47 protein-coding genes, 1 tRNA gene and 3 pseudogenes (1 of these 51 running past the window's edge) are annotated in these 57,671 nt (G+C 44.3%); 38 read left to right on the top strand and 13 right to left on the bottom strand.

Features of this window, described 5'->3' with window-relative positions:
* Positions 1 to 94: 94 nt before the first annotated feature.
* A complete protein-coding gene (gene pgm, locus KHN78_RS03255) occupies positions 95 to 1,741 on the top strand; it encodes a phosphoglucomutase (alpha-D-glucose-1,6-bisphosphate-dependent) (protein WP_211919796.1) in 1,647 nt (548 codons plus the stop codon).
* A 72-nt stretch (positions 1,742 to 1,813) separates the two neighbouring features.
* Here the strand turns inward: pgm and KHN78_RS03250 are convergent, their stop codons facing one another.
* Entirely contained in the window at positions 1,814 to 2,593 is a 780-nt protein-coding gene (locus tag KHN78_RS03250) for a DUF1853 family protein (RefSeq protein WP_211919795.1), read from the bottom strand.
* A 221-nt stretch (positions 2,594 to 2,814) separates the two neighbouring features.
* Here KHN78_RS03250 and KHN78_RS03245 point away from each other — a divergent pair, with 221 nt between their 5' ends.
* Positions 2,815 to 3,573 carry a Nif3-like dinuclear metal center hexameric protein gene (locus KHN78_RS03245; RefSeq protein WP_211919794.1) on the top strand — a complete coding sequence of 253 codons (759 nt, stop codon included), beginning with the start codon at positions 2,815 to 2,817 and terminating at the stop codon, positions 3,571 to 3,573.
* 127 nt (positions 3,574 to 3,700) lie between these two features.
* Here the strand turns inward: KHN78_RS03245 and KHN78_RS03240 are convergent, their stop codons facing one another.
* A complete protein-coding gene (locus KHN78_RS03240) occupies positions 3,701 to 4,990 on the bottom strand; it encodes a citrate synthase (protein WP_211919793.1) in 1,290 nt (429 codons plus the stop codon).
* A 395-nt stretch (positions 4,991 to 5,385) separates the two neighbouring features.
* On the opposite strand from KHN78_RS03240, the gene sdhC reads away from it, so the two are divergent.
* The 8 genes from sdhC to sucD all read left to right on the top strand — a co-directional run bounded on the left by sdhC (position 5,386) and on the right by sucD (position 15,005).
* Entirely contained in the window at positions 5,386 to 5,778 is a 393-nt protein-coding gene (sdhC, locus tag KHN78_RS03235; protein WP_128811356.1) for a succinate dehydrogenase cytochrome b556 subunit, read from the top strand.
* On the top strand, positions 5,772 to 6,116 hold the full coding sequence (gene sdhD, locus KHN78_RS03230) for a succinate dehydrogenase, hydrophobic membrane anchor protein (RefSeq protein WP_128811355.1): 345 nt from the start codon (positions 5,772 to 5,774) through the stop codon (positions 6,114 to 6,116). Before sdhC ends, sdhD begins: the two co-directional genes overlap by 7 nt.
* Positions 6,117 to 7,883, top strand: a complete 1,767-nt coding sequence (sdhA, locus tag KHN78_RS03225) for a succinate dehydrogenase flavoprotein subunit (RefSeq protein ID WP_211919792.1) — start codon at positions 6,117 to 6,119, stop codon at positions 7,881 to 7,883.
* A gap of 15 nt (positions 7,884 to 7,898) precedes the next feature.
* Positions 7,899 to 8,609 (top strand): succinate dehydrogenase iron-sulfur subunit, encoded by a 711-nt coding sequence (locus KHN78_RS03220; protein WP_128812326.1) that lies wholly within the window; start codon positions 7,899 to 7,901, stop codon positions 8,607 to 8,609.
* A 92-nt stretch (positions 8,610 to 8,701) separates the two neighbouring features.
* Entirely contained in the window at positions 8,702 to 11,527 is a 2,826-nt protein-coding gene (sucA, locus tag KHN78_RS03215; RefSeq protein WP_211919791.1) for a 2-oxoglutarate dehydrogenase E1 component, read from the top strand.
* 28 nt (positions 11,528 to 11,555) lie between these two features.
* Positions 11,556 to 12,764 (top strand): 2-oxoglutarate dehydrogenase complex dihydrolipoyllysine-residue succinyltransferase, encoded by a 1,209-nt coding sequence (gene odhB / locus KHN78_RS03210; protein WP_128811352.1) that lies wholly within the window; start codon positions 11,556 to 11,558, stop codon positions 12,762 to 12,764.
* Positions 12,765 to 12,966: 202 nt separating this feature from the next.
* Positions 12,967 to 14,133: an ADP-forming succinate--CoA ligase subunit beta gene (sucC, locus tag KHN78_RS03205; protein WP_128811351.1), complete on the top strand. Its 1,167-nt coding sequence runs from the start codon at positions 12,967 to 12,969 to the stop codon at positions 14,131 to 14,133.
* Entirely contained in the window at positions 14,133 to 15,005 is an 873-nt protein-coding gene (gene sucD, locus KHN78_RS03200; RefSeq protein ID WP_099079337.1) for a succinate--CoA ligase subunit alpha, read from the top strand. The genes sucC and sucD overlap by 1 nt, the downstream gene beginning before the upstream one ends.
* A gap of 88 nt (positions 15,006 to 15,093) precedes the next feature.
* Here sucD and znuB read toward each other — a convergent pair whose 3' ends face one another.
* Together znuB and znuC are read right to left on the bottom strand one after the other, a co-directional pair.
* Positions 15,094 to 15,879 carry a zinc ABC transporter permease subunit ZnuB gene (gene znuB, locus KHN78_RS03195; protein ID WP_128812325.1) on the bottom strand — a complete coding sequence of 262 codons (786 nt, stop codon included), beginning with the start codon at positions 15,877 to 15,879 and terminating at the stop codon, positions 15,094 to 15,096.
* On the bottom strand, positions 15,872 to 16,660 hold the full coding sequence (znuC, locus tag KHN78_RS03190) for a zinc ABC transporter ATP-binding protein ZnuC (RefSeq protein ID WP_211919790.1): 789 nt from the start codon (positions 16,658 to 16,660) through the stop codon (positions 15,872 to 15,874). The genes znuB and znuC overlap by 8 nt, the downstream gene beginning before the upstream one ends.
* 78 nt (positions 16,661 to 16,738) lie before the next feature.
* Here znuC and KHN78_RS03185 point away from each other — a divergent pair, with 78 nt between their 5' ends.
* The 5 genes and pseudogenes from KHN78_RS03185 (at position 16,739) to KHN78_RS03165 (ending at position 24,705) form a co-directional block, all read left to right on the top strand.
* Positions 16,739 to 17,617, top strand: coding sequence for a zinc ABC transporter substrate-binding protein (locus tag KHN78_RS03185; protein WP_211919789.1), 879 nt, complete (start codon positions 16,739 to 16,741; stop codon positions 17,615 to 17,617).
* A 204-nt stretch (positions 17,618 to 17,821) separates the two neighbouring features.
* Positions 17,822 to 21,189, top strand: a pseudogene (locus KHN78_RS03180) (AraC family transcriptional regulator).
* A gap of 786 nt (positions 21,190 to 21,975) precedes the next feature.
* Positions 21,976 to 22,203: a ferrous iron transport protein A gene (locus tag KHN78_RS03175; protein WP_128811348.1), complete on the top strand. Its 228-nt coding sequence runs from the start codon at positions 21,976 to 21,978 to the stop codon at positions 22,201 to 22,203.
* A pseudogene (gene feoB, locus KHN78_RS03170) lies at positions 22,203 to 24,478 on the top strand (Fe(2+) transporter permease subunit FeoB). The gene KHN78_RS03175 and the pseudogene feoB overlap by 1 nt, the downstream one beginning before the upstream one ends.
* Entirely contained in the window at positions 24,475 to 24,705 is a 231-nt protein-coding gene (locus KHN78_RS03165) for a FeoC-like transcriptional regulator (protein WP_211919788.1), read from the top strand. Before feoB ends, KHN78_RS03165 begins: the two are co-directional and overlap by 4 nt.
* A gap of 162 nt (positions 24,706 to 24,867) precedes the next feature.
* Here KHN78_RS03165 and KHN78_RS03160 read toward each other — a convergent pair whose 3' ends face one another.
* Both KHN78_RS03160 and argS read right to left on the bottom strand, forming a co-directional pair.
* Positions 24,868 to 25,296 (bottom strand): HIT family protein, encoded by a 429-nt coding sequence (locus KHN78_RS03160; protein ID WP_211919787.1) that lies wholly within the window; start codon positions 25,294 to 25,296, stop codon positions 24,868 to 24,870.
* A gap of 107 nt (positions 25,297 to 25,403) precedes the next feature.
* Entirely contained in the window at positions 25,404 to 27,137 is a 1,734-nt protein-coding gene (argS, locus tag KHN78_RS03155; RefSeq protein ID WP_211919786.1) for an arginine--tRNA ligase, read from the bottom strand.
* Positions 27,138 to 27,413: 276 nt separating this feature from the next.
* Here argS and KHN78_RS03150 point away from each other — a divergent pair, with 276 nt between their 5' ends.
* Positions 27,414 to 28,010, top strand: coding sequence for a VOC family protein (locus tag KHN78_RS03150; protein ID WP_211919974.1), 597 nt, complete (start codon positions 27,414 to 27,416; stop codon positions 28,008 to 28,010).
* Positions 28,011 to 28,107: 97 nt separating this feature from the next.
* On the opposite strand, the gene purU is transcribed toward KHN78_RS03150, so the two are convergent.
* Complete coding sequence (gene purU / locus KHN78_RS03145) at positions 28,108 to 28,941, bottom strand: formyltetrahydrofolate deformylase (RefSeq protein ID WP_211919785.1); 834 nt, start codon at positions 28,939 to 28,941, stop codon at positions 28,108 to 28,110.
* Positions 28,942 to 29,157: 216 nt separating this feature from the next.
* Here purU and KHN78_RS03140 point away from each other — a divergent pair, with 216 nt between their 5' ends.
* The 7 genes from KHN78_RS03140 to rnd all read left to right on the top strand — a co-directional run bounded on the left by KHN78_RS03140 (position 29,158) and on the right by rnd (position 36,697).
* Positions 29,158 to 31,083 (top strand): ATP-dependent DNA helicase, encoded by a 1,926-nt coding sequence (locus KHN78_RS03140; RefSeq protein WP_211919784.1) that lies wholly within the window; start codon positions 29,158 to 29,160, stop codon positions 31,081 to 31,083.
* A 46-nt stretch (positions 31,084 to 31,129) separates the two neighbouring features.
* Complete coding sequence (tsaB, locus tag KHN78_RS03135) at positions 31,130 to 31,831, top strand: tRNA (adenosine(37)-N6)-threonylcarbamoyltransferase complex dimerization subunit type 1 TsaB (RefSeq protein WP_211919783.1); 702 nt, start codon at positions 31,130 to 31,132, stop codon at positions 31,829 to 31,831.
* A gap of 91 nt (positions 31,832 to 31,922) precedes the next feature.
* Entirely contained in the window at positions 31,923 to 32,228 is a 306-nt protein-coding gene (locus tag KHN78_RS03130; RefSeq protein ID WP_128811341.1) for a chromosome partitioning protein ParA, read from the top strand.
* A 46-nt stretch (positions 32,229 to 32,274) separates the two neighbouring features.
* A complete protein-coding gene (locus KHN78_RS03125) occupies positions 32,275 to 32,832 on the top strand; it encodes a Slp family lipoprotein (RefSeq protein WP_211919782.1) in 558 nt (185 codons plus the stop codon).
* A gap of 6 nt (positions 32,833 to 32,838) precedes the next feature.
* Positions 32,839 to 33,693 (top strand): alpha/beta fold hydrolase, encoded by an 855-nt coding sequence (locus KHN78_RS03120; RefSeq protein ID WP_211919781.1) that lies wholly within the window; start codon positions 32,839 to 32,841, stop codon positions 33,691 to 33,693.
* A 106-nt stretch (positions 33,694 to 33,799) separates the two neighbouring features.
* Positions 33,800 to 35,491, top strand: coding sequence for a long-chain-fatty-acid--CoA ligase FadD (gene fadD / locus KHN78_RS03115; protein WP_211919780.1), 1,692 nt, complete (start codon positions 33,800 to 33,802; stop codon positions 35,489 to 35,491).
* A gap of 87 nt (positions 35,492 to 35,578) precedes the next feature.
* The gene (gene rnd, locus KHN78_RS03110) at positions 35,579 to 36,697 is read left to right on the top strand and encodes a ribonuclease D (protein WP_211919779.1); all 1,119 of its coding nucleotides are present in this window, start codon (positions 35,579 to 35,581) and stop codon (positions 36,695 to 36,697) included.
* A 106-nt stretch (positions 36,698 to 36,803) separates the two neighbouring features.
* Here rnd and minE read toward each other — a convergent pair whose 3' ends face one another.
* From minE to minC, 3 genes are read right to left on the bottom strand one after another with little or no spacing between them, the layout of a single operon-like run.
* A complete protein-coding gene (gene minE, locus KHN78_RS03105; protein WP_128811337.1) occupies positions 36,804 to 37,067 on the bottom strand; it encodes a cell division topological specificity factor MinE in 264 nt (87 codons plus the stop codon).
* Positions 37,068 to 37,069: 2 nt separating this feature from the next.
* On the bottom strand, positions 37,070 to 37,882 hold the full coding sequence (minD, locus tag KHN78_RS03100; protein WP_128811336.1) for a septum site-determining protein MinD: 813 nt from the start codon (positions 37,880 to 37,882) through the stop codon (positions 37,070 to 37,072).
* A 17-nt stretch (positions 37,883 to 37,899) separates the two neighbouring features.
* Positions 37,900 to 38,562, bottom strand: coding sequence for a septum site-determining protein MinC (gene minC / locus KHN78_RS03095; RefSeq protein ID WP_211919778.1), 663 nt, complete (start codon positions 38,560 to 38,562; stop codon positions 37,900 to 37,902).
* Positions 38,563 to 38,759: 197 nt separating this feature from the next.
* On the opposite strand from minC, the gene KHN78_RS03090 reads away from it, so the two are divergent.
* From KHN78_RS03090 to KHN78_RS03075, 4 genes are all read left to right on the top strand, one after another.
* Positions 38,760 to 39,041 (top strand): YcgL domain-containing protein, encoded by a 282-nt coding sequence (locus KHN78_RS03090; protein WP_211919777.1) that lies wholly within the window; start codon positions 38,760 to 38,762, stop codon positions 39,039 to 39,041.
* 49 nt (positions 39,042 to 39,090) lie between these two features.
* On the top strand, positions 39,091 to 40,062 hold the full coding sequence (locus KHN78_RS03085; RefSeq protein WP_211919776.1) for a lytic transglycosylase domain-containing protein: 972 nt from the start codon (positions 39,091 to 39,093) through the stop codon (positions 40,060 to 40,062).
* Between the two features lie 70 nt (positions 40,063 to 40,132).
* The gene (locus KHN78_RS03080) at positions 40,133 to 41,077 is read left to right on the top strand and encodes a LysR family transcriptional regulator (protein WP_211919775.1); all 945 of its coding nucleotides are present in this window, start codon (positions 40,133 to 40,135) and stop codon (positions 41,075 to 41,077) included.
* A gap of 237 nt (positions 41,078 to 41,314) precedes the next feature.
* Positions 41,315 to 42,514, top strand: a complete 1,200-nt coding sequence (locus KHN78_RS03075; protein ID WP_211919774.1) for a NupC/NupG family nucleoside CNT transporter — start codon at positions 41,315 to 41,317, stop codon at positions 42,512 to 42,514.
* Positions 42,515 to 42,585: 71 nt separating this feature from the next.
* Here KHN78_RS03075 and folD read toward each other — a convergent pair whose 3' ends face one another.
* The gene (folD, locus tag KHN78_RS03070) at positions 42,586 to 43,446 is read right to left on the bottom strand and encodes a bifunctional methylenetetrahydrofolate dehydrogenase/methenyltetrahydrofolate cyclohydrolase FolD (protein WP_128811332.1); all 861 of its coding nucleotides are present in this window, start codon (positions 43,444 to 43,446) and stop codon (positions 42,586 to 42,588) included.
* A gap of 204 nt (positions 43,447 to 43,650) precedes the next feature.
* On the opposite strand from folD, the gene KHN78_RS03065 reads away from it, so the two are divergent.
* From KHN78_RS03065 to KHN78_RS03055, 3 genes are all read left to right on the top strand, one after another.
* A tRNA-Arg gene (locus KHN78_RS03065) sits at positions 43,651 to 43,727 on the top strand.
* A gap of 217 nt (positions 43,728 to 43,944) precedes the next feature.
* On the top strand, positions 43,945 to 44,814 hold the full coding sequence (locus tag KHN78_RS03060; protein WP_211919773.1) for a helix-turn-helix domain-containing protein: 870 nt from the start codon (positions 43,945 to 43,947) through the stop codon (positions 44,812 to 44,814).
* Positions 44,815 to 44,971: 157 nt separating this feature from the next.
* A complete protein-coding gene (locus KHN78_RS03055; protein WP_211919772.1) occupies positions 44,972 to 46,957 on the top strand; it encodes a methyl-accepting chemotaxis protein in 1,986 nt (661 codons plus the stop codon).
* Between the two features lie 158 nt (positions 46,958 to 47,115).
* On the opposite strand, the gene KHN78_RS03050 is transcribed toward KHN78_RS03055, so the two are convergent.
* A complete protein-coding gene (locus KHN78_RS03050; protein WP_211919771.1) occupies positions 47,116 to 48,414 on the bottom strand; it encodes a hemolysin family protein in 1,299 nt (432 codons plus the stop codon).
* 217 nt (positions 48,415 to 48,631) lie between these two features.
* On the opposite strand from KHN78_RS03050, the gene KHN78_RS03045 reads away from it, so the two are divergent.
* From KHN78_RS03045 to KHN78_RS03025, 5 genes and pseudogenes are all read left to right on the top strand, one after another.
* Positions 48,632 to 49,828, top strand: a complete 1,197-nt coding sequence (locus KHN78_RS03045) for a DEAD/DEAH box helicase (protein ID WP_211919770.1) — start codon at positions 48,632 to 48,634, stop codon at positions 49,826 to 49,828.
* Positions 49,829 to 50,134: 306 nt separating this feature from the next.
* A complete protein-coding gene (locus tag KHN78_RS03040; RefSeq protein WP_211919769.1) occupies positions 50,135 to 50,797 on the top strand; it encodes a potassium channel family protein in 663 nt (220 codons plus the stop codon).
* Positions 50,794 to 52,161 (top strand): TrkH family potassium uptake protein, encoded by a 1,368-nt coding sequence (locus tag KHN78_RS03035; RefSeq protein ID WP_211919768.1) that lies wholly within the window; start codon positions 50,794 to 50,796, stop codon positions 52,159 to 52,161. The genes KHN78_RS03040 and KHN78_RS03035 overlap by 4 nt, the downstream gene beginning before the upstream one ends.
* A gap of 195 nt (positions 52,162 to 52,356) precedes the next feature.
* Positions 52,357 to 53,163, top strand: coding sequence for a sugar transporter (locus KHN78_RS03030; RefSeq protein WP_211919767.1), 807 nt, complete (start codon positions 52,357 to 52,359; stop codon positions 53,161 to 53,163).
* A 235-nt stretch (positions 53,164 to 53,398) separates the two neighbouring features.
* Positions 53,399 to 54,869 (top strand): annotated as a pseudogene (locus KHN78_RS03025) (protein adenylyltransferase SelO).
* Between the two features lie 182 nt (positions 54,870 to 55,051).
* On the opposite strand, the gene KHN78_RS03020 reads toward KHN78_RS03025, so the two are convergent.
* Positions 55,052 to 55,234 carry a hypothetical protein gene (locus KHN78_RS03020; protein ID WP_211919973.1) on the bottom strand — a complete coding sequence of 61 codons (183 nt, stop codon included), beginning with the start codon at positions 55,232 to 55,234 and terminating at the stop codon, positions 55,052 to 55,054.
* A 282-nt stretch (positions 55,235 to 55,516) separates the two neighbouring features.
* Between KHN78_RS03020 and KHN78_RS03015 the strand changes: the two genes are divergently transcribed.
* The 3 genes from KHN78_RS03015 to clpP all read left to right on the top strand — a co-directional run.
* Entirely contained in the window at positions 55,517 to 55,729 is a 213-nt protein-coding gene (locus KHN78_RS03015) for a hypothetical protein (RefSeq protein ID WP_223917758.1), read from the top strand.
* A 272-nt stretch (positions 55,730 to 56,001) separates the two neighbouring features.
* Positions 56,002 to 57,306 carry a trigger factor gene (gene tig, locus KHN78_RS03010; RefSeq protein WP_128811313.1) on the top strand — a complete coding sequence of 435 codons (1,305 nt, stop codon included), beginning with the start codon at positions 56,002 to 56,004 and terminating at the stop codon, positions 57,304 to 57,306.
* A 105-nt stretch (positions 57,307 to 57,411) separates the two neighbouring features.
* Positions 57,412 to 57,671, top strand: the 5' end (the start) of a protein-coding gene (gene clpP / locus KHN78_RS03005) for an ATP-dependent Clp endopeptidase proteolytic subunit ClpP (protein ID WP_211919766.1). Its footprint extends 367 nt past the window's final position; 260 of the gene's 627 nt are visible here — the first part of the coding sequence; it begins with the start codon at positions 57,412 to 57,414; the stop codon falls past the right edge of the window.

The raw sequence follows: 57,671 nt of genomic DNA, 5'->3' as shown, positions 1-57,671 counted from the left end.
GAAACCTGATAGAAGCCTCATAATGTGTAGCGTTTAGCGGATATTATGAGGCTTTTTTGATTTTGTAAGTATATTTTTAGAAAGGATGTCAAACATGGCTATGCACCCTCGTGCTGGGCAAAAAGCGCAGCAGGAAGATCTTCACAATATCCCAGCACTCGTTGCTAACTACTTCTTACTTCAACCAGATGCGGCGAATGCAGAACACAAAGTTCAATTTGGCACTTCTGGCCACCGCGGCACCGCAGATAAGCACACCTTTAACGAAAACCACATTTTAGCGATTGCTCAAGCGGTAGCAGAAGTTCGTGCTGAGCAAGGTACAACGGGTCCACTGTTTGTGGGTAAAGACACGCATGCGTTGTCGGAGCCTGCGTTTTCTAGTGTGATTGAAGTGCTGATTGCAAATGGCGTGAAAGTGATTGTGCAGGAAGACAATGGCTACACACCAACGCCGGGTATTTCCCATGCGATATTAACTTACAACATCTCGCACGATGACAAAGCAGATGGTATCGTAATTACACCATCTCACAACCCACCACAAGATGGCGGTATCAAATACAACCCGACGCATGGTGGCCCAGCAGAGGCTGAACTAACTCAAGCGATCGAAGATCGTGCGAACGCCCTGATTGCTGAAGATTTGCAAGGTGTTAAACGTCTACCACTAGCAGAAGCGAAAGCATCGGATCTGTTTGTAGAGATGGACTTGGTGAAACCATACATCGATGATCTAGTGAACGTTATCGATATGGAAGCCATTCAGAAAGCAAATATTAAGATTGGTGTTGATCCACTAGGTGGCAGCGGCATCGATTACTGGCGTCAAATTGGCAAGGCATACAACCTAGACCTCACACTAGTGAGTGAAGCGATTGATCCATCTTTCCAATTCATGTCTCTAGACAAAGATGGCGTAGTGCGTATGGACTGTTCTTCGCCTTACGCAATGGCAGGTTTATTGGCGCTTAAAGACGAATACGACTTGGCATTTGGTAACGACCCTGACTATGACCGTCACGGTATCGTAACGCCAAAAGGTTTGATGAACCCGAACCATTTTCTAGCAGTGTGTATCGATTACCTATACCGTCATCGTGATGCGTGGGGTAAAGACGTTGCTGTTGGTAAAACGCTAGTATCAAGTGCACTGATTGACCGTGTTGTGGCTGATCTAGGTCGCGAGCTTTGCGAAGTACCTGTTGGTTTTAAATGGTTTGTTGATGGCTTATACACTGGTAAGTTTGGCTTTGGCGGTGAGGAAAGTGCGGGTGCGTCTTTCCTTCGTAAAGATGGCACGCCTTGGTCAACAGACAAAGATGGTATCTTGCTATGTCTTCTAGCAGCAGAGATCACTGCAGTAACAGGTAAGAACCCACAAGACTACTATGAAGAGTTGGCTGCTAAGCATGGCGAGTCTAAGTACAACCGTATTCAAGCTGTAGCGAATGGCCCACAAAAAGACGTCTTGAAGAAGTTGTCACCAGAAATGGTTGCAGCGGAAACACTAGCGGGTGATGCAATCACTGCACGTCTAACGCACGCTCCAGGTAATGGTGCTGCAATTGGTGGTCTTAAAGTAACGACAGCTAATGGTTGGTTCGCTGCTCGCCCATCAGGCACAGAAGACATTTATAAAATTTACTGCGAAAGCTTTAAAGGTGAAGAGCACCTAAAACAAATCGAAGCAGAAGCTCAAGAAATTGTTAATCAAGTATTTGCAGCCGCAGGCCTGTAATCGAGACAGTATTTTCTTTAAGGGCTGACCATGTGTCAGCCCTTTTTTTTTTCGGCTCTAAGTACTAAACATTTATTTTTTTGTGTTCTCTGTATTGGCATGATTAGGCCAAGAATCTTCAACGATGAACCAAAATTGACCGTTTTGCGTTTGAGCGTGAACAAATCGATTTGATGGTTTGTCGATTGGCGTTAAGTACTCATTGGTACCAATTGCCCATTGTGGCTTGGAAAGGGCGTAGAGTGGTTCGCCGATTTGCTCCCATTGGCTTTGATAGCACCAATAGCCAATGACCTGATTAGGATCTAAGTCGTAGCCTAAGCATGCTTTAGGAACGTTTTCTCGACTAAAAGGATTGATGTAAAGCCGTCCTTGGATCAGTAAGCGTTCAACAGGGTTTTTATCCAATAACAATTGTTGATGAAATTCTTCCCTTTGGCTCATTTTGAGCTGATGAGTCAACATGCGATCTAACTTTTTGTGCAATTGATCGTGAGCGTTCGGCCCATACCAAATCCCCTGATGCAACAAATAGAATTTAATCGCAACTTCCCAGTGTTCGTATTCTTCGTCTTCAAGATTTTTAAGTATCAAATCAACCGCCCCAATCGTTCGACCCTTTGAGTCATTCAGTTGAATTTCATCGGCAATGAACTCATACCGTGATGAATCAGTCAGGAGTTTGGTGCAAAGGTGTTGGTATAAAAAACCGAGCCGAGGGTTGCCATGATAGTTTTCATCTCCTGATAGGGGGGAGGTAGGGATATTATCAACGGTAATAAAAGGGGGAGTGATTTTGAAGAGTGGAGGCGTGTTAGCAATCCATTGATAAAAGCGTTGTAGTGAGTTCATCCATTGTCCTTGTAATTACGAGGAAAGCACTTATTTACCAGAGCACTTATTTACCTATGCGACGTTAAGAGGCTTGGCTAAGTGACGAGCGCTGAATCTTGTCTCTTTGAGTTACTTGAATGTATTGTATCGAAATTTTTTCAGGTTGGGGATGCCACAACTAGCATCCTGATTGTGGTTCGATATACACTTCCATTAAGCTAAAAATATTGGAAGTCACAATGAATAATTTACAGCTAGAAAAGATCCTCAACGAGAAATTATCCTCTCAACTCATTAAAGATTATGCACCTAACGGTATGCAAGTTGAGGGTAAATTAGAAATCAAACGTATCGTAACTGGCGTAACCGCTTCCCAAGCATTGATTGATAGAGCCATCGAGGTAGAGGCTGATGCATTGCTTGTTCACCATGGATACTTCTGGAAAGGTGAACCAGAGCCCATTCGAGGAATGAAAGGAAAGCGTATTCGCAGCTTGATTAAAAATGATATTAATCTTTACGGTTACCATTTACCGTTAGATATTCATCCAGAATTAGGCAATAACGCTGAGCTTGCACGTTTGTTGAATATTAACGTGGAAGGTGGGCTAGAAGGTCACCCACAGTCTGTGGCAATGTTTGGTCGTTTGAAACAAGCGATGACTGGTGCTGAGTTCGCAAAAAAAATCCAACGAGCATTAAACCGTGAGCCTCTGCATATAGAGCCTGAAAATGCCGACAAATTGATTGAGACGGTAGGTTGGTGTACAGGGGGCGGACAAGATTACATTGAGCTTGCTGCACAGCATGGTCTAGACGCTTTCATCTCCGGTGAAATTTCAGAGCGGACAACTTACACTGCTCGAGAGTTGGATATTCACTATTTTTCGGCAGGGCATCATGCAACTGAGCGTTATGGTATCAAAGCGTTAGGTGAGTGGCTCGCAAAAGAGCATGGGTTGGATGTAGAGTTTATCGATATTGATAATCCCGTTTAAATTCAAATAGAAAGGGTTGCGATTTACATTGCAACCCTTTTTTGTCTTTCTTAGAGCTTAGAGCTTAGAGCTTAGAGCTTAGAGCTTAGAGCTTAGAGCTTAGAGCTTAGAGCTTAGAGCTTAGAGCTTATTCGCGCTCATGCAGAGGAGCAAAATCGCGCTGACTTTCGCCCATGTATAGCTGACGAGGACGACCAATACGGTTTAGTGGGTCGCTGTGCATTTCGTTCCAGTGAGCAATCCAACCGATAGTACGAGAAATCGCGAAGATTACCGTAAACATCGAGACTGGAATACCGATCGCTTTTAGGATAATACCTGAGTAGAAATCTACGTTCGGGTATAGCTTCTTAGACACGAAGTATTCGTCAGAAAGTGCAATACGTTCAAGCTCCATCGCTACATCTAGTAGTGGATCTTTAATGTTTAGCTCTTTTAGCACTTCATGACAGGTTTCACGCATCACAGTAGCACGAGGGTCGTAGTTTTTGTATACGCGGTGACCAAAGCCCATTAAACGGAATGGGTCGTCTTTATCTTTTGCGCGCTCTACAAATTCAGGAATGTTATCGACACTGCCGATCTCTTCAAGCATCTTCAGACACGCTTCATTCGCACCACCGTGAGCTGGGCCCCATAGAGAAGCAATACCTGCGGCAATACAGGCAAATGGGTTTGCACCAGATGAGCCTGATAGTCGAACCGTTGATGTTGAAGCGTTTTGTTCGTGGTCTGCGTGGAGCGTAAAGATTTTATCCATCGCACGAGCCACAACTGGGTTCACTTCATACTCTTCACATGGGTTAGCAAACATCATGTGCAGGTAGTTTTCTGCGTAACTTAGATCATTACGAGGGTAGATAAATGGTTGGCCGATAGAGTACTTGTAACACATCGCCGCCAGTGTTGGCATTTTTGAGATGAGTCGATACGCAGCAATCTCACGGTGCTCATCATTATTGATGTCTAGTGAGTCGTGGTAGAACGCTGCCAGTGCACCAACAACACCACACATCACCGCCATTGGGTGAGCATCACGACGGAAGCCATGGAAGAAGCTTGCGATTTGCTCATGCACCATAGTGTGGCGAGTTACGGTTGTTTTGAATTGCTCATATTGGTCACGGGTTGGGGCTTCACCGTATAGCAGGATATAACAAACTTCTAAGTAATCTGCGTTATTGGCTAATTGATCAATCGGATAACCACGGTGCAAAAGAATACCTTTGCCGCCATCGATATAAGTGATTGATGATTCACAAGATGCAGTGGCAAGAAAACCAGGGTCAAAAGTAAAGTAACCATTGGCTCCCAGTTTACGAACGTCAATTACAGGCGTACCAATAGTACCATCCATAATTGGTAGCTCGATTGGCGCATGACCTTCAACATGAAGGGTCGCTTTCTTATCCGCCATAACAATCTCCTTTGCTTATTATTTAATCCGTCCAGGATGTTTATGTGCCATTTTTGTACTGTTGTTAAAGCTTAAAGTCAATTTTTCTCCATCTTTGTGTGCACTTGTTATGATTTTTCTCATGAAAATCGTTAAAAATCTGTTCTATGTAGCATAATTTGTTACATCAATTGTATTAGAATGTTGCTAGCCGTATATTGGCTCAGAAAATTTTGGTTAAATCCTTATAAGTTCGGGTCTAAAAACAAAAGTGAGGTTTGTTTATAGTACTCGACAGTTAACAACTCATTTACAATTATCTCTCGGATTGTTGGGGTTATTTGTTAATCAATTGTTAACTTTTGCACGTTTGGAAGCTGAAATTGGTTATAACAATAAATGCTCAATGGAGCTGAGTGAGCAAGCCCGTGAAAGAAAGAAAGTCAAGACCTGTTAATTTAGATTTACAGACCATCCGCTTTCCCATCACAGCAATCGCGTCAATCCTACACCGTGTCTCTGGTGTGATTACGTTTGTTGCGGTGGGTATATTACTTTGGTTACTGTCCATATCTCTGTCATCCCCGATAGGTTTTATGGAAGCCGCAGACATTGTTGATGGCTTCTTCGTGAAACTGATTCTATGGGGCATCCTAACTGCACTTGCCTACCATATTGCTGGTGGCGTTCGTCATCTATTGATGGACTTAGGCCATTTCGAAGAGCTCGAATCAGGCGCGATGAGCGCTAAAGTTACGTTCGGTGCAACTGCAGTGCTATCACTATTGGCGGGGATCTTGGTATGGTAAAACACGTATCTTCATTTGGTCGTAATGGTGTGCACGATTTCCTACTTATTCGTGCTTCAGCCATCATTATGACGTTATATACGATTTATCTGGTGAGCTTTTGTGCTTTCTCGGATATCTCTTACGCATCTTGGACCCAATTCTTTGGTGGTACATTCACTAAAGTCTTCACCATGTTGGCCCTTGTTTCCGTTCTTATCCATGCATGGATTGGCCTGTGGCAAGTGTTAACTGATTACATTAAGTGCGCGAAACTTCGTGGCGCACTACAACTTGGTGTAATTGCCGTGCTATTCGGTTATGTCTTCTCTGGTCTATTTATTTTGTGGGGTGCGTAAGTGTCTATTCCAGTTCGTGAATTTGATGCCGTAGTAATCGGCGCTGGTGGTGCGGGCATGCGCGCTGCACTGCAAATTTCAGAGCAAGGCCTATCTTGTGCTTTGCTGTCTAAAGTTTTCCCAACTCGTTCTCATACGGTTTCGGCACAAGGTGGTATTACCGTTGCGCTAGGTAACTCGCATAAGGATGATTGGCAATGGCATATGTACGACACAGTAAAAGGTTCAGATTACATCGGTGATCAGAATGCGATTGAGTACATGTGTAAGAACGGCCCTGAGTCTGTTATTGAGCTAGAGAAGATGGGCTTACCATTTTCTCGTTTTGATGATGGATCTATTTACCAACGCCCATTTGGTGGCCAGTCTAAAGAGTTTGGTGGTGAGCAAGCTGCACGTACGGCAGCGGCAGCGGACCGTACTGGTCACGCGCTTCTTCATACTCTCTACCAGCAAAACGTAAAACACAAGACCACGATTTTCTCTGAATGGTACGCACTAGACTTGGTGAAAAACCAAGATGGCGCAATCATGGGTTGTACGGCTATTTGTATGGAAACGGGCGAGATTTGTTACTTCAAATCGAAAGCAACCATCCTAGCAACAGGTGGTGCGGGTCGTATCTATGCGTCTACAACCAATGCTCATATTAATACCGGTGACGGCGTTGGTATGGCGCTGCGCGCTGGCGTTCCAATGCAAGACATGGAAATGTGGCAGTTCCACCCAACAGGCATTGCTGGCGCAGGTGTTCTAGTAACAGAGGGCTGTCGTGGTGAAGGTGGTTACCTTCTAAACAAAGACGGCGAACGCTTTATGGAACGTTACGCACCAAACGCGAAAGATCTTGCGGGTCGTGATGTTGTTGCGCGCTCAATGATGATTGAAATCCGTGAAGGTCGTGGTTGTGATGGACCTTGGGGACCACATATTAAGCTGAAACTGGATCACCTAGGTAAAGATGTTCTTGAGTCACGCCTACCAGGCATCTGTGAACTTTCACGCACGTTCGCTCACGTTGACCCAGTTAAAGAACCAATTCCGGTTATTCCTACGTGTCACTACATGATGGGCGGTGTACCGACTCAGGTTTCTGGTCAAGCGATCAAACAAATGGCTGACGGCAGCGATGTTGAAGTTCAAGGTTTGTACGCTTGTGGTGAAATCGCATCAGTATCGGTACATGGTGCGAACCGTCTAGGTGGTAACTCACTGCTTGACCTTGTGGTATTTGGCCGCGCAACAGGCCTGCACCTTGGGGAGACATTGGCAGCGCAAGCTGAGGCACGCCCAGCAACAGAATCTGATATTGAAGCATCTCTTGCACGCACCATGCGTTGGGAAAACAGTAAAGGCGGCGAAGACCCTGTTCAAATCCGCAAAGATTTACAATCTTGTATGCAAAATAGCTTCTCGGTATTCCGAGAGGGTGACGCAATGGCGACCGGCTTAGAAGAATTGAAAGTCATTCGAGACCGTCTGCAACATGCACATCTTGCTGATAAGTCCTCAGAGTTCAACACGCAGCGTATCGAGTGTCTTGAATTGGATAACTTGATGGAAACCGCTTTCTCGACAGCGGTCGCAGCAAACTACCGTACAGAAAGCCGTGGTGCACATGCCCGATTCGACTTCCCAGAGCGTGATGATGAGAACTGGCTATGCCACTCAATTTACAACCCGGAAACAGAAGCGATGACCAAGCGTGATGTAAATATGACGCCGACCCACCGTGAGGCGTTCCCACCAAAAGTACGTACATACTAAGAGGAGGAAATGACGATGAAACTTAACTTCTCTTTGTATCGCTACAATCCAGATGTTGATACAAAACCATACATGAAAGACTATGTCCTTGAAGTGGATGAAGGTTCAGACATGATGGTTCTGGATGCACTTATTCTGCTAAAAGAGCAAGATCCAACGATTGCATTTCGTCGCTCTTGTCGTGAGGGTGTATGTGGTTCAGATGGCCTCAACATGAACGGCAAAAATGGCTTGGCGTGTATTACTCCACTTTCTGCTTTATCTGGCGAACAGATTGTCATCAGACCGCTACCAGGGCTACCAGTAGTGCGCGATCTTATCGTTGACATGACACAGTTCTATGATAACTATGCAAAAGTTAAACCTTTCTTGATTGATGACGGCGCGTTGCCACCATCAAGAGAAAACTTACAGTCACCAGATGAACGTGCACATTTAGATGGATTGTACGAATGTATAATGTGTGCATGTTGTACGACTTCTTGTCCATCTTTCTGGTGGAATCCAGACAAATTTATCGGCCCTGCTGGTTTACTCGCGGCCTATCGTTGGTTAATTGATAGCCGAGATACGGCAACTGATGAACGTTTGTCCGATCTTGATGATGCATTTAGCGTTTTTCGTTGCCATGGCATCATGAATTGTGTAAGTGTTTGTCCTAAGGGGCTAAATCCAACGAAAGCCATCGGACATATTAAGTCGATGCTGGTAAATCGTTCGATTTAATTAACAACAAAAATTGCCGACCTACTTAGGTCGGCTCTTAATAGCTCGGCGCAGACCGAAGCAAACGTGAAAACTACTGGTTAAGGGAAAATATGCACAACGGCGTGATGAAGGCATGGCTCGAGTCTTCACACTTGGCTGGCGCCAATGCAACGTATGTAGAGGACCTCTACGAACTGTATCTAAGTGATCCCGATCTGGTAAGTGAGGAGTGGAAACGCGTATTTGATGAGTTGCCTAAGAACTCAGAAGAAGTGGTTGAACAGCCACATTCGCGTGTCCGTGACTACTTCCGACGACTCGCTCAAGAAACAAAGCATTACAGTGTCCAAGTTAGTGATCCAGATGTCGACGCTAAGCAAGTAAAAGTTCTTCAGCTTATCAACGCATACCGCTTCCGCGGTCATGAAGCTGCAGAGCTCGATCCTCTAGGTCTATGGCAACGTCCACCTGTGGCGGAGCTAGACCCTGCATTCCACAATCTCACCGAAGATGACTTCGCAGAAACTTTCAACGTAGGTTCTTTTGCCATTGGCCAAGAGACGATGCAGTTGAAAGATATCTACTCAGCACTGAAGAAGACTTACTGTGGTTCTATCGGTGCCGAATACATGCACATGACTGACACAGAGCAAAAGCGTTGGATTCAACAACGTTTAGAGTCTGTCGTAGGTCAGCCATCTTTCGATAAAGACGAAAAACGTACATTCCTTGAGGAGCTAACGGCTGCTGAAGGTCTTGAGCGTTACTTGGGCGCTAAATTCCCAGGCGCAAAGCGTTTTTCACTAGAGGGTGGTGATGCACTGATTCCGATGACAAAAGAGCTGATTCGTCATGCTGGTAAGAGTGGCATGCGTGAAGTGGTTATCGGTATGGCTCACCGTGGACGTTTGAATATGCTGGTCAACGTTCTTGGTAAGAAGCCACAAGATTTGTTCGATGAGTTTGCAGGTAAACACGATGATACATGGGGTACGGGTGATGTTAAGTACCACCAAGGTTTTTCTGCTGACTTTGCGACACCAGGTGGCGATGTTCACCTTGCGTTAGCCTTTAACCCATCTCACCTTGAGATTGTAAACCCAGTCGTTATCGGTTCTGTGCGAGCTCGCCAAGATCGCTTAGGTGATTTTGAGGGCAGTCGCGTGCTGCCAATCACTATTCATGGTGACTCAGCGATTGCTGGTCAAGGTGTGGTAGCAGAGACATTCAACATGTCTCTTGCGCGTGGTTTCTGCGTTGGCGGTACAGTGCGTATTGTTGTAAACAACCAAGTTGGTTTTACAACCTCTAACCCTCGTGATACGCGCTCGACCATGTACTGTACAGATATTGCGAAGATGGTGCAGGCGCCTATTTTCCACGTTAATGCTGACGATCCAGAAGCGGTCGCTTTCGTAACACGTATCGCATTGGATTACCGCAACGAGTTTAAGCGTGATGTTGTGATTGATTTGGTTTGTTACCGTCGTCATGGTCATAACGAAGCGGATGAGCCGAATGCGACTCAGCCGTTGATGTACCAAAAAATCAAGAAGCATCCAACGCCTCGTAAGCTATACGCAGATGTATTGATCGACAAAAACGAATCAGACATTGAAGTCGCCACACAGCTTGTTAATGAATACCGTGACGCACTGGATAAAGGTGAAGTTGTGGTAAAAGAGTGGCGTCCAATGGCATTGCATTCGGTTGACTGGTCTCCGTATCTAGGTCATGACTGGGATGTTGCCTGGGAAAGCAAGTTCGATGAAACACGTCTAAAAGAACTTGGTCAGCGTCTCATTCAATACCCGGATAGCCATAAGCTACAAAGCCGTGTAAACAAGCTTTACAACGATCGTGCCGCCATGATTAGCGGTGAAAAAGCGATCGATTGGGGTATGGCAGAAACGTTAGCTTATGCGACGATCGTCGATGATGGTAAGCGTATTCGTATCTCTGGTCAGGATTCAGGCCGTGGTACTTTCTTCCACCGTCACTCGGTGCTGCATAACCAAAATGACGCAAGTACCTACATTCCGCTTGCCAATATTCATGACAAACAAGGTCCATTCCAAGTCTTTGACTCTGTATTGTCAGAAGAAGCGGTACTGGCATTTGAATACGGGTACGCAACGGCAGAGCCAAGTGGTCTAACAATTTGGGAAGCACAGTTCGGAGACTTCGCAAACGGCGCACAGGTTGTGATCGACCAATTCATCTCGTCCGGTGAGCAAAAATGGGCTCGTCTGTGTGGTTTGACGATGCTTCTTCCACATGGCTATGAGGGTCAAGGTCCTGAGCACTCTTCAGCGCGTCTTGAGCGTTACTTGCAATTGTGTGCGGAACAAAACATGCAAGTTGTAGTGCCATCTACGCCAGCACAGGTTTACCACATGATCCGTCGTCAGGTGGTGCGTCCGATGCGTCGCCCACTGATTGTTATGTCACCTAAGTCGTTACTGCGTCATCCACTTTGTACATCAACATTGGAAGAATTGTCTGATGGCACATTCCAACCTGCAATTCCGGAAATTGATAATCTGGAAGCAAGCAAAGTGAAACGTGTTGTGTTCTGTTCTGGCAAAGTGTATTTCGACCTGCTAGAGCAACGTCGCAATAACGAACAAGACGATGTAGCTATTGTACGTATTGAACAACTGTACCCATTCCCTATGGAAGAAGTACAAGCGGCGATTGCACAATATACGAACGTTGAAGATTTCGTATGGTGTCAGGAAGAGCCTCAAAACCAAGGCGCTTGGTACTGTAGCCAACATAACTTCCGTGCTGCTATTCCAGCAGGCGCAGATCTTAAATACGCAGGTCGCCCAGCTTCTGCTTCGCCAGCAGTAGGCTACATGTCGGTGCACTTGAAACAACAAAAAGCGTTGGTTGAAGACGCTCTGAATGTGAACTCAACAACTTCGAATTAAGAACTAGAAGTTAAAGGAAGAAACAGTTATGACAATTGAAATTCTGGTTCCAGACTTACCTGAATCAGTTGCAGATGCAACCGTAGCGACATGGCACAAAAAACCAGGCGACGCAGTAGAGCGTGATGAAGTTCTGGTTGATATCGAAACGGATAAAGTAGTGCTTGAAGTTCCTGCTCCGGAAGCCGGTGTTCTAGAAGCAATTATTGAAGAAGAGGGTGCGACAGTCCTTTCTAAACAGCTAATTGCAAGACTTAAGCCGGGTGCAGTTGCAGGCGAACCAACAGCAGACACGACAGAAGATACGCAAGCGTCTCCTGATAAACGTCACAAAGCAACATTGACTGAAGAAACTAATGACGCGTTAAGCCCTGCAGTTCGTCGCCTTCTTGCTGAACACGGCTTAGAGGCAAGCCAGGTGAAAGGTTCTGGGGTTGGTGGTCGAATCACTCGTGAGGACATTGACGCGCATCTTGCTAACGCAAAAGCCGCACCGAAAGCAGAAACACCTGCGGCGGTTGAAGCGCCAGCAGCGGCTCGCAGTCAAAAACGTGTTCCAATGACGCGTCTACGTAAGACAGTAGCAAACCGTCTTCTAGAAGCGAAAAACAACACGGCAATGCTGACCACGTTTAACGAAGTGAACATGAAGCCAATCATGGACCTTCGTAAGCAATACAAAGATCAATTCGAAGAGCGTCATGGTATCCGTCTAGGCTTCATGTCTTTCTACGTGAAAGCTGTAACAGAAGCGCTGAAGCGTTACCCAGAAGTAAACGCGTCAATTGACGGTGATGATATTGTTTACCACAACTACTTCGACATCAGCATGGCGGTATCAACGCCACGCGGCTTAGTGACGCCAGTTCTAAAAGACTGCGATACCCTAGGTTTTGCTGATGTTGAAAAAGGCATTAAAGAGTTAGCAATCAAAGGCCGTGACGGCAAGCTAACGGTGGATGAGCTAATGGGCGGTAACTTCACTATCACTAACGGTGGTGTATTTGGCTCATTGATGTCGACACCGATCATCAACCCACCACAATCTGCAATTTTGGGTATGCACAAAATTCAAGATCGTCCGATGGCGGTGGATGGCAAAGTAGAAATTTTGCCAATGATGTATCTCGCTCTATCTTACGACCACCGTTTGATTGATGGTCGTGAATCAGTGGGCTTCTTAGTAACGATTAAAGAGTTACTAGAAGATCCAGCCCGTCTGCTATTAGACGTTTAATATCGCTAAAACGTCGAGTTGTCTGTGATGACTCGACGTCTACGGTAGCTAAGGCTAGACTGGCTCAGCGTCTGGCCTTCACTTGAACTGCTCCGATATACAATAAGCAGTTGATTTGAGAAGACCCTACAGATGTACCGCAATCATAGCGGTGTTATGGAAATTATAATTCCCTTAAGGGAAAAACAAACGGAATATCAAAATGAATTTGCATGAATACCAAGCCAAACAGCTGTTTGCAGAATTCGGTTTGCCTGTACCGGAAGGCTACGCATGTGATACGCCACAAGAAGCTTTCGAAGCGGCGGGTCGCATTACAACAGATAAGAAAGTCGTAAAATGTCAGGTTCACGCTGGTGGCCGCGGTAAAGCGGGTGGCGTAGAGCTGCACGACACCAAAGATGGCGTAAAAGAATTCGCTCAAAAGTGGCTAGGTAAGAACTTGGTGACTTACCAAACAGACGCAAATGGTCAGCCTGTTACTAAAATCCTTGTAGAAGAAGCGTCTAACATCGCTAACGAACTTTACCTTGGTGCGGTTGTTGACCGTGCAACTCGTAAGATCGTTTTCATGGCTTCGACTGAAGGTGGGGTGGAAATTGAAAAAGTTGCGGAAGAAACGCCGGAGCTAATCCACAAAGCAGCAATCGATCCATTAGTAGGCCCTCAGGCTTACCAAGGTCGTGAGCTAGCGTTCAAACTTGGTCTTGAAGGTGACCAAATTAAACAATTCGTTAAGATCTTTATGGGTCTTGGCACTATGTTCTCTCAGTACGACCTAGCGCTACTAGAGATCAACCCACTGGTGATTACTGGTGAAGGCAACCTACTGTGTCTTGACGGTAAGATCAACATCGACTCAAATGCACTATATCGTCAGCCTAAGCTTCGTGAAATGCACGATCCTTCACAAGAAGACGAGCGTGAAGCGCATGCAGCTCAGTGGGAGCTGAACTACGTAGCACTAGATGGCAATGTAGGTTGTATGGTTAACGGCGCGGGTCTAGCGATGGGTACAATGGACATCGTAAACCTACACGGTGGCAAGCCAGCGAACTTCCTAGACGTAGGTGGCGGTGCAACAAAAGAACGCGTAGCTGAAGCATTCAAGATCATCCTATCTGATGACAACGTGAAAGCCGTTCTAGTAAATATCTTCGGCGGTATCGTTCGTTGTGACATGATCGCAGAAGGCATCATCGGTGCCGTGAAAGAAGTCGGTGTAACGGTACCTGTTGTTGTTCGTCTAGAAGGGACTAACGCTGACTTAGGTCGCGAAGTTCTTGCTAATTCTGATGTTGATATCATTGCTGCTGAGTCGCTAACAGATGCTGCTCAGAAAGTTGTTGCTGCTGCGGAGGCTAAATAATGTCTGTACTAATTAACAAAGACACTAAAGTAATCTGTCAGGGCTTCACTGGTGGGCAAGGTACTTTCCACTCAGAACAGGCGATTGCTTATGGTACACAAATGGTAGGTGGTGTATCTCCAGGCAAAGGTGGTCAAACTCACCTTGGTCTTCCAGTATTTAACACAGTACGTGAAGCGGTAGAAGTGACTGGCGCAACGGCTACAGTAATCTACGTCCCAGCACCATTCTGTAAAGATGCAATCCTAGAAGCAATTGATGCTGGCATTGAGCTCATCGTAACAATTACGGAAGGCATTCCAACCATTGATATGATCGATGTGAAAGTGAAGTTAGAGGAAACAGGCGTTCGCATGATTGGCCCTAACTGTCCGGGTGTTATCACTCCTGATGAGTGTAAGATTGGCATCATGCCTGGTCATATCCACAAGAAAGGTAAAGTGGGCATCGTTTCTCGCTCAGGTACACTAACATACGAAGCAGTCAAGCAAACGACTGACGAGGGCTTTGGTCAATCTACGTGTGTTGGTATCGGTGGTGACCCAATTCCAGGCTCAAACTTCATCGACATCCTGAAACTTTTCCAAGAAGACCCTGAAACAGAAGCAATTGTAATGATTGGTGAAATCGGTGGTACTGCGGAAGAAGAAGCAGCGGCTTACATCAAAGAAAACGTAACGAAGCCAGTGGTTTCTTACATTGCGGGTGTTACTGCTCCTCCTGGTAAGCGTATGGGGCACGCAGGTGCAATCATCTCTGGTGGTAAAGGTACGGCAGAAGACAAGTTCGCAGCACTAGAAGCAGCTGGCGTTAAGACTGTTAAATCTCTAGCTGAGATTGGTCAAGGTCTGCGTGAAGTGACGGGTTGGTAAGAGAAACCAAATAACAAGACACAAAAAGCCTGCAATGTTGCAGGCTTTTTTGTTTTTTATTTTCAATGGCTTAATCGTTTTTAATAATCTAAGCTTTGCGTCGGATTAGCTGGCTTAACATAAACAAACTTGTCGCACTAATCACAACGGATGGGCCTGCAGGTGTATCAAAGTGCCACGAGAGGCTTAAGCCCATGAGCACCGCGATCGAACCAATGATTGAAGCGAAAAAGGCCATTTGCTCCGGTGATGATGATACTTTACGAGCGGTTGCTGCTGGGATGATTAATAGGGAAGTCATAATCAGTGCACCAACAAACTTCATGCCGACTGCGATTACTACACCCACCATTAGCATTAGAACTAAACGAACCAAGTCAGTATTTACGCCCTCGACAGCGGCTAATTCTTCGCTAACAGTACTTGATAGTAAAGGACGCCAGAATATGTACAAGCATGCACTAACGGCAACAACACCAGCATAGATGAACATCAAATCTTGAGGAGATACTGCAAGTAAATCACCAAATAAGTAGCTCATTAGATCAATACGAACATTATCTAAAAAACTCACTGAGACTAAGCCGATCGAAAGTGCACTGTGGGCCAAAATACCGAGTAGGGTGTCGGTAGCAACGAGCTGTTGTTTTTGCAGAGTCACCAATAGTACAGCGAGTGCTAAACAGCAGACTAATAAAGCGAGATATAGGTTTACATTGAGCAGAAAACCAAGCGCCAGTCCCATTAAGGAAGCGTGTGCGAGTGTATCTCCAAAGTAGGCCATTTTGCGCCAAACTACGAATGAACCTAGTGGACCTGCGATAATTGCAATACCAATACCGGCCAGGATTGAGGGTAATAGAAATTCAATCATGTTGATGATGCCCATGTGAATGGTGAGTGCAAGCGTTCGCATCCCCTTTTACTGGTGAACCGGATAAATCGTGATGGTGATGCTCGTGATCGTGGTGATAAAATGCCAAAGATTCTCGTGTTGCATTGCCGAATAACGCAATGTAAGACGGATGTTGTGTAATCGTCGCAGGAGAGCCTGAGCAGCATACATGATGGTGGAGGCAAATGACGTCATCGGTTTTTGCCATCACTAAATGCAAGTCATGGGATACCATAAATACGCCACAATCAAAACGATGGCGAATGCTTTCAATGAGGTCATATAAATCAATTTGACCTTGAACATCAACACCTTGAGCAGGTTCGTCAAGCACAAGAAGCTCTGGCCGTTGCAATAAAGCTCGAGCTAACAATACGCGTTGGTTTTCACCGCCAGAAAGTCGATGCATATTGCTGCCAATCAGATGATCGGCTCCGACAAGTTTAAGTGCTTCAATACATTCTTGTTTACTGTATTTTCCTGCTAAATTTAAAAAACGGATAACGTTTAGCGGCAGTGAGTCATTAAGCTTCAGCTTCTGCGGAACGTAACCAATTTTTAGTTTGCGCTTTTTAGTCAATTGGCCACTGGTTGGCTTTTGTAGACCTAAAATAACTTTAACTAATGTCGATTTTCCCGCTCCGTTGGGACCAATTAGGGTAGTGATTTTGCCCTTTTCTAATTCCATGGTGATATTGTCGAGAACTCTACGGTCATCGAATTCGACGCACAGGTGTTCAAGACGGACTAGTGAAGACATGAATGAAACTCATTTGCAAATCAATTGTGTTATAATGTAACATTATGGCACTTTCAACGCCATACCCCAAGTAAAACTATGAAAAGAACTATAATTCTTGCAGTCTCAGTAATGTTAGCTTTGCCTGCTCATGCGGTAACGGTTTTAACCAGTATTAAGCCGATTCAAATGATCACAACTGAGCTAACGGATGGTGTGACGACTCCCGATGTCTTACTCCAGAGTAATGCCTCGCCACACGATTATGCACTGCGCCCGTCTGACGTTAAGAAAGTTTCATCAGCTGATCTCGTTATTTGGTTTGGTCATGATCTTGAACCGTTTTTGGAAAAAGTGGTGACTGATAGAGACAATACTTTAACATTGAGCCAAATCCCAGATTTGTCGTTACGTGAGTTTGGTAGTGAGCATGATCATGATGGCCACAATCACGGCACTCATGATCCGCACTTTTGGTTAGGAATTGCACCAGTTGAGCAAGTAGCAAATGTTATTGCTAACAAACTGGCGGAAGTGGATCCAAGCAATGCGAATGTCTATGCTAAGAATTTGCAAAAATTCAAGGAGCAGCTTAAAGCGACAGACGCAGAGATTAAGCAGCAGCTTACGCCTGTCCAAAATAATGGCTATTTTGTCTTCCATGATGCTTATGGATATTTTGAGGAGCGTTACCAATTAAACCAATTGGGGCACTTCACCGTATCACCAGACCGTAAACCAGGAGCCAAAACACTGATTCATATTCGCAAAACGCTTGCATCTGGTGAGGTTGCTTGTGTTTTCTCAGAACCTCAATTTACCCCGGCAGTGATCGAGAGTGTTATGCGTGGGAGCGATGTCGGAACTGGTGTGCTTGATCCTTTGGGTAGCGAGATTGAAGTGCAGCCTGGTAGTTACTTCGTATTTCTCAAAACACTGTCAAATAACTTTAGTCAGTGCTTGCAGAGTAAGCAGTAATGCGCTTTAGATCTTAAATTGAATCTGTATTTATCGTGATCTCACAGTAAGAATTGCAACCTTAGTTAAGGCGATACTTTTATCCGTCTGTATTTAAGATATTATTATTCATAATTAGCCGCTCAAAATAACTACATAGGCCTTTAGATTTACGTCTAACGAGTACTAGAGCGGCTCATCATTATTGAATAAAGGATATTCATCTTGCTGCGTTATTTGCTCCAAGTTTTCCTGGGGCTCTTACTTTCATTCCCAGTTTTTGCTTTGAATGGCTCAAATTCCATATTTTATCCTCTACCAAGCCAGGCAGAGGGGACGTTCGTTGCAGCAAAACAGCTATTTCTTGGGGCCCAAGGGGGATTGTGGATTCACGATGTCCATGGCCGGGTGCTCTTTTACGATGGTCAAAATACACTGCCGAAGTCCGGTAGTTTTCTGCATCACCAAGCTGAACAGCTAACCTTTCACAAAGGCTCCTTTTGGACATTCGTTGAAAATGAAGTTTATCAAGCTTATCCAAATCAAGAGCGACAACTAATTTTTAGTTTGAACCCAGGTGCGCAAATTCGAAAAATTGGTGCATCAGGGAATTACATTTGGGTGAGCGATGGCGCGAACTTCTACACTTATGACCTTTCAACTAACGAGCTGACATCGACCTCTTTATTGCACTTGTATCAACACAGCAACAACAGCTATGTTTACATTAATGACGCAATTTTTATAGAAACTAAGTGGGTGCTTGCTACAACATCTGGTGTTTATTTGTCAGATGGTGAGCGGTTTAACCATGTTACGAGTTCTGGTAAGAATTACATCGAAAAAGTGTATTACTCACCAGCTCGGCGTGAAATATTAGTCGGAACCTTAAAAGGCGCACTTGTTTTTAATATTTACGATCCGAGTCAGCCAGTGGTTCGAATTGGTGAATCGCATGTGCTGACGTTTGCTGAAAGCAATAAGGAATATTGGATCGGCACGGAACATGGCTTGTATTTGTACTCGTTTTTAACCGGTGACATTACTAAAGTCGCACCGGCAAGTTTTTTAGAGTTGGAACTCGCCGATACAAAGATTTACGCCTTACTCAATGACAACATGGGCGGGATGTGGATCGCAACCAATCAAGGCATTCGTTATTATTCGCTGTTCAGTAAGCAGTTTGAGCGTATTGTTTTTAGTCGCCATGGCTCTCAGTCACTCTCAGGGCGAATTCGCCAAACAGAAGTCGGTTCAGATGGTTCGCTATGGTTCTCAGACGATCATAGGTTGTACCGCTCGACACCTACGGGGATCTATCAGGTGCTTCAAGTGCCATCGAGAATTAATGTGTTTACTTTGCTTGATGGCTATCTTTGGTTAGCGACATCTGAGGGCCTAGAACTTAGGAGCATGGAGGACTATAACCTCGTTACCTTACCTTTCTTATCCCAATTTTCAGAGAAAGCTATTGATCATATTGTTTCTAACGATGCCCAGCAGATCTGGCTTTCAAGTGGCTACCATTTATTCAATCTCAATATTGAAAAACAAAAGGTGCACAGTTTGGGGAGTGATTGGATTGTAAGTCGATACTTACCAGCCAAGCTCACCCGGCTATATGCTTATGATTCCTCGCTACTTATTGGTACTGACCACGGTGTGTATGAATATGATGGTGAAAGGATTCGCTTCAATGATTTTTCTCAGCAGTATGGTGAATCAGTCGATATGGTAACCGCGGCTGATGGTGCTCAGTGGTTTGCCTCTTCTTACGGTGTATTCAAAACGGTTCCGGGGAGCAGGCTAAAAAAAGTAGTTGAACTTAGTGTGCCGAATTCTCGACCTGCTTGTATGGTTAGTGATGAAAAAGGTGTTTGGTTATCATCTTCTGTTGGTTTGAGTTATTACCGACTTTCAGGTCAATTGCTTACGCATTACCCGTCATCATCGGGCTTGATTAATAACGAATTTTTGATGGGAGTCTGCGATATACGTCATGGAGACGGACGTGAAAGAACATTATTTTTTGGCTCTCAATATGGGCTGGTTAAGGCGGACGCGTCAACGCTATTAGTCTCAAACACTCCGGAGTCAAAGTTGATCGTTAGTCAGGTCGTATTTGAAGATAACGTTGTAGAGGTTGGAAGCGCACAATTAGAGCGAATGGAATTGCCTTATGGATCGTCGTTGAGTTTTTTATTCGGAGTAATGCCTTATCCTGACCGACAAAACATATATTACCGATTGAATGAGGGAGACAATTGGCAGGTTCTTGAAGGTCGTCAGTTGACATTGGAACACTTGAATACGGGGAATTACCACCTTCAAGTGAGTAATGATGCTCAGAGAAAAGATAATCAAGTGGGCTTGGAAGCTCGGTTTACCGTATTAAAACCGTGGTATTTATCTAAGATAGCGATCATTGGGTTTGTGATAACTTCATTGCTGTTTGTCGTGGTTGTTGTGTATTGGCGTTCTCGATATGTTGTACAAGCAAACCGAGAACTGGCTGCGCAAGTAACGTTAAAAACAAATCAGTTGAGGCATCAAAGCCGGGTGCTACTAAATAGCAATCAACAACTCAGGAAACAAATTCAAGTAAGAAACTTATTGGTTGATCACGTTGCACTCTCGATTAAAGCGAGTATTGACTATATTGCGGAAAATAGACTCAACGACCTTGATACGGCCACTAGTGACCATTTGTCTAAGACATATTGGCAGCTTAATGAATTGAAGCGTGCACCTGAGAGCAATAATGGCTACAGCCAAAACTATAACTTGAGCCAAATTACCCAATCTATTGTTGATGTATGGCAAGAAGACTTCCATAAAGTGGGCATTCGTGTCGATCTTCATGATGAAGAAAAAGCCCACAGAATCGCCTTGGTAAGCTTTAATCTTGATGTCATTTTTAACAGTATATTCGCGAATGTGATTAAGCGCTCTTTTCGTGGGCAATCACTTAAAGTAATTATTGAAGACAACGATGAGACCATTTCACTGAGTTTTATTGACCATGGCAGTCAATTGTCGAATAAAGCGGTGAATTCACGCTTAATGAATAACAGTGATTTAAGCATTGATAACCTGAAAGATTTAGTCGACGCTAGCGGCGGTGATTTATCAATATTTACCTCCGATGCGCAAAATAAGATTCAGATATTCTGGCCACGAGCTCAAGAACAGGTTTCTGTTGAGGAAAACATAACGGAATTTGTTGACGAACCTCAGCAAGAAGAAACCATGACAGCGGAGAGAGAGTGGCTGTTAAAAGTCTATCAGTTAGTCGATGAACATTATCATATGCCGAGTTTGGAACGGCATCAGCGGCCAAGATGCTCTTTATGTCTGAACGAAGTCTTCAAAGACGATTTAAATCGGCTTCTTCAAGAACGTTAAAAGATTACCTGACAGAGGTAAGATTAGAAACAGCTTGTGAGCAATTGCTTGCGGGAGAGAAAATCAGCGAAGTGGCATTCAACTGCGGCTTTAATGACCCATCGTATTTTAGCCAGAAGTTTAAACTGCACTTTGGTTTGCCCCCATCAAAATTTGCAATGACTCAAGATAGCCAAGCGAGTGTGTAGATGCCACCATAGATTTCTTGTTTAGCCCAGCCTAGTCGCTGGGCTTTTTATTTTTGTAAGAGACATCATCGATGTGTGACTGTTAAAGGCCCCCTAAGCTTCGGCTCTGCATTCATATCTTAAATTAATTCATATAAATGTGTGTGCGACTTTTAGCGAGGGCTTTGCGTTGACGGGCATATTAGGTGCTAGCTTGTTTAGAGATAAAGTAGGGCAAGTTTAAATAGTGAGTACTAGAATGCGCATTGAATAGCATAGCAAGTATTAGGAAAGTTCTAGAGATAAGAGATAAGAGATAAGAGATAAGAGATAAGAGATAGAAAAAAATATCGTGGTATAGCCGGGGGGACTATACCACGGGTGTCAATGACACCTTCGCTTGCTGCCGGAGTGGCATGTTTCCATGCCACCTCTGGAATTCAATTGAGAGGTCGCCCTCTCGATGGATTAACTATACGAGGACTTACTTATTTTTCTTATAAAATTAACGACATAATTATATGATTAATCCGACAACACGCCAAATTTCACCTAAACCATTGTTTTAAAATAACTTTATTTTTATCGTTGATTGGTTAATCTTTGCATTTCCGATGTTAAAGTTTGATTTAATGTTAATTTTGACAAAAGTAACGAGGTTTTTATTTACGGTTTTGACGAGTTGCTTTACTAAATCATTCGTAAAATCTTTGATTTCACACAATGAATATTAGTGCACGGAAGAGTAAGATTGGATATTATTCTTAATAATAATATTTATCATTTTCACTACTATTGAAGGCCGTTATGAAGTTATCAGAGATTAAGCCTGGCGAAACAGCAACGATTCGACTTTTGGAAGGTTTGACTTCCGATGTTAGAAAAAAGCTGATGGTAATGGGTTTACTTCCTAATACTGAAGTGAAAGTTATTCGACGAGCTCCAATGGGGGACCCACTGCAAGTCGAAGTGCGTGGCGTTTCGGTTGCGCTGCGTGAAGCTATTGCACAAAACATCGAAGTGGAGCGCGCATAATGCAATACCAAATTCTTACAGTCGGTAACCCAAACAGTGGTAAAACGACGCTTTTTAATGGCCTTACCGGAGCGAAACAGCAAGTAGGTAACTGGGCTGGTGTGACTGTTGAGAAAAAACTGGCCAGTTTAAGCATGCCGGCGATGATTTTGCGCTAACAGATTTACCGGGCATCTACTCTCTAGACAGTGGCAACGATAGCAACAGCATTGACGAATCTATTGCATCTCGTGCGGTACTTACTCACCCTGCTGACTTGATCATCAACGTGGTTGACGCAACAAGTCTAGAACGCTCTCTATATATGACGTTGCAGTTGCGTGAACTTGGGCGGCCAATGATTGTTGTGCTGAACAAAATGGATGCGCTTAAGCGTGAGCGCCAAATCATCAACGTTGCAGAGTTAGAAAAAACACTGGGTTGCCCAGTGGTAAGTTTGTCTGCGACAAATAAAGCACAAGTTGCAGAGTTTAAAGAGAAGCTACATAAATCTGTCGTTCAAGGTGTTGCTCTTAAAGATGTGTCATTGAACTATGGCGAGCAGATGGAAGCGGCGATCGATAACGTCTCTAATCTTTTTAATGATCAAACTGTTTCTCATCGTGCTTTGGCGATTCGTGCACTAGAGAAAGATGCTCTAGTCCTAAATAGTATGTCCGACGCGGATCGTGATGTGGTTGAAAATGCGATTGCTGGGCTTGAACTTGATGTCGATTTGCATGTTGCTGATACTAAATACACGCATCTTCATGAAGAGTGTAAAAAAGTTCGTCGTAGTGAAGGTAAACTAAGCAGAAGTGTTACTGAAAAACTTGACCAGTTCATCTTGAATAAGTGGGTAGGCATCCCATTTTTCTTTGTTGTGATGTACTTGATGTTCATGTTCTCTATCAATATTGGTAGTGCGTTCATTGATTTCTTCGATATTGGCGTCGGTGCTCTATTGGTTGATGGTGGTCACCATCTTTTAGACGGTCATCTGCCTGTTTGGTTAGTGACGATTATCGCTGATGGTATCGGTGGTGGTATCCAGACGGTTGCTACCTTTATTCCGGTGATCGCATGTTTGTACTTGTTCCTAGCCGTGCTTGAAAGCTCAGGTTACATGGCTCGCGCAGCATTCGTGCTTGATAAAGTGATGCAGAAAATCGGCCTACCGGGCAAAGCATTTGTACCGCTAGTACTTGGTTTTGGTTGTAACGTGCCGTCAATCATGGCGACTCGCACTCTAGACCAAGAGCGTGAACGTAAACTGGCTGCATCAATGGCGCCATTTATGTCATGTGGAGCACGTCTGCCTGTATACGCTCTGTTCGCAGCGGCATTCTTCCCAGGATCTGGTCAAAACATCGTATTTGCACTTTACTTGCTTGGCATCGTCGCTGCGATCTTTACTGGTCTATTTCTTAAGCATACGCTTTACCCTGGTAGCAGTGATACCCTAGTGATGGAAATGCCAGACTACGAACTACCAACAGTGCAAAACGTTGTGATCAAGACTTGGCAAAAACTGAAACGTTTTGTGCTAGGCGCAGGTAAAACAATCGTCGTTGTGGTTGCGATCCTCAGCTTTTTAAACTCTCTTGGCATGGATGGAAGCTTTGGCAACGAAGACAGTGAAAACTCTGTGCTTTCTAAAGCAGCACAAGTCGTTACTCCTGTATTCTCACCAATCGGCGTTCAAGAAGACAATTGGCCTGCGACTGTTGGTATCATTACTGGTATCTTCGCAAAAGAAGCGGTAGTCGGCACGCTTAATAGCTTATACACCACACCAAGTGATGGCGAAGAAGCGGAGTTTGATCTAATGGCTAGCCTAGAGGAAGCGGTAATGAGTATCCCTGAAAACCTTGCTGGTTTGAGCTACTCTGATCCATTGGGCATTGAAGTGGGTGACCTAACCGACTCAAACGCAGTCGCGGAAGAGCAAGAAGTCGATGCTTCTATCTTCGGGAATATTAAATCTCAGTTTGCTTCTGGCAATGCAGCCTTTGCTTACTTGATCTTTATCCTATTGTACACACCATGTGTGGCGGCGATGGGTGCTTACGTACGTGAATTCGGTCATAAGTTCGCACGCTTTATTGCGGTATGGACAATGGGCCTCGCTTACCTATGTGCAACGTTTTACAACCAGTTGACGCATTTTGCAGATAGTCCAATCACCAGTGGTATTTGGATCGCGGTGATCGTGGCAATCTTCCTTGGTACTTACCGCGTATTTAAGCGAATTGGCAAGAAACAACAAGGCGCACTAGAGGTGCAAGTCGTATGATTTTAAAAGAGCTTTATCAATACATTGCAGACAAAGGAACCGTCTCCCAGTCAGATCTGGCTAAGCAGTTTGGGATGAGTGAAGATGGTGCCGATGCGATGTTAAGCGTGTGGATTAAGAAGGGTAAAATTAGCCGCTTAGTTGACACTAATAAAGCTCATGACGTGACTCGAGTACGCTACTCATTAACCAAACAAGATGGTTTATCTTTGACAGTGACCATGTAGCACTCATCGATTGCCACTAAAAAGTTATCACGTAAAAACGACAAAGCCGCATCAGCAATGATGCGGTTTTTCTTTTTCTGTTCTATGAATGTTGGTGATAACAAGCCAGATTGAACCGTTATTTACTCATAAGTATCATCTGTCTAGAGCTATTTTGTGAATTCAGGCCTTTTGGAAAATAGAGCTCAGTGACAGCACGTTTTTAATGCGACCAAGCAATTCATTTTGCTCTTCTTCTTTACGGAATTCACCTTTGGTATTGCCCCAAACCGGCCCTGGCCATGCAATGTCATCTTTAAAGCGAGCAATGTGGTGAATGTGCAGTTGTGGTACCATGTTGCCTAGAGCACCAAGATTTATCTTGTCAGGACGAAATGTCGCTTCCAGTGCTTGGCTTACCGCTTGAGATTCGAGCAAAAACTGCTGTTGCTCTTGCATTGGCAAGTGGTGCAGCTCTTTTAGGTTTGCACGTTTTGGTACCAAGATAACCCATGGTACGGCATTGTCTTTATGCAGAAGGGCCACACAAAGCGGGAAGTGACCAATGACAGTGGTATCTTTTGCTAATTGAGGGTGCAGTTCAAAACTCATTATTATTGTCCGGTTTGAATTGGATGAAATCAGTATACGTCAGATAAAACAAAAGGTTGACGCTTTCACGTCAACCTTTCTAATTATATCGAATTCTGATTCGTTTCTTACATGCGCTCTAGAGTATTGATACCTAGTAGAGACAGACCTTGCTTGATGGTCTTCGCTGTTAGTGCTGCAAGTTTCAGGCGGCTTTGTTTTACTGCTTCGTCTTCAGCAACTAGGATCGGGCATGCTTCGTAGAAGCTAGAGAATTGACCTGCTAGTTCGAATAGGTAGCTACACATGATGTGTGGTTGACCTTCACGAGCGACAGATTGAACCGCTTCTTCGAACTGCATAAGTTTTGCGATAAGCGCTTTTTCTTTCTCGTCAGTGATCTTGATTTCACCTTGTAGCTCATCCATAGACACGCCAGCTTTTGCGAAGATAGATGCTACGCGAGTGTAAGCGTATTGCATGTACGGAGCAGTGTTACCCTCGAACGCTAGCATGTTGTCCCAATCGAACACGTAGTCCGTTGTACGGTGCTTAGAAAGGTCTGCGTATTTAACCGCTGCCATTGCAACAGTATTTGCGATCGCTTTCTTCTCGTCTTCAGCCAGTTCTGGGTTCTTAGATTCGATCAGCTGCGCTGCACGAACTTCTGCTTCATCAAGAAGATCTGCTAGACGAACCGTACCGCCCGCACGAGTCTTGAATGGCTTACCATCTTTACCTAGCATCATGCCGAACGCGTGGTGTTCAAGAGAAACAGATTCTGGGATGTAACCTGCTTTACGAACGATAGTCCAAGCTTGCATTAGGTGCTGGTGCTGACGAGAGTCGATGAAGTAAAGCACACGATCTGCGCCGAGTTCTTCATAACGGTATTTTGCACAAGCAATGTCTGTTGTGGTGTATAGGAAGCCGCCGTCGCGTTTTTGAACGATAACGCCCATCGCTTCGCCGTCTTTGTTCTTGAATTCTTCTAGGAAAACAACTTGTGCGCCGTCATCTTCAACTGCAAGACCTTGTGCTTTAAGATCTGCTACGATTTTAGGTAGCATGTCGTTGTACATGCTTTCGCCCATTACGTCATCACGCGTAAGAGACACGTTTAGACGATCGTAGTTGCGTTGGTTTTGGATCATAGTTACGTCAACTAGCTTCTTCCACATTTCAGCGCAGAACTCGTCACCGCTTTGAAGCTTCACTACGTAGCCGCGAGCTTTTACTGCAAACTCTTCGTCTTCGTCGTATAGCTTTTTCGATTCACGGTAGAAGCTTTCAAGGTCAGCCAGTTCCATAGAAACTTCGCCAGACTCTTGTTGTACACGCTCAAGGTTTGCGATAAGCATGCCGAACTGAGTACCCCAGTCACCGATGTGGTTCGCACGGATCACTTTGTGACCTAGGAACTCAAGAGTACGTACTACCGCATCACCGATGATGGTTGAGCGTAGGTGGCCAACGTGCATTTCTTTAGCAACGTTTGGAGCAGAGTAGTCAGCTACGATAGTTTGTGCTTCTTCTGCCGCTACGCCAAGACGCGAGTCAGCAAGTGCTGCTTCAGCTTGCTTTGCTAGGAACTCTTCGCTTAGGAAAATGTTGATGAAACCAGGGCCTGCGATTTCTGTTTTGCTCGCAATGCCATCTAGGTCTAGAACATCCAGTACTTTCTGTGCAAACTCTCGAGGGTTAGTACCCAGTTTTTTAGCAACGCCCATTACGCCGTTTGCTTGGTAGTCACCAAATTGTGGCTTTGCTGATTGACGAACGGCTGCAGGGCTGCCTGCAGGTGCGCCAGCGGCTTCAAGAGCCTGAGATACTTTGTCATTAATAAGTGCTTGGATATTCACACGCGTTTCCTTCAAGTCAAGGACGAAGAACCCGGAAAAGTAAGTGCCGAGTTCTGTTGGAGTTCACAAAAATGGGGGTAATGATAACAACTTTCTTGCTTTTCATACAGAGAGGAATTGGGGAATTTTAGACTTTTTCGATTGAATGGAAATGTTCACGCTAGAATCCAAGGTTATACGTCAAATCTACTCGTTTTAAGTCGTTTGGGTATCGGCCATTTTAGGTTTACTATGGCGCGCAAAGTAAAGAAACAGCAGCCCTAAAAGAGAGCCATGATGACGACTCAACTTATTGAAAAACGCTTAACACCAGAATTAATGATTCAAGATCTCGATGCTTTTATGGCAAAGATAGAAGATTTGGCTTCGATGTTGAGGTTGGATCTGAGTTTTGCTCAAGCGGATCATATTGCACTTCGTATTAATGATGCTGAGACTGCAAAAGCAGCGCATCAAGCTTGGAGCCAGCATGGAAAAGTGATTTCTCAAGCTAAAATCAATGGGCGTCCAATTGTTGTGATTGCATTTGAACAAGCATTAGAAAGTCGCGGTTGGAAGATTGAGTGTTTAGAGCTTCCATACCCTGCCGAGGGTAAATCATACCCAGCAGAAAGTTGGGAACATGTGGAGTTTGTGATTCCATCCCATGCTGAAACAGCAGACGATTTTTTAGCTGACCTGAAACACACTTACCCTGCATTTGGTGAGCGCTTTGAACAGTTGGAAGAGATGGGCGTAAAGATCAAACTATCGAGTCCGAAAGGAGAGGGCGAGCGCTTAAACAACCCTACGGTTGCATTTAAGTATCAAGGTATTTGCATCAAGTTACACCCGCATTCACTCAAACGTATTGTGGAGTCTGAGCAGGTTTAATAAGCGAGCTTTTGATCGACTAGATAGTTCTTGAACGACTAGATAGAAGAAAGGGTTGCTGAGCACTGCAACCCTTTTGTATTTAAACGTTAGATGTTTAGAGAATAACCGTCTTGTTTCCGTAAACAAAAACATGGTCATTGAGCACTTTGTTTAATGCTTTACTCAATACATTCTTCTCTACGTCTCGGCCTGCTTGCGCCATATCTTGAGCACTGAATGTGTGATCAACGGGAATAACATCTTGTTTAATGATCGGACCCTCATCGAGGTCGTTAGTGACAAAATGCGCCGTTGCACCGATGATCTTTACGCCGCGCTCATAGGCTTGTTGATATGGTTTCGCACCAATGAATGCCGGTAAGAAACTGTGGTGAATATTGATGATTTTATGACGATATTTCTCCACAAACGTTGGGGTTAGAACACGCATGTATTTGGCCAATACCAAGTAATCAGCTTCATATTGACTGATGACTTCCATCATTTTCTGTTCATGCTCTTCACGAGAAAGATCTTCGTGTGTTACGTAGTGGTATGGGATGTCAAAGCGCTCAGTAAGACCTTGAAGTTTATCGTAGTTACCGACAACGGCTGCAATTTCCACATCGAGGCTACCGTCATAGGTCTTCATCAGAATGTCACCCAGGCAATGTGCTTCTTTTGTCACGAGAATAACAATACGTTTACGACGAGAACCCAATAGGCGACGTTTAGCACCTTGGGGTAAGGCTTGGTCTAAATCAGCAAGAAACGTTTGATCGTTGAAGTAACCCTCCAATTCCGTTCTCATGAAAAAGTGCCCACTGGTATTATCAACAAACTCGCTGTTGTGAACGATATTTAGCTGATGTTTATAACAAATATTGGTGATTTTTGAGATCAAACCCGGAGCATCGCTGCAGTGGGTTAACAGTGTTTTCTTTTCCATAAGTCAGATACTTCCTTGCATTAATATATTCGCTTACGACATACATACTCAGTTTGGTTGTATAAATCGTACTGCAATCTGACTTCATAAATAATCTATTCTTGCCATGGTTTCAACAAATTATCAGTGTTGAGGCATCTTCGGGTCGTTTGCAGGCTGATGTCATTCTTAAACGTCTGATATACTCACGGCAATTTTTCTCAATAGATCTCAGGCATGATCGCAAAAACATTTTCTTCTGAAGGCGCTTTGGGCAAAGCAATCCCGGGCTTTCAAGCTCGCCAGCCGCAAATTGATATGGCAGAAGCGGTCAGTCAAGCGATCAAGGAACAAACTCAGCTGGTGGTTGAAGCCGGAACGGGGACAGGCAAAACTTTTGCTTACCTTGTGCCTGCTCTACTGAGTGGCAAAAAGGTCATCATCAGTACAGGGTCAAAAAACTTACAAGAGCAGTTGTATCATCGCGATTTACCGTTAATGGTGCGTGCGCTTGGGTTCTATGGACAAGTTGCGTTGTTAAAAGGGCGCTCCAACTATTTGTGTTTGGATCGACTAAGCCGACAGATGGTTGAAAGCCATACCAATGAATCAGACCCTACATTATTGACCCAACTGGTCAAAGTACGATCTTGGTCATCGGAAACTAAGACCGGCGACTTAGGCGACTGTGAGGACTTGCCTGAAGACAGTTTGATCATTCCTACTATTACATCAACCAACGACAATTGCTTAGGCAAAGACTGTCCAAGTTACACCGATTGCTTTGTTCTGAAAGCACGTAAACGCGCGATGGATTCCGACATCGTAGTCGTTAACCATCATCTGTTTTTGGCCGATCTGGCGATCAAAGAAACGGGCTTTGGCGAATTGATCCCGGAAGCGGATGTGTTCATTTTTGATGAAGCGCATCAGTTGCCAGATATTGCGAGCGAGTACTTTGGTCAAACCGTGTCGAGTCGTCAAGTTCATGAACTGGCGAAAGACATCGAAATCGCCTATCGCACCGAAGCAAAAGACATGCGTCAACTGCAAAAAGTGGGCGACAAACTGATGCAAAGTGCGATGGATATGCGCATTGTGCTCGGTGAACCAGGTTTTCGGGGCAACTGGCGAGAAGCCATGCAGTCGGAGTCTATTAAGCGGGAATTGGTGCGTTTAATCGACAGCTTAGATTTGGCGATTGATGTATTGAAGTTGGCTTTGGGCCGAAGTCAATTGCTAGATACTGCTTTTGAACGCGCGAACCTGATCAAAGGGCGTATTGATCGCGTGTGTGATGTGGATATTACTGGTTATTCCTATTGGTATGATACCTCCCCACGTCACTTTGCTTTGCACATTACTCCGCTTTCAGTGGCGGATAAATTTCATGAGCAAATCGAAATCAAGCAAGGTGCGTGGATATTCACCTCGGCAACTCTCGCGGTATCGGGTGACTTTAAGCATTTTACTGAGCGATTGGGCCTGAAACCTAAGCAGCAGTTCTCGTTACCGTCTCCTTTTGATTACGAGCAGCAAGCTCGCCTGTGTGTACCGCGTTATCTGCCAGAGCCCAATAGCCCGGGTTTAGCTGATAAACTGGTGCGAATGCTTGCGCCGGTCATTGAAGAAAATGATGGTCGTTGTTTTTTCCTATGTACTTCGCACAGCATGATGCGTGAGCTTGGGGAGCGTTTCCGAGAAGTGCTTGATCTACCCGTGCTTATGCAAGGTGAGATGAGTAAACAAAAGACCCTTGCCGAGTTTATGGAACTGGGTAATGCACTGCTGGTGGCGACTGGTGCATTCTGGGAAGGGATCGATGTTAGAGGTGATGCGCTGAGCTGTGTTATCATTGATAAATTACCGTTTACTGCCCCTGATGATCCGCTACTCAAAGCCCGAATCGAAGACTGTCGATTACGTGGTGGAGAGCCATTTGCAGAAGTACAAATCCCTGATGCGGTCATCACGTTAAAGCAGGGGGTAGGACGTTTGATTCGAGACCAAAAAGACCGTGGAGCGTTAATCATTTGTGATAACCGTTTGGTGACGCGTGATTATGGTGGCATCTTCCTCGGCAGTTTACCGCCAATTCCAAGGACTCGGGATTTGGAACGAATAAAGACATTCCTGAAAACAGAACAATCTGTCACAGACTAAATGTGCTGTGGCATTAATAAATCAAAGAAGAATTGTAGAGAGTTACATGAGCGCAAAAATTCTTGCTATCGATACAGCAACTGAAAACTGTTCAGTTGCGCTACTGGTTAATGACCAAGTGATTTCACGCAGTGAGGTTGCTCCTCGTGACCACACTAAGAAAGTACTGCCTATGGTAGACGAAGTACTGAAAGAAGCGGGTCTGACTCTACAAGATCTAGACGCATTGGCGTTTGGTCGTGGTCCAGGCAGCTTTACTGGCGTTCGTATCGGCATTGGTATCGCACAAGGTTTAGCATTTGGTGCTGACCTACCAATGATTGGTATTTCGACATTGGCTGCGATGGCGCAAGCTAGTTACCGCCTGCACGGTTCGACAGATGTAGCTGTTGCTATTGATGCGCGTATGAGTGAAGTTTACTGGGCTCGTTACACTCGCCAAGAGAACGGTGAATGGACAGGTGTAGATTCAGAATGCGTGATTCCACCAGCCCGTCTAGCAGAAGAAGCGCAAGCGGACGACAAAACGTGGACTAAAGCGGGTACTGGTTGGGATGCCTATCAAGAAGACCTTAGCAAACTGCCATTCAATTTAACGGGCAGTGATGTGCTTTACCCTGATTCGCAAGATATCGTGATTCTTGCCAAGCAGGAACTCGAGAAAGGTAATACCGTGCCAGTTGAAGAATCGAGTCCGGTTTACTTGCGTGATAACGTGACGTGGAAAAAACTTCCGGGTCGCGAGTAGTTTTACTTTTTTATTGAGACTTTATTTTTATCAAAACTTAGTTTTCATATAAATAAGACAGGGTGAATGCCTTGTCTTTTTATGGAGTGTTATGGCGTCTATCAATGGTTTACCTCCAGCGTTAATACCGGGTGCGAATCGTACCAATAAAGTCGGTAAAAAGGGGCAGGTAAAGAAAGCGCATGAGAAGCAGAGTGTTGGTCAACCCTCGAAAGTGGCGAACGCTGTCGCGCATTCCATAAAACAAGTAGATGAATCGCAAATTCACCGTGCTCAAATCCAATATGACTTACCAGAGGGACGAGCACGTAAAGCCATGGAAGAGTATATGGACGTTATGAATCGAGCGAAAAAAGAGGAACTTGCTCAATTGCTTGGTGTCGATATCTATGTGTGAAGCGCCCCAACACCATAAATATTGTGGGGTAACATAGCGAGGTTTTATGAAGTTTTCTGGACGTATTTTACTGGTAATAGTATCCGCTTTTTGGTTATCTGCTTGCAGCTCACTCCCTGAAGAATTAAATGCGAGTACTGAGCAGGTTGTGACGGATTATAAAGTGTTCGCTCAGAAGCAAGGTCAAACAACGACGGATGTTCGCCTTGGTGGCGTTATCGCGAATGTTGAGAATCTACAAAACAAAACTCGTCTGGAGATCGTTAACCTTCCGATCAGCAAATCAGGTAAGCCGGATCTCAATCAAGAGCCAACAGGTCGTTTCGCGGTTTATTTTGATGGTTATTTGGAACCCGTTGCTTTTAGTGAGGGACGACTTATTACTGTTGTCGGTAAAGGTGCAGGGGAAGAGCAAGGTCGAATTGGTGAGCATCGCTATGTTTTTCCAATTATTCAAGGTGATGGTTATCGCTTATGGAAGATAGAAGAACGTGTGCGAATGTACGATACCCCAACTTATTACTACCCATGTTATTCCATTAACTGCCGTATGTGGCGAAATGATTTTCCACAAGATGGCAAGGTGATAAAACAGGTGAAATAATCCGAGATGAATGAACGCGATTTCACGTTACCAAGTGGGACGATGGCTGCACTTGAAATCGGAAATGAAAAAACGACTGATATTTCAGTCGTTTTTCTTCATGGGTGGATGGATAATGCTGGCAGCTTCAAAGAGTTGATGATTCACATTCATCGACTTAACCCGAAACTCCATTTATTGGCGCTCGATCTGTTTGGTCATGGTAAGTCTAGCCATAAATCGTTCGATAATTATTATCCATTTCATGACTATATTGACGATTTGCACCAGTTGTTGGTTGAATTGTCGCCAAACAGATTGGTCTTAGTAGGGCATTCTCTTGGTGCTTTAATCGCAAGTTGTTATAGTGCAGCGTTTCCTGAGCAAGTTGACGCATTGGTGCAAATTGAGGGAGCAGGGCCATTGGCAGAGCTTCCATCGAATGCAGTGCAACGTCTGCGTGATGGTGTACTGAGCAGAACGCGACAACGCCGTAAATCAGAGCGAGCTATCGCTTCCTTAGAGTTAGCGGTAAAGCAACGTATGCAAGCCAACCACCTTACCGCTGAGCAGCTATTACCTATTGTTGAGCGTGCGACTGTATTACGCGACAACCAATGGTATTGGCGACACGATGTTAGGCTGAAATGTGCATCGCTTTATCGTATGTCACAAGAGCATGCGAGTGCGGTGACTAGCCAAATACGTTGCCCTCACCTTATCGTATTGGGAAATAAAGGATTCCAGCATTTACAGTCTCATCAAGTCGATTGGGGAGCCAACCCTCCTAAAGTGGTCTCCGTTGCTGGTGGGCATCACTGTCATTTAGAGCAAACACTCGAAGTCGCAGAGCGAATTCTTGGTGTAGTTAACAAAATTTAAACAAGTGTTTGAGAGATACGTGCTCAAGCACGTTTGCTGTGCTGTAATAGTGCCCATAATAAAAAGGACGCTATTTTTTAGCCAGTTATAAACGAGGAGTAACATCGTGGATAAACCATGGCTTTCACGTTATCCAAGTGACGTACCTGAAACCATCAATCCAGAGCAATATGAATCTTTGGTTGAAATGTTCGAGCAGTCTGTGCAGAAATACGCAGACCAGCCAGCATTTATGAACATGGGTTCGGTCATGACCTTCCGTAAATTGGAAGAGCGTAGCCGAGCATTCGCTGCCTATCTGCAAAATGATCTGAAGCTGAAAAAGGGCGACCGTGTTGCTCTTATGATGCCGAACTTGCTCCAATACCCAGTTGCGCTATTTGGTATTTTGCGCGCGGGCTGTATTGCGGTGAACGTAAACCCCCTTTACACGCCTCGTGAGCTTGAACATCAATTGAATGATGCAGGTGCAACGGCGATTGTTATTGTTTCTAATTTTGCGAACACACTAGAGCAGATTGTTGAAAATACACCAGTGAAACACGTGGTGTTAACCAGTCTTGGTCAAATGCTACCGCGTGCGAAAGGTACGCTTGTCGACTTCGTGGTTAAATATGTAAAAGGCATGGTACCTAAGTATGATCTTCCTGGTGCAATCTCAATGCGTAAAGCGTTGCACAAGGGGCGTCGTCTTCAGTACGTGAAGCCGTTTATGTCTGGCGATGATATCGCATTCTTGCAGTACACTGGTGGTACAACCGGTGTGGCGAAAGGCGCAATCCTGACTCACCGTAATATGATTGCAAACGTGATGCAGGCAAAAGGTGCCTACGGCCCGGTTCTTTCTCCAGGTCGTGAGCTTGTTGTTACTGCGCTGCCGCTGTACCACGTATTTGCACTAACAGTGAACTGTTTGCTGTTTGTTGAAATGGGTGGCCGCAACCTGCTGATCACCAACCCACGTGATATTCCTGGTTTCGTCAAAGAGCTACAGAAATACCCATTTACTGCTATTACTGGTGTAAATACACTATTTAATGCACTTGTGAACAACGAAGATTTCCATGAACTTGATTTTAGTAATCTTCGTCTTGCTGTTGGTGGCGGCATGGCCGTTCAACGTGCTGTTGCTGAAAAATGGCAAAAAACAACGGGTTGCTACTTGCTAGAGGGTTACGGCCTGACAGAATGCTCTCCACTTGTTGCTGCTTACCCACACGATCTGGTTGAGTACAATGGCTCTATCGGTTTACCTGTACCATCAACAGAAGTTCGCATTGTTGATGAAGAGGGTAACCCTTTACCAAATACCGAGACGGGTGAGCTACAAGTTCGTGGCCCGCAGGTAATGCAAGGTTACTGGCAGCGTCCTGAAGCGACCAAAGAAGTGATCAACGAAGACGGTTGGTTATCAACGGGTGACATCGTTAAATTTGACGACCAAGGCTTCTTGCACATCGTTGACCGTAAAAAAGACATGATTCTTGTGTCAGGGTTTAACGTGTACCCGAACGAAATCGAAGACGTGGTTGCATTGCACGGTAAAGTATTGGAGGTGGCTGCAATCGGTCAGCCTCACGAAGTCTCTGGTGAGTTGGTTAAGATTTACGTGGTGAAACGCGATCCAAGCTTGACCAAAGATGAAGTGATTGCACACTGTCGCCAACACCTAACAGGCTACAAAGTGCCGAAATTGGTTGAGTTCCGTGAAGATCTACCAAAGACTAACGTTGGTAAGATCTTACGCCGTGTACTGCGTGAAGAAAATGACGCAGAACTTGCGAAGAAGAGCGCATAAGCGGATTTCTTTGTGCAACAATCATTTATTGCCAAATAGTGTTAGAATGCCAGCGTTTTGCTGGCATTTTTTTATAGCGAGAAGCATGTGAATTATCAGATCATTACGAAAAACAAAGACCTAGAAGAAGTTTGCGCTCTAGCCCGAGAAGCAGACGTAGTTATGCTCGATACGGAATTTGTCCGCATCAGGACTTACTACCCGCAACTAGGTCTGATTCAGCTTTTCGATGGCAAACAACTTTCTTTGATTGATCCGACAGAACTGACGGACATGACCTCTTTCATTGATCTGTTAAAAGACACGTCAGTACTGAAAGTATTGCACGCTTGTGGCGAAGATTTGGAAGTATTTCAAAATGCCTTTGGTTGTACACCATTCCCGATGGTAGACACACAATTGATGGCGGCATTCCTTGGTCACGGTCTCTCTACTGGCTTTGCTACTCTGGTGAATGAGTACTTAGGTGTTGAGTTAGACAAAAGTGAATCTCGCACCGATTGGATGGCACGTCCACTAACACAAAAACAGTTAGATTACGCGGCGGCGGATGTTCATTACCTCATGCCCCTGTACGAGACGTTACTTGATAAAGTGACGGAAGCAGGATGGTGGGATGCTGTACAGCAAGAAAGTGACTTACTAGTATCTAAACGAATTCGTAGCATCAATGAGGAAAACGCCTACCTTGATATTAAAGGAGCTTGGCAGTTAAGACCATCTGAACTTGCGATTCTTAAGCCGCTAGCAACGTGGCGCTACCGTGAAGCCATCAAACGTGATTTAGCGTTGAACTTTATTTTTAAAGAAGGCGATTTGCTAACGGTTGCTCGTTTAGGTTTAACGGGTTTTAAGAAGATGGAAGCTGAGGGTATCGACTTACGAGCGATTAACCGCCACGGGGCTAGAATTGCGGCCATCGTGAAACAAGCGAAGCAGACCCCAGCGGATGAATACCCAGCCAAACTTGAACGTTTGATGGATTACCCAGGTTACAAGCAGGTCTTCAAGAACATGAAAGATGTAGTGAAAACTGCATCGCAAAAATCAGGTTTAGCGACCGAGTTTTTAGCGTCTAAAAAGCAGATAAACCAAATTATTAGTTGGGTGTGGAAAAAAGACCGAGATCCAGCACGCTTACCAGATGTGATGCAAGGTTGGCGTCTTGAACTTCTTGGCGAGAAAATGAATAACGCTCTAAAATAACAAAATAAAAAAGGTTGGCTAAATAGCCAACCTTTTTTTGAAACACGCTCGTACCTCGCTGTCTAGAATGACGAAGAGGAGTGCTCATAGCAAAGTCGAAAAGTAATTACTTCTCATCGTCTGGCAGTTTCACGTTCAACTCAAGCACTGAAATGTCATCATCTTTGTGCTCAAACGTTAAATCGACCATATTTGGGTCAATCGCTACGTATTTACTGATCACCTTCAAAATGTCCTCTTTAAGCTGAGGTAGATAAGAAGGAGCTGGATCATTCTGGCTACGACGTTCCGCGACAATGATCTGCAAACGCTCTTTTGCTAAGTTTGCCGATGATTTCTTTTGTGGGCGGAAAAATTCTAATAGTGACATGTCTAGCCTCCGAACAGTCGTTTAAAGAGTCCTTTCTTCTCCTCAGTAAGGAAACGAAATTCTACTTGATTCCCTAGCAAGCGCTCTACGGTATCAGAGTAAGCCATACCAGCGTCAGTGTTCTCATCAAAGATCACTGGTACACCTTTGTTTGATGCGTTTAGCACCGCTTGGCTTTCTGGAATGACGCCCAGTAACGAAATATGCAGAATTTCTTCAACGTCTTGTACGCTTAGCATTTCACCTTGGTTAACACGACCAGGGTTGTAGCGTGTTAGCAGTAGATGCTGTTTAACTGGCTCTAGACCTTGCTCTGCGCGCAAAGATTTTGAGTCCAAAATACCGAGAATACGGTCAGAGTCACGTACTGAAGAGACTTCAGGGTTGGTCGTTACGATCGCTTCATCCGCATAGTACAACGCCATCAGAGCACCTTGCTCGATACCTGCTGGAGAGTCACAGATGATAAAATCAAAGCCCATGGTATCTAGCTCATTAAATACACGTTGCACACCATCTTTCGTTAGTGCGTCTTTATCACGTGTTTGGGAAGCTGGAAGAATGAACAAGTTGTCTGTGCGTTTGTCTTTAATTAACGCTTGATTTAGCGTTGCTTCGCCGTTGATGACGTTAACAAAGTCGTAAACGACGCGACGCTCACAACCCATGATCAAGTCGAGGTTACGCAAGCCGATATCAAAATCGATCACCGCAGTCTTTTTCCCTTTCAGAGCCAGACCCGAGGCGATGGCTGCGCTTGAAGTGGTTTTACCAACGCCACCTTTGCCAGACGTTACTACAATAATGCGTGCCATTTTATTTCCTTTTTAGACTAAATCGTGAGTGTTTCTAGAAGTAATGATTCTTCGGCTTTACTGATCATGACTTTCTTTTGCCAATACTCACTCTCAATTTGATCGCTAAGCCAGTAATCTCCTGCTATAGAAATCAGCTCAGCTTGTAAATCGTGACAAATAATTCGAGCTTCTTGTTGCCCGCTTGCTCCTGCAATAGCGCGTCCACGAAGAGTGCCGTGGATATGGATCGAACCATCGGCTATCACTTCGGCCCCGGCACTGACATGAGCCAGTACGACTAAATCGCCATCTTTAGCATAAATCTGCTGACCAGAACGAACAGGTGTGCGGACGATTTTTGTCGGAGCCATCTTTATTGGGGCTTGTGCTGGAGACTTGCTCGCAGACATTATGGCAAAGCCTGCTTCAGAGGCGAGGTTTTGAGTCCGTTTATCTTTGCAACCTGTGACGCCGACAGGAATAAAGCCTGCGTCAGCGATACCTTGCTTGAGTTCTGTGAAATCAATATCGCTTTCTACTTTTGCTATATTGATAACCAGAGGCGCGGATGCAAAGAAAGAGGGCGCTTGAGAAACCTTTTCTTGCAAAAATTCGACAGTTTTCGCGATCTCGCTATCAGGAAGGTGTAAAACTGACAACGTAAAACTGCTACCTTTAAGGTCTGGTGAATGGGTCATCGTGGACTTCTTGCCTTTATTGAAAGAGCGTTGCCTTAAACTAGGTCTGTCATGTTATATTTCATCCTTTGACGCAGCAAGTTCTCGAGTGAGCAAATAAGTGAATTAATCTCAAATTTGCTAACAAGTTTGCGAGAATTTTACGTTTTCAACTTAATCCACACTGAAAGTGGGTAAATCAGCACAAAAGGCTTGTCATGCTTTGTTCTATTTATAAAAGCTCCAAAAAAGAAGGCACTTATCTCTATATCCCGAAAAAGGACGATTTTTCACAAGTTCCTGACACCCTGATGCAAATGTTCGGTAAGCCTATGCCAGTAATGACCATCAAACTTGAAGGTCGTACTTTAGCGCAAGTTGATATCGAAAAAGTGAAAGCATCACTGACAACGGATGGCTTTTTCTTGCAACTGCCACCACCACCAGAAAACCTATTAGAAAAATACAAAGAACAAAAAGCCCAGCAGAAAGGCGAATAATCACTCGCGCTTCTCATCTGGGAATACTGCCTCGCTCAAGGAGGGCGATATGAAAAAGATACTGGCAGCCATGCTCAGCGTTGGTATGTGCACTTCAGCCTTTGCAAGTAACGAGGGCTTTGATGACTACCTCAATAAATTGCGTGCAGAGGCTCGTGATAAAGGCATTTCAGAACAGGTGATCAGCGCCGCTTTTGCAAATGTGGAATATAAACCACGCGCAGTGAAAGCCGATCGCAATCAACCAGAGAAAAAACTGACTCTGGATGAATATATTCCTAGGGCGGTGCCTGAATGGAAAGTAAAGCAGGCTCGAGCGCTTTATAAAGAACACTATGCTGAGTTAAAACGCATTGGTGACGAATATGGTGTGCAGCCGCGCTTTATCGTTGCACTGTGGGGCGTGGAAAGTAACTTTGGTAAGTTCACCGGTAACTTCCGCGTGATCGACGCGTTGTCTACGATGGCATTTGAGGGTCGCCGTGAGGAGTTCTTCCGTAAAGAGACCATGGCAGCACTGCAAATCTTAGATGAGGGACATATTGAGCTCGAGAGTTTTAAAGGTTCTTGGGCTGGCGCGATGGGTCAATGTCAATTTATGCCAAGCTCATTCCTACGCTTTGCTGCGGATGGTAACGGTGACGGCAAGAAAGACATCTGGCAATCAGAGGCCGACGTATTTGCGTCTACCGCGAACTATCTAAGCGAATCTGGTTGGGACGACAATTTTACATGGGGTCGTCAGGTAAAAGTACCACACGGAATCGACCATAATCTTCAAGGCCGCGAAGCTGAGAAAGGTAAGTATCTGCAAGATTGGAGTAAGCTTGGTATTACGAAATACGATGGCAGCCCACTTCCTAAGTTGGACGAAGACATCAAAGCGTGGCTGATCATGCCTGATGATGAAAATGGTCGTACTTACTTGGTGTACAACAACTACAATGTTCTGATGAAGTGGAATCGCTCTTACTACTTCGCATTAGCGGTAAGCCATTTAGCTGACCGCATTACATTTTAAGTTGATGCATCTATGAATTTTAAAGGGGCTCTTCGGAGCCCTTTGTTTTCTGTTTTTTAATGAGGTTTGCGTGTTATCTGAACGTGCTGCACAAATGGTGATCTTCTCTGCGTTGATCAAACATAAAAACTTTACCGCCGCGGCAAAGAGCCTAGGTGTGTCTGTTTCTCACGTCAGTAAACAGCTTAGCCAGTTAGAAGCCTCTTTAGGTATCAAGCTCGTACAGCGTACCACTCGTAGCTTCACTCCTACGGAAGCGGGGCAGACGTTTTATCATCATTGTCAGCAAGTGGTACAAGCGGTGAGTAGTGCAACCTTTGAGATGGAAAGTCAGCGTGATGAAGTCGCCGGTTTGGTCCGTCTTGGTTTATCGCAGTCTTTTGGAACCTTGCACATTATTCCTGCTATTCAAGAGCTCAGAGAACGTTATCCCCAGTTACAGGTAGAAGTGCATTTATTCGATTACAAAGTGGACATGCTTGAAGAGGGCTTAGACTTATGGATCACCAACAATGAGCATTTGCCAGAGGGGTATATCGCGCAGCGCTTGGCTGACAGCCAATTTGTTGTGGCGGCATCGCCAGACTACTTAATGAAGCATGACACACCGACCGAGCCTAACGACCTGTCACAACATAACTGCCTAATTTACCGCAGCTGGGAGCGAGATTACACCAGTTGGGCGTTTACCAATAACGAGCAAGATCTCAACGTGAAAGTGTCAGGTAACTATTCGGTAGATCTGGCTGAGGCGGTGCGAGATGCGGCGATTGCAGGTTGGGGGATCGCATATCTTGCGACGTACTTATTGGGTGATGAATTCCGAACGGGGAAATTGATTCAGCTGTTGCCAGATTGGCGAGCGAGCCAAACTATGCCGTTTTATGCGGTGTATCCAAGCCGTCAACACATGCCGAAAAAAATTTCTGCTGTTATTGATTTTATCAAGCAAAAGATAGGATCGCCTTGTCATTGGGATCAGCGATTAGCACCGTACATTTCATTGCCGAAATAGAAAAATCATAAGGTGACTTGCGTCACAAAATTTTTCTTATTCCAGAAACATATTTTCCATATGGAAATAATAAACAAATGCAAACGTTTATCTTAATGTATTTCAGTAATTTATCTACATGTATAAATAATATACAGCCTATGTTTTCAGGTTATTAACATCCCCGACTTGCACCAATTTTCCCACTCTATACAATCCGACGCCTTTCCTGTTCCCCCTTTTTGTCGGATTCATTTTATGAACTCAATTCTTGGTATTGTAGCCATTCTATTCGTAGCATGGCTGCTTTCGACTAACCGTAAAAACATTCGTTTTCGAACGGTATCTTTAGCATTTGCTTTGCAAATCATCTTCGCGTTGTTGGTACTGTATGTCCCTGCCGGTAAAGATGCGTTAAACGCAGTCACTGGCGCGGTGTCTAACCTAATCAACTACGGCCAAGAGGGGATTGCATTCCTATTTGGTGGCCTAGCAACTGGTGGCTTTACGTTTGCGATTAACGTTCTTGGCATCATCATCTTCTTCTCTGCTCTTATCTCTGGTTTGTACCACATTGGCCTAATGCCAAAAGTGATCAATTTGATTGGTGGTGGTCTACAGCGTTTACTTGGCACAAGCCGTGCCGAATCTCTCTCTGCAACCGCAAATATTTTTGTGGGTATGATCGAAGCCCCGTTGGTTGTAAAGCCATACCTAAAGCACATGACGGATTCACAGTTTTTTGCGGTGATGACAGGGGGATTAGCATCGGTTGCAGGTGGTACTCTTGTGGGCTACGCATCGCTAGGTGTGGATCTTAATTACCTGATCGCCGCGGCATTTATGGCAGCACCAGCAGGTTTGTTAATGGCTAAGATCATGATGCCAGAAACGGACACTACGACACCGGATATCGATTTAGATCAAATTGAAATGCCTCGTGCAACCAACGTTGTTGAAGCTATGGCGGATGGTGCAATGTCTGGATTGCGCATTGCTGTGGCAGTCGGTGCGACGCTTTTGGCTTTCGTGAGTGTTATTGCGATGCTAAATGGTATGCTAGGTTGGTTTGGCGGCTTATTTGGCATAGACCTGAGCTTTGAGCTTGTACTGGGTTACCTATTTGCACCAATCGCATGGTTATTAGGTATTCCATGGAATGAAGCGGTTGTGGCGGGTTCGTTGATTGGTAACAAGGTTGTCGTGAATGAGTTTGTTGCTTTTATCCAACTTATGGAAGTTAAGTCTGAACTTAGCGCACACTCTCAAGCTATTGTGACATTTGCGTTGTGTGGTTTTGCGAATATTTCGACAATGGCGATGTTGATCGGCGGTTTAGGTTCACTGGTACCAGAGAAACGCGCATTTATCTCGAAATACGGTTTCCGTGCAATTGCTGCAGGCGTAATGGCAAACCTGATGAGTGCATCCATTGCGGGCGTGATTCTAAGCTTGTAATGGCTTGAATTAGTCATTAACCGATAAACAATAAAGGCTCCGTCAGGAGCCTTTTTAGTATCTAGAAAATATTACTTGTCTGTGTGGAATTGTTCACACGCTAACATGGTGTTCTCAATTAGGCTTGCGACTGTCATTGGGCCTACGCCACCAGGTACTGGTGTGATGAAACTAGCGCTCTCGCGTGCTTTATCATACTCAACGTCACCAACAAGTTTGCCAGATTCAAGGCGGTTGATGCCCACATCGACGACCACGGCACCTTTTTTAATCCACTCGCCAGGAATAAAGTTTGGTTTTCCTACGGCTACCACCACTAGATCGGCCTGACGAACGTGACCTTCAAGGTCTTTAGTAAAGCGGTGACACGTTGTCGTTGTGCAGCCTGCTAGCAGTAACTCAAGAGTCATTGGGCGACCAACAATATTAGAGGCGCCAACCACGACAGCGTGTTTGCCTCGTAGGTCAATGTTATAACGGTCAAGTAGCGTAATGATGCCTTTTGGTGTGCAAGAGCGCAGTTTAGGAATACGTTGTGCTAAACGGCCGACGTTGTATGGGTGGAAACCATCCACATCTTTCTCTGGGTGAATACGTTCAAGTACATGCGTGGTATCGATACCTGCAGGAAGAGGTAATTGAACTAAGATGCCATCAATTTCTGCATCATTGTTTAATTCATCAATGAGAGATAACAGTTCTGCTTCTGATGTTGTAGCAGGAAGGTCAAAAGACTTAGAGATAAAGCCCACTTCCTCACAAGCGCGGCGCTTGCTGCCAACGTATACTTGTGAAGCAGGATCTTCACCAACAAGTACAACCGCAAGACCAGGAGCACGAAGGCCTGCCTCTACGCGAGCTTTCACGCGTGCTGCCACTTCTGATCGAACAGTTTGGGAAATAAGAGTTCCATCTATATTTTGAGCAGTCATGACTTTCCTTTTTAAATTGAGAAGGCAAATTATTTGCGGCGCATTGTCGCAGAAAATCTATTTAACATCCATACGCAAACGTTTGCTTTGTGGTGTTTTTGAACATTCATTGCTTCGGTGGCCTTTTTTTAGGCATTCAGAACAGAATGTTATGAAAACCCATTGATTTCAGCGTTTGAACTCGTATAATCCTGTCCCTGTAGCGCGCCCTTAGCTCAGCTGGATAGAGCACGTCCCTTCTAAGGATGTGGTCATAGGTTCGAATCCTATAGGGCGTGCCATTTATTTAGAAACCCCGATAGCTCTATGAGTTATCGGGGTTTTGTTGTTTTAAGGTATTTTAACAGTAAAATTATTCAATATGGGTAAGAGCATGAATCGTTTGTTCTTTATTGTTCTTCATCAAGTTTACCCTCTCAGTATCTAGAAGTAGAAACATGTAGGGTAGAATATTAGTGTCATTCGTTCGGAATATTATTTATTGTGGCATTGTTCCTTATGGATTTTCCTCAGGTCCGTCTTACTGAAAAAACCTCAGCAGAAAATGAGGTTATTCAGGTGTGGTCAAAAAGTAAGCTTATTGATCTTGATAAGTTTGGCGCATTGTTTCATCCACATCGTATTGATTTTTGCGTACTGCTTTTTATTACTTCTCCAACCGCTCGTCATGAAGTCGATGGCAAAGTTATTTGTCTTAAACAAGGCGATATTTTATTGTTTGGTAAACAATCGGTTCACCGCTTTATCCAAGAATCAGAATGGGAAGGATTGGTTATCACCGTCAGTGACGATTATTGGTTTACTGATTTAAGTCAGAAACATGTACATCATATTGAATCTTTGTTTGATCGCTGCACTTTAGTTAAGAATAATGACGTTAATAGCCAAATGCTCCATTTGGTAGATGAATTAGCATGCCGAAAGCCAATACAGTTTCCCGTAATTAAACACTTGCTAGTATCTCTGCTGTTACTTATTACTGAGCGCAAGCAAGTAGGGCATATGACGGTGAACAGTCATCTTTATTCAAACTACTTAGCGGTACTTAAGTCACGTGTTGCGTTACAAAGCGTAGAAGAGATCGCAGATGGGCTTAGTGTCTCGATGTATAAGCTGAGAAAGGCGTGTATCTCATGTTCTGGAAAGACGCCTAAGCAGTTGAGAGATGAGTATATCGTTGCGGAAGCTGTCCGTTTGCTGAAGTATGCAGATTGGCCAATAAGTCATATTGCAGAACAATTAGGTTTTAGCGAAGCGACGAATTTTTCAAAGTTTGTTAAAGCGAAGACTAAAATGTCACCAATTGAAATACGTCGGGAGCGGTTGTGGCTTGAGCTTTTTCATAATACGGACTCGGTTTGTAATTGAAACTCTGATTTTAGATAAGATTGAGTGTGATTAATCGCCTTATTGCATATTTTTGAACTGATATTTTAGTTTTTTATCATTACTTTTAATGAATGCACCTTTTGTGTTTGTTTACCCTCTAATATCATTTGCTAAAGTCAAAAATTGAGCTATTGGTATGATAAAAGTAGGAATAAATTCGCTGTCTCATCGAGTTGCTCTCGGTATCGTTTTTATTATTGTTTTGGTGTGTATTGTTGCAGGTTGGCAGACATATCAAAATTTCTCCCAAATTGCTCGCTCTGAGTTGGTTCAAGGGATGTCAAGTACGGTGACACAACGTAGTTTGATCACTCAGGGTTATTTTGAAAGGTTCCAAGCCAAAGTAGACGCTTTCTCTAACATGCCAATGTTAAGAGAGTTTGCTACCTATCGCACGACGACAGAAGACCCTACCTCAAATTCAGATTATCGACAGATTGATGCCTACATTCAGGAAATGAATCGTCAGGACCCGCAACTTTACAGTCTGTTCTATGCCGTCGGTGCGACCGGTGAATACTTCGATAAAGCAGGGCGTTACTACGATCCAATGACGGATTTAAAATCTCGTCCGTGGTGGATACGTTCTGTTAGTGAGGGTAAATCCTGGGCAGCGACTGTAATTGATATTCGTTCTGGACAAATGAATGGCTCTATCTATATGCCAGTTTATGATGAAGATCAGCTTACTTTTATTGCCGGTGCAGACATTAAATTAGAAGCCCTTCAGACACTGCTTTTAAGCGAAACAGAATACGGAAGTGACGCCCAATTATTAGTGTTTGATGACAAGGGCAATGTGGTTCTTTTTTCTGGTATGAGAGGGGAAAGCTCGAAAGATATCACGCTTCAGAAGCTTGAACGTCAAAACCCGGGTATAACTCAACTTGCCGGCACGAGTGTAGACCCAGATGGTTTGAGAGAGCTGACATTTAATGGCAAGTCTTACTATGCTGTCGTAAATGATATCTCGGTAGAGCATCCAAATTTGTCATGGCACCTTGCTATACTAGTGCCTCAATCGGAACTTGAAGATCAATTAACGAATCTGATGTTTAATGTATTCCTCGGCTCTGTGATTGTCATTGCACTGGTGGGTGTAACGGTTATGATCGTAGTTAATCGTTCATTACGTAACGTTAATATCATTGCGGATGAGCTAATATCACTTTCTCAGGGAGAGGGCGATCTCACGCGTCAATTAGAGATCAACTCGGCTGATGAGTTAGGAGATCTAGCTCGCGGATTTAATGAGTACAACGCAAAAATTAGGGATATTATTAACGAGTCCAAATTGGTTTCGGCAGACGTCGCATGTACAACGCATAGCGTAAAGACGTCTCTAACTAAAGCTTCTCAGGATATGCAAGAGCAGCGCTCTGAGTTGGCTGTTATCGCTACAGCGACGACAGAAATGGATCATGTGGTAAAAGATATTGCACAGAACGCGGAGATTACACGTCAACACGTTTCAGAAGCGCAAGGCTATGTCGAACAAGCTCGTTTGCTTTCAGAAAATGCAAATAGGCAGGTACAAAACCTTAATGCGGCTCTAGTGCAGTCTGAATCTGGTGTCAATGCATTGCTCGCGGATGCAAAACAAATTGGTGATGTTTTACGCGTGATTCAAGAAATTGCCGATCAAACTAATTTGCTTGCTCTGAATGCAGCCATTGAAGCGGCACGTGCTGGTGAGTTTGGACGTGGTTTTGCGGTTGTTGCGGATGAAGTCCGTAGCCTAGCGAGTAAAACACAGCAATCAACTCACAGTATTCAGCAGATTATCGAGGGCATTCAAAGTAACACGCAAAGCGTTGCCAATGATATGTCCGTTAATCGAGATAGTGCTGATCAAGCATCGGGTAAAATGGATCAGATCAACGACGCATTGTTGACGCTGATGCAGTCGTTTGAAACGGTAGCGATGCAAGCGGATCAAGTAGCTTGTGCAACATCAGAGCAAGCTGAAGCTGTAAAAGAAATCGAACGCAATGTGACCCAAGTAAATCAATTGTCCCTATCTGCTGATGAAAGCATTTTAGGGTTAACTAACGGCGCCAAAGATTTACACGGTAAGAGTGACGCATTGAATGTTTTATTGTCTAGATTCAAAACTCAATAATCGATCCTGAAATCATAAACGCCGCGCAAATAATGCGGCGTTTTTAATTAATAGTAGTTTTAGGGTATTAAAGTATAGTGCCCCTTTTCTACTTAAAGGGATGGGTTCAAATTTTTATTGCATGTGGGGGCGTCTAGATAATTTTCGAACATTGACATCTAGCACTCAAGTTCCGGGTCTTTTTCTGGTGCGGTTTCGATAACTTTTACCTGCATAATACGGTTGCTTTTTACGTGTAGAATTTCAAATTGCCATCGTTGGTAATCCACCTTTTCCCCTTGAGTTGGAACGCGCCCAATTAGCCAAGTAAGAAAACCATTAAGCGTTTGGAACCCCTCACTTTCTTCGCCCTCAATGCTGCTCAACTCAAGTTTGTATTTGAGCTCATTAAGGGGAATAAGCGCATCCATAACCCAACTGCCATCTTTTTGTTTCTTTGCCCAAATTTGTTGAGGGGCCATGCCCAGTTCGCCAGCGATGGATTTTAATAAATCATAATGGGTGACAAGTCCTTGTACATCGCCATACTCATCAACAATGAACACCATTTCCGTGCTGGTTTGTTGCATGTGATTAAGTAGCGGCAAACCTTTCATTGATTCAGGAACAAATCGTGATCGTTTGAGTAGCTTCGCCAAGCGAGAAATAGAGAGATCATTATATTCATCTAACAATACCTTGGATGAAATGGTTCCTATGATGTTATCAAGTCCGCCTTTACACACGGGCCAAACAGAGTGCTGGGTTTGACGAAGATTTTTCAAAATAGTATCGAGTGGCAAATCCAAATCTAGGTAGTGCATATCGCAGCGTGGGGTCATGAGAGAGAGTGCAAGACGGTCATTGAGATGGAGCAAATTTCGGATCATTATTTGCTCTTGAGGTTCGATGGCGCCACATTCTGAGCCCTCGCTCATCACCGCAAAAATGTCCTCTTCGGTGACGATTTCTCCATTATTGTTTTGACGAAATAACTTGAGCATCGCATCAGTAGAGGTGGTCAGTAGCCAAACGAATGGCCTTGTTATTTTTGCAAGCCAGTGAATTGGATACGCAACAATCAGAGCAATATATTCGGCGTTGTTCTGAGCAAAGCGTTTTGGCACTAATTCACCAATCACTATCGCGAAGTAAGTGATGACCACCACCACAATGGCAGTGGCTAACACGGTTGCAACCTCGCGCTCTAAACCTTGGGTGACTAGCCAGTGCTCAAAAGGAACAGAGAGTGTCGCTTCACCAAAAATGCCGCTTAAGATACCAATAACGGTGATGCCAATTTGAATGGTAGAAAGGAATTGTGTGGGATTGTTTTTCAGTTGCAGGGCAAGGCGGGCAGAAGAGTTATGTTCGGCAAACTTTTTCAGTCGACCGCTTTTGGCCGTGACTAACGCAATCTCCGACATGGCGAACACACCATTGAGTGCGATTAATCCAACCAGTAATAAAATGTCCATGTAGTTTTCCAGTGATATACACACTTAAAGTTTAATTTGATTTAAAACAGAGAAATGTGAAGTGGTGAATAAATCATCACGCTGTAACAATCGAATGCCTTATTAAAAGGATAGAATTTGTTTATCATCCTTGCTTAGTGTTCTGGTGTGATTGGTTCTGTTACTTAGATTGGATTCTGATACACTACGCGCCCATTTCCTCTGTTGAGACGTTTCTATGCCATTTTCTAAGCTTGGTTTAAGCACACCTATCACCGATGCGGTGAAGGCGCTGGGTTATGAAAAACCGACTTCTATCCAACAAAAAGCCATTCCAATTGTTCTGCGTGGTCGTAATCTGATTGCCGCAGCACAAACGGGCACGGGTAAAACTGCAAGCTTTGTATTACCGATTTTAGAAAAACTCAGCACAGGCGAGACGCAACGTAAAAAACGCGCACGTGCGATCATTTTGACACCAACTCGCGAACTTGCTCTTCAGGTGCATCAAAGCATTGAAGCTTATGCTCAAAATTTACCGTTACGCTCAATGGCGATGTTTGGTGGTGTGGATTACGCGCCGCAAAAACAAGCATTGATTGAGGGGGTAGACATTGTAGTGAGCACTCCAGGCCGTTTGATTGATTTATATGGTCAACGTGCTATTCACTTCGATGAAGTTGAAATGTTGGTTCTGGATGAAGCCGATAAAATGCTTGATATGGGCTTCATTGATGCAATCGATAAGATTGTTGATTGCATGCCTGAAGATATTCAAAGCTTACTGTTCTCTGCGACACTATCGAATCCAGTTCGTGATCTTGCGAAAAATGTCATCGTTGATCCAGAAGAAATTACGATCGCGAAACACAGCGCATCGAAATCAAACATCAAGCAGTGGATCACAACAGTAGATAAAGACATGAAGTCATCGCTGCTTAGCCATATGTTGCAAGAAAATGATTGGTCTCAAGTGTTGGTGTTTATTGAAACGAAACACGGTGCTGCGAAGCTTGTCACTCAGCTAGAAAAGCGAGGTATTGTTGCCGAAGCGTTTCACAGTGGTCGTAATCAACGTGTGCGCCAAGAACTGATCGAGCAGTTTAAAGCAGGTAAGATTCAATACTTAGTGGCAACGGGTGTCGCGGCTCGTGGTATTGATATCGACAATTTACCAGTAGTGATCAACTACGATTTGCCATTCCCTGCAGACGAATATGTGCATCGCATTGGTCGTACAGGTCGTGCTGGTGCGCAAGGTGAAGCGATCTCATTGGTATCGAAAGACGACTTTAAAAATCTATGTATGATTGAAAGCCGTTTGGGGCATTTGTTAGAACGTGTAGAAATTGAAGGCTTTGCGCCAAGAAAGCCTGTGCCAATTTCCATTTTGAATTACGTGCCTAAAAATAAACGTAAACCCCAAGATAAATAATACGCTTTACTTCTTAAGCCGCATTTCGATGCGGCTTTTTTGTATTTTTTGTTTTTTATACTCTAGCTTTTTGAAAAGCGTTTTTACCGATAGAACCACGACAGTCTCACATTTGGTTTTATGTTTATGCCATTATTTTGATTTAATTGACTTTAATGGTGGAATGTTGGCGTTATTGTCTTACGCTTTATTTATCGCGTAGTAGTCTGAGTTAATGTTCTGTCAATTTTTGTCGTCTGATTTGCAGATGATAGGGAATAGGCGCAGACTTTTGCGCCTGCTATTCAATGCACAAATGAGGCACGAATGAAAACGGGTGATAAGCAATTTGCTGTAATTGGTCTTGGCCGCTTTGGCTTGGCTGTATGTAAAGAACTGCAAGACTCCGGCTCCCAAGTATTGGCGGTAGACATTAATGAAGAGCGGGTTAAAGAAGCCGCTGGGTTTGTTAGCCAAGCAATTGTGGCGAATTGTACTCAAGAAGAGACGGTTGCAGAGCTTAAATTAGACGATTATGACATGGTTATGATTGCTATTGGCGCCGATGTGAACGCAAGCATCCTGACGACATTAATCGCAAAAGAAGCGGGCGTAAAATCGGTTTGGGTAAAAGCGAACGATCGTTTTCAAGCTCGTGTTCTACAAAAAATCGGTGCAGACCACATCATTATGCCTGAGCGTGATATGGGGATTCGTGTCGCACGTAAGATGCTCGATAAACGTGTTTTAGAGTTTCATCCATTAGGCAGTGGTCTAGCGATGACAGAGTTCGTGATTGGAGCTCGTTGGATGGGCAAAACATTGGGTGATCTTGCCTTATGCAAAGTCGAGGGGGTTCAAGTACTCGGCTTTAAACGCGGCCCAGAAATCACCAAAGCACCAGAGTTAACAACAACGTTGGAGATCGGTGATTTAATCATTGTGGTCGGCCCACAGGACAAGTTGGCAAGCAAGTTAAAATCACTATGAAGCAGTTTCATCAAAGAGGCGTTTTTTACGTCCCAGATAGCAAACAAAAAAATGCGAAAGGCGACGAACCACGCATTATATTGCTGAGCTTTCTCGGTGTGTTATTGCCATCTGCGGTGCTACTGACTTTACCTGTTTTTTCTGTGACGGGGTTGTCCATTACGGATGCGTTATTTACAGCCACCTCAGCGATCAGTGTGACTGGTTTAGGGGTTGTGGATACAGGGCAGCACTTCACGCTAGCGGGTAAAGTTCTGCTCATGTTTTTAATGCAAATCGGTGGATTGGGTCAGATGACATTATCTGCCGTTTTGCTCTATATGTTCGGAGTACGCTTAAGTTTACGTCAGCAGGCTCTTGCGAAAGAAGCACTCGGGCAAGATCGCCAAGTTAACTTACGCCGATTGGTCAAAAGGATCGTCACGTTTGCGTTGGTAGCAGAGGCGATAGGTTTTGTCTTTCTTTCATTCCGCTGGGTTCCTGAAATGGGATGGCAGACAGGAATGTTCTATGCGCTTTTCCATTCTATCTCAGCGTTTAACAATGCCGGCTTTGCACTGTTTTCTGACAGCATGATGAGCTTTGTTAATGATCCCGTTGTGATCTTAACCCTATCGGGCTTATTTATCTTTGGTGGCCTTGGGTTTACCGTCATCGGTGATCTATGGCTGAATTGGCGTCGTGGGTTCCACTTTTTGCATTTACACACCAAGATCATGCTTATCGCGACACCAGTACTGCTTGTCGTTGGTACGCTACTGTTTTGGCTTTTGGAAAGACATAACCCGAATACGATGGAATCTCTACCTGTGACAGGGCAATGGCTCGCGGCGTTCTTTCAATCTGCAAGTGCGCGAACTGCGGGTTTTAATAGTGTCGATTTAGCACAGTTTACTCAGCCTGCCTTGTTAGTGATGATCGTTCTCATGCTGATTGGCGCTGGGTCCACCTCAACGGGTGGTGGTATCAAAGTCTCGACTTTTACCGTCGCGTTTATGGCGACATGGGCATTTCTGCGTCAAAAGAAACACGTAGTGATATTTAAACGTACAGTGAACTGGCAAACCGTGACCAAATCATTGGCGATCATCGTTGTGAGTGGTGCCATTCTAACCACTGCGATGTTTTTACTGATGATCACCGAGAAAGCCGCTTTCGATAAGGTGATGTTCGAAACAATATCGGCATTTGCTACGGTAGGGTTAACGGCCGGGTTAACGGCAGAGCTGTCGGAACCGGGTAAATACATCATGATTGTAGTGATGATCATTGGTCGTATTGGGCCTTTAACATTGGCTTATATGCTTGCGCGTCCTCAACCAACATTGATTAAGTATCCAGAAGACAATGTATTAACCGGTTAATTTATTTAAGAAAACGGTATTTTCTTACTCTTAATGCGGGCTTCTTTACGTGTAAAATAGTAGAGATAGCTCGCATTATTTATATGTGTTTTGCTTTATATCGAGTGAATGGCACGATTCTCATCCTCACTACATTCGGTCGCCTCTCTAAGTAGCGTAATCTATTAGCAGGTTATTGATCATCAAGGATGGACCATGTCTACAAATCTTCAGTTTTCTGTCGGGAAAATATGCTCAGAGGCACTCTTCATGGTGAGGGCGAATCTTCTTGCTATCACTATCGCATGCATTCCATTGATCGTGGTGCATGTCTTTTTTATCACTCAGTATCAATCAGCGATGACGCAAGCAGAGCCGAACTTCAGTGGCGGGTTCTTTCTCACAACACTGGTGCTTTACCCCTTGGTGGCGGCAATGGCTGCCGTGCGGATTCATCGCATCTATTTGGCTCATGAGTATATGCAGTCTGCACTGGATGTAGTGCGTTTATCAATGCGAGAGCTCCGCTTTATAGGCTGGTGGATTTTGTTCGGTACATCCATGATCGTGACGCTTGGTTTACCATTGTTTACGATTACTTTTCTTGTGGTATCAGAAAGCGGCGACGTTAACAGTGAACTATTGATAAGCATCATTACTCTGATTTCGAGTATCCCCGCATATTGGTTACTTTCTCGTTGGTCATTGGTGCTTCCGGCAACGGCATTGGATCACGAACCACGCGGCCTTGCACATTCATGGCGAAAAAGCCGTCCTTACAAAAAACAGATATTCATTTTAATGGGTGTCATTCCACTGTTGGCAGGCACAGTGAGCCAACTTGTTTTTGCTCAGTTTTCTCACATTGGCATTATGCTTGTTTCTGGTCTGCTCTTTGGTGTGTTTGGGGCTTATCAAATTGCATTGTTGTCATTGAGTTATCGAACGATTGTTGACATTGAACGATCTCGTTTAAGCAAGGAATCTGAGCCTCAACAGAATAACGAAGAGTTTCCTGCCTAATTAAAAGGCTGCGTTTTTCTTCAGGTTTATAGCGCTGTTCTTCAGATTTATAGCGCTTTTCTGCAGGTTCATTGTCGCAGAGCGCACTCTTACTCATCGTTTGTTGTTTGGATATATCTTTTCCTTTGATCACTACTCTCTTTAATTCGCGAATACCCCTGCACATTTCGTGGCTGAAAGTAGCTTGATACACGGCGTATACTCATTAGTAGGAAGTCGTATTTAAGGAATCATTATGTCCATCTGGAAAGGGGTACATTTTACCCATCGGTTCAGCGAACTGCCGTCGGCATTCTTCACGAGTATTGCTCCCCAACCTTTAGATAATACTCGTTGGGTCGCTTGGAATCGCGATCTCGCATTGCAATTTGGTTTGCCAGAACATGCAGGTGACGAGGTCTTAAATGTATTTTCTGGACAAGAGGATTTTGCGCCATTTTCTCCGTTAGCAATGAAATATGCGGGCCATCAGTTTGGGGTTTATAACCCAGATTTAGGTGATGGGCGTGGTTTACTTTTGGCCGAAATGCAGCATAAAGATGGGACTTGGTTCGATATCCATCTTAAAGGGGCAGGGTTAACGCCATACTCACGAATGGGCGATGGTCGAGCGGTTTTGCGTTCGACTGTTCGTGAATATTTGTGTAGCGAAGCCATGGCAGGTCTTGGCATCCCCACCACTAGAGCGCTGGGGATGATGGACAGTGATACGCCTGTTTATCGAGAAAAAATGGAATATGGCGCGTTGCTAATCCGGCTAGCAGAAACCCATATTCGTTTTGGTCACTTTGAGCACTTTTTCTATACCAATCAACTGAGCGAACAAAAGCTTCTTGCAGATAAAGTGATAGAGTGGCATTTCCCTCAATGCTTAGCATTAGAAAAGCCCTATGCTGAAATGTTTGAGTGCATCGTAGATAAAACCGCAGTGATGATCGCGTATTGGCAAGCTTATGGCTTTGCGCATGGCGTGATGAACACCGATAACATGTCGATATTAGGGCAGACTTTCGATTATGGTCCGTTTGGCTTCCTTGATGATTATGATCCCAATTACATCTGTAATCATTCAGACTATCAAGGTCGTTATGCATTTGAACAACAGCCCAGAGTCGCACTGTGGAACTTGTCAGCGTTAGCACATGCTTTGTCACCGTTGATTGAGCGAGAGGATTTAGAAGCCGCACTTGGGAAATTTGAAGTTCGCCTTAGTCAGAAATTCAGCGAACTCATGCGCGCTAAGCTAGGGCTTCACACTAAGGTCAGTGACGATGGACGTCTGTTTGAAACCATGTTTGAGCTGCTGCATCAAAACAAGACTGACTACACGCGTTTCTTCCGTGAACTCTCTTGTCTGGATATTAACTCTCCTCAAGCTGTCATTGATTTGTGTATTGATCGAGAGGCGGCAAGTGCATGGCTGGATCGGTATCTTGCTCGCTGCAAATTAGAAGTGGATGAACAGGGGGGACGTGTGTCAGTAGAGAGTCGCTGTGAAAAGATGCGTCAAGTGAATCCTAAATACATTTTGCGTAACTACCTCGCACAACTTGCTATTGATAAGGCCGAAGAGGGGGATTTTAGTGAAGTAAATCGACTCGCTGGACTGCTAAGGCATCCGTACGACGAACAAATGGAGTGGGATGAATACGCTAAACTGCCACCCGAGTGGGGCAAAAAAAATGGAAATCAGCTGCTCTTCTTAAATGTGTTATTTTTTTCACCCATCGCGTTTTGCAGTCGGGGGTGGTTTTTACCCTTTATTATTCCTTAGTATTGTTTCTCTGTGTCGTGGGTATCAATATGATGCCAACAATGCAAATGAGGCCAAAAAATATGACCAAGTAATGAATCGTATTGGGGATAAAAACAAAAGAGATGTGAATGTTTACACTTCTTCATCTATGGATTTGCACTCAGGTCGCCTTGGATCTGGCTTCATTCTTCTATCATAGCCAATCCATTTTTTTCTACTTTTTCGGCGGTCTTCTCTTGAACGCCGTTCTTCTTGGAACAGGCCATCGACCTCAACCGTATCTGTAATGACGGGAATTTTAGTTTTTTCGCCCATATCCATATGAATCTTTCTGCTTACACAATTCAAAGTATGGTTCAATTTTATACTGACAACAAGCGTTCATTTGTACGTTATTTAACCCGTTTCTCATTGGTTTGACAGTGTGCATTCTTTGTATCAGTTTTTTTGAGCGACATTCGATTGTTCCATGAAAAGTTGGATAAGGTTGTTGTTTTCTCGTAAAGCACGTTCAATGGCTGCTTTTTCAAATTCAGCGACTTGCACTTCCAGCTCACAACTTGCACTTCCTAATGATCCCTTTTTGATATCTATGGAATGTTAATATTTTGTAGTCATGACTGGGGCGTTAGTTTTCAACTCTATGGAGTAAAACAAGAGCAAGATCTCTTTTTGGGTTTTTCAATAAAAAAAGCTGTCGATTCTCTTGAAAAAGTCGCTATTGTCCCCATTCTAGATATGCCGGCGGGGCAAAGTGGACGAGTGTCTTGTATTTTTTGTCCAATTTTGTGTCGGTATTCGAGAATTTAGTGCAGACAATGTCCACATAGTGGCTATTGGCTCGACAGGGTAGCGACAGATCGCTAGAATGTCGCGTCTAAAAATTCTGTCCTGAGGCTAATAGGAGATACCTTTGGCAATGTGCTGAAGATATCACTGATTAGTCCGGTGTTGATTTTCAACATCGATACTCGATTTAACTTAGGTGTTCGGACAGAACACTACACAAGGATGAAGCGTGAACTCACAGAGTCTCGCTCATACGCTCGGGAAGACCGGGCCACTTTAGAGGTTTATATATAATGCAAGTTACTGTTGAAACGCTAGAAGGCCTAGAGCGCCGTCTAAACATTACTGTTCCAGCTGCAAACATCGAAGACGCTGTAACAGCTGAACTACGCAACATCGCTAAAAACCGTCGTTTCGATGGTTTCCGTAAGGGTAAAGTGCCTCTAAAAATGGTTGCTCAAATGTACGGCAAAGCTGTACGTCAAGACGTTCTTGGTGAAGTTATGCAACGCCACTTCATCGAAGCGATCGTAAAAGAGAAAATCAACCCAGCTGGCGCACCAACTTTTGCTCCAGTTGAAAACAACGAAGGCGCAGATCTAGTGTTCACTGCAACTTTCGAAGTTTACCCAGAAGTTGAGCTAAAAGGCCTAGAAAGCATCACTGTTGAAAAACCAACAACAGAAGTGAATGAAGCAGACGTAGAAGAGATGATCGAAACTCTACGTAAGCAACAAGCTACTTGGGCAGAAGTTGAAGAAGCTGCAGAAGCTGGTAAGCGCGTAAGCATCGACTTCGTTGGTTCTATCGACGGTGAAGAGTTCGAAGGCGGTAAAGCTGAGAACTTCCCACTAGAAATGGGCGCAGGTCGCATGATCCCAGGTTTCGAAGACGGTATCGAAGGTAAAACTAAAGGTATGGAATTCGAAATCGACGTAAACTTCCCAGAAGATTACCACGCTGAAAACCTAAAAGGTAAAGCGGCTAAGTTCGCAATCAAAGTGAACAAAGTTGAAGCGCGTGAACTTCCAGAACTAAACGACGAATTCGTTGCTAAGTTCGGTGTTGTTGAAGGCGGCGTTGACGCACTTAAAGCTGAAGTTCGTAAGAACATGGAGCGCGAACTTAAGCAAGCTATTAAGAACCGCATCAAAGAGCAAGCTATCGACGGCCTAGTTGAGCAAAACCCAATCGACGTACCAGCTGCACTTATCGATCAAGAGATCCACGTTCTACGTCAACAAGCTGCACAACGCTTCGGTGGTAACCCAGAAGCAGCTGCACAGCTTCCACGTGAATTGTTCGAAGAGCAAGCTAAACGTCGCGTAGTTGTTGGTCTTCTACTTGGTGAAGTGATCAAGTCTGAAGAACTAAAAGCTGACGACGAGAAAGTTAAAGCGCTAATCGAAGAGATGGCAACAGCTTACGAAGATCCATCAGAAGTTATTGCTTACTACGAGCAAAACGAGCAAATGATGAACAACATGCGTAACGTTGCTCTAGAAGAGCAAGCTATCGACGCGATCATCGCTAAAGCACAGGTTACTGAGAAAGAAGTAAGCTTCAACGAGCTACTTAACCAACAACCTGCTGCTTAATAAGCATTATCTTGCGTAGAAGGTTGACTTAGCGTTAACTATTCTGCTAACAATGGTCCGTATGATACTCATCATCCGGGCCATTTATTTTAGGGACATAAGAATATGAGCTACCAAGAAAAAAATGCAATGTCGCCAATTATTGACGCGCTAGTACCAATGGTGGTTGAGCAAACTTCCCGTGGCGAACGCTCTTACGACATCTATTCACGTCTGCTTAAAGAGCGCGTGATCTTTTTAACGGGTCAAGTGGAAGACCACATGGCAAACCTTGTCGTGGCTCAGCTACTTTTCCTAGAATCTGAAAATCCAGATAAAGATATTTTCCTATACATTAACTCTCCAGGTGGTAGCGTGACTGCGGG

The organism is Vibrio sp. B1REV9 (genome assembly GCF_905175395.2).
GTDB classification, from domain to species: domain Bacteria; phylum Pseudomonadota; class Gammaproteobacteria; order Enterobacterales; family Vibrionaceae; genus Vibrio; species Vibrio alfacsensis.
The sequence above is the reverse complement of the archived record's forward strand: the minus strand, read 5'-3'. Positions and strand labels throughout refer to the sequence as shown.

Coding starts and splice junctions, on each gene's coding strand:
- KHN78_RS03020 (WP_211919973.1), bottom strand. CDS start 55,234: ATGGGCGAAAAAACTAAAATTCCCGTCATTACAGATACGGTTGAGGTC.
- KHN78_RS03245 (WP_211919794.1), top strand. CDS start 2,815: ATGAATAATTTACAGCTAGAAAAGATCCTCAACGAGAAATTATCCTCT.
- minC (WP_211919778.1), bottom strand. CDS start 38,562: ATGACCCATTCACCAGACCTTAAAGGTAGCAGTTTTACGTTGTCAGTT.
- KHN78_RS03050 (WP_211919771.1), bottom strand. CDS start 48,414: ATGGACATTTTATTACTGGTTGGATTAATCGCACTCAATGGTGTGTTC.
- KHN78_RS03015 (WP_223917758.1), top strand. CDS start 55,517: ATGTTAATATTTTGTAGTCATGACTGGGGCGTTAGTTTTCAACTCTAT.
- KHN78_RS03030 (WP_211919767.1), top strand. CDS start 52,357: ATGTCTACAAATCTTCAGTTTTCTGTCGGGAAAATATGCTCAGAGGCA.
- KHN78_RS03055 (WP_211919772.1), top strand. CDS start 44,972: ATGATAAAAGTAGGAATAAATTCGCTGTCTCATCGAGTTGCTCTCGGT.
- KHN78_RS03125 (WP_211919782.1), top strand. CDS start 32,275: ATGAAGTTTTCTGGACGTATTTTACTGGTAATAGTATCCGCTTTTTGG.
- znuC (WP_211919790.1), bottom strand. CDS start 16,660: ATGTCTTCACTAGTCCGTCTTGAACACCTGTGCGTCGAATTCGATGAC.
- KHN78_RS03220 (WP_128812326.1), top strand. CDS start 7,899: ATGAAACTTAACTTCTCTTTGTATCGCTACAATCCAGATGTTGATACA.
- KHN78_RS03130 (WP_128811341.1), top strand. CDS start 31,923: ATGGCGTCTATCAATGGTTTACCTCCAGCGTTAATACCGGGTGCGAAT.
- KHN78_RS03150 (WP_211919974.1), top strand. CDS start 27,414: ATGACGACTCAACTTATTGAAAAACGCTTAACACCAGAATTAATGATT.
- minE (WP_128811337.1), bottom strand. CDS start 37,067: ATGTCACTATTAGAATTTTTCCGCCCACAAAAGAAATCATCGGCAAAC.
- KHN78_RS03120 (WP_211919781.1), top strand. CDS start 32,839: ATGAATGAACGCGATTTCACGTTACCAAGTGGGACGATGGCTGCACTT.
- KHN78_RS03045 (WP_211919770.1), top strand. CDS start 48,632: ATGCCATTTTCTAAGCTTGGTTTAAGCACACCTATCACCGATGCGGTG.
- znuB (WP_128812325.1), bottom strand. CDS start 15,879: ATGATTGAATTTCTATTACCCTCAATCCTGGCCGGTATTGGTATTGCA.
- folD (WP_128811332.1), bottom strand. CDS start 43,446: ATGACTGCTCAAAATATAGATGGAACTCTTATTTCCCAAACTGTTCGA.
- KHN78_RS03160 (WP_211919787.1), bottom strand. CDS start 25,296: ATGAGTTTTGAACTGCACCCTCAATTAGCAAAAGATACCACTGTCATT.
- KHN78_RS03175 (WP_128811348.1), top strand. CDS start 21,976: ATGAAGTTATCAGAGATTAAGCCTGGCGAAACAGCAACGATTCGACTT.
- tig (WP_128811313.1), top strand. CDS start 56,002: ATGCAAGTTACTGTTGAAACGCTAGAAGGCCTAGAGCGCCGTCTAAAC.
- odhB (WP_128811352.1), top strand. CDS start 11,556: ATGACAATTGAAATTCTGGTTCCAGACTTACCTGAATCAGTTGCAGAT.
- KHN78_RS03240 (WP_211919793.1), bottom strand. CDS start 4,990: ATGGCGGATAAGAAAGCGACCCTTCATGTTGAAGGTCATGCGCCAATC.
- KHN78_RS03060 (WP_211919773.1), top strand. CDS start 43,945: ATGGATTTTCCTCAGGTCCGTCTTACTGAAAAAACCTCAGCAGAAAAT.
- tsaB (WP_211919783.1), top strand. CDS start 31,130: ATGAGCGCAAAAATTCTTGCTATCGATACAGCAACTGAAAACTGTTCA.
- sucC (WP_128811351.1), top strand. CDS start 12,967: ATGAATTTGCATGAATACCAAGCCAAACAGCTGTTTGCAGAATTCGGT.
- KHN78_RS03185 (WP_211919789.1), top strand. CDS start 16,739: ATGAAAAGAACTATAATTCTTGCAGTCTCAGTAATGTTAGCTTTGCCT.
- KHN78_RS03250 (WP_211919795.1), bottom strand. CDS start 2,593: ATGAACTCACTACAACGCTTTTATCAATGGATTGCTAACACGCCTCCA.
- sucD (WP_099079337.1), top strand. CDS start 14,133: ATGTCTGTACTAATTAACAAAGACACTAAAGTAATCTGTCAGGGCTTC.
- KHN78_RS03140 (WP_211919784.1), top strand. CDS start 29,158: ATGATCGCAAAAACATTTTCTTCTGAAGGCGCTTTGGGCAAAGCAATC.
- KHN78_RS03040 (WP_211919769.1), top strand. CDS start 50,135: ATGAAAACGGGTGATAAGCAATTTGCTGTAATTGGTCTTGGCCGCTTT.
- pgm (WP_211919796.1), top strand. CDS start 95: ATGGCTATGCACCCTCGTGCTGGGCAAAAAGCGCAGCAGGAAGATCTT.
- minD (WP_128811336.1), bottom strand. CDS start 37,882: ATGGCACGCATTATTGTAGTAACGTCTGGCAAAGGTGGCGTTGGTAAA.
- sucA (WP_211919791.1), top strand. CDS start 8,702: ATGCACAACGGCGTGATGAAGGCATGGCTCGAGTCTTCACACTTGGCT.
- KHN78_RS03090 (WP_211919777.1), top strand. CDS start 38,760: ATGCTTTGTTCTATTTATAAAAGCTCCAAAAAAGAAGGCACTTATCTC.
- purU (WP_211919785.1), bottom strand. CDS start 28,941: ATGGAAAAGAAAACACTGTTAACCCACTGCAGCGATGCTCCGGGTTTG.
- KHN78_RS03035 (WP_211919768.1), top strand. CDS start 50,794: ATGAAGCAGTTTCATCAAAGAGGCGTTTTTTACGTCCCAGATAGCAAA.
- KHN78_RS03085 (WP_211919776.1), top strand. CDS start 39,091: ATGAAAAAGATACTGGCAGCCATGCTCAGCGTTGGTATGTGCACTTCA.
- KHN78_RS03075 (WP_211919774.1), top strand. CDS start 41,315: ATGAACTCAATTCTTGGTATTGTAGCCATTCTATTCGTAGCATGGCTG.
- KHN78_RS03165 (WP_211919788.1), top strand. CDS start 24,475: ATGATTTTAAAAGAGCTTTATCAATACATTGCAGACAAAGGAACCGTC.
- sdhD (WP_128811355.1), top strand. CDS start 5,772: ATGGTAAAACACGTATCTTCATTTGGTCGTAATGGTGTGCACGATTTC.